This is a genomic window from Desulfovibrio oxyclinae DSM 11498 (genome assembly GCF_000375485.1).
Classification (GTDB): Bacteria; Desulfobacterota; Desulfovibrionia; order Desulfovibrionales; family Desulfovibrionaceae; genus Pseudodesulfovibrio; species Pseudodesulfovibrio oxyclinae.
Window position 1 is genome coordinate 1 of the sequence record NZ_AQXE01000012.1, and the last position, 57,671, is coordinate 57,671.

A 57,671-nucleotide genomic window follows, 5' to 3' on the forward strand; every position below is an offset into this window, starting at 1 on the left:
GGGATGCTTATCGCGTTAACTACGGCACCGAACCCAACGGCCCGACACCTAGCATCCATCGTTTACGGCGTGGACTACCAGGGTATCTAATCCTGTTTGCTACCCACGCTTTCGTACCTCAGCGTCAGAACTTGTCCAGCAGGCCGCCTTCGCCACCGGTGTTCCTCAAGATATCTACGGATTTCACTCCTACACCTGGAATTCCGCCTGCCTCTCCAAGCCTCAAGCACAGCAGTATCAGAGGCAATTCCTCGGTTGAGCCGAGGGCTTTCACCCCTGACTTACTGCGCCGCCTACGCACGCTTTACGCCCAGTGATTCCGATTAACGCTTGCACCCTCCGTATTACCGCGGCTGCTGGCACGGAGTTAGCCGGTGCTTCCTCTGGAGGTACCGTCAGCAAAAGAGCCTATTCGACTCTAATGGTTTCTTCCCTCCTGACAGCGGTTTACGACCCGAAGGCCTTCTTCCCGCACACGGCGTCGCTGCGTCAGGGTTTCCCCCATTGCGCAATATTCCCCACTGCTGCCTCCCGTAGGAGTCTGGGCCGTGTTTCAGTCCCAGTGTGGCTGATCATCCTCTCAAACCAGCTACTCATCGTTGCCTTGGTAGGCCATTACCCCACCAACAAGCTAATGAGACGCGGGCCCATCCGACAGTGGTAGCTTACATGTAGAGGCCACCTTTCCCCCGTAAAGTTAAATACGAAGCGTATCCGGTATTAGCAGGCGTTTCCGCCTGTTATCCCGATCTGTCGGGTAGATTACCCACGCGTTACTCACCCGTGCGCCGCTCTACTCATCTCCCGAAGGAAACTTTCTCGCACGACTTGCATGTGTTAAGCACGCCGCCAGCGTTCAATCTGAGCCAGGATCAAACTCTCCAGTTGTATAACTTGGAGTATTAGTTTGATCACTCTCGTCACAAGCTGACCCTTACGGGTCATGTGATTAAGCGATCTTTCGCTCAACTCGCTATTTAATTGTCAAAGACCGAAGTTCCGTTTCTCGGAACGCCTTGCCGAAGCAAGGAAGGGCAAACTATGTTTTTGTGTCGCCCCTGTCAACCGTTTTTTTAACTTTTTTTCGGGCGCCCCGTTTGGGACATTCCGAAAAGCCGCTCCGGCTAACCGCTCGATATATTTGGAAAGAACAAGTCGCTCTGTTTGGCCCGTGTGGGCTGCCCCGTCGCGACGAAGAGAGATTCTACGGAAACACCCTTCACAGGTCAAGCGCTTTTTTCGAAAAAATGAACCTTTCTTTCACTTCTTTTGCAAGCTACTGTTTTTATTGATGTATTTTTATACCCTTTTTGGAGCCTCATTTGCTCCATATTGGGTTCATAATGGCTTTTCCCGTCACAAGAACTCATCTGAGCCTTCAAAAACACTCTTCCGCCCCTTCGCTCTCCCCGCTTCAGGGGGCGATTTTTAGGCTCCGACTTCCTTCTCATAATCATATTTAGTGCTGTCCACGTCTTCTACCATTATATATGGTGACAGCATCTTCACTGGAAGTCAGAGTCACTGGCTCCATCAAAACAGTTTGAAGGGAGATTCATCATGACTGCGGAAATCATGACACTCGGCCCCATGCTTATCGGATCGGTTCGTCACGTTGGCCCTTATGCGGAGTGCGAGTCAGCGTGGCATACTCTTCTCGCCTGGGCCACCGAGAGTCAGGTTCTGAGACAGGATACGGCGTTTATCGGCATTTGCCATGACGATCCGAACCAGACTCCCCCGGAGCAGATCCGCTACGATGCCTGCATAACCGTTCCCGACGGCGTCGGTGGTAGCGAAGCCGTCACCCTTGGCACCATCCCTGCCGGCGACTACCTGTCTTTGATGCATTCCGGATCATATGAAGGACTCGGCAATGCATGGGGTGCCCTGTTCGAGCAGGAGCTGCCAACGTGTGGGAAAGAGTTCGATCCCAAAAAACCCTGTTTTGAGCAATATCTCAACAGTCCGCAGCAGACACCGCCTGAAGATTTGCGCACGAGGCTGTTCGTCCCGTTGAAATAAAAAAGGGCCCCGGAGTTTTCCGGAGCCCATATCATATATATCGGCCAGCCCCCTACTGCCTGAGAAACTCGCGAAACGCCCGGACCGTTGCGTACAGGTCCGCCTTTGATGCGAGCTCGAACGGGCTGTGCATGGAAAGCACCGGCATACCAACGTCGATGATATCCATACCATATATAGCAAGGAACTTGGCGACGGTACCGCCGCCCCCCATATCGACCTTGCCGAGCTCCGCCATCTGCCACGGCACCTCGGCTTCATCGAAGATGGACCTTAGCCAGCCGATGAATTCGGGGTGGGCATCGTTTGCGCCGACCTTGCCCCGGTGCCCGGTGAACTTGTTGAAGCATGGCCCATAGCCCATGAAGGCCGCATTGCGCTCTTCATGAACATCCTTGAAGTTCGGATCCACCGCGGCGGCAACGTCAGCCGACAGAGCCGTGCCGTTCATCATTACACGCGAGAGTTTGGCATCCGGCTCCCAGCTCTCAAGCAGCTCGTCCAGGGTGTACTCGAAGAAAAGCGACTTTGCCCCGGTGGCACCGTCCGAGCCGATCTCTTCCTTGTCCCAAAGCAGCACGATCTGAGTGAACTCCGGCTCCGGCTCGTCGAGCAGGGCCTCCAGTGCGCAGAAGCAGCTGGAACGGTCATCATGGCCGTAGCCGCCGATCATTGAGGAATCGAGTCCGACGTAACGCGCGGGTCCAGCCGGAACCGCCTGCAGTTCGGCGCTGATCAGGTCCGATTCGTCGATGCCATAGCGGTCATGCAGCAGACCGAGGATCATATGCTTGACCCTCGCCCCCTTTTCGGGCTTGTCCTCGCCTTCTCCCAGTAGCGGCACCGTGCCGAGAACCACATTGAGTTTTTCTGCTTCAAAAGCTTCCGAAACCTTCTTCTCCATATCCTTATGGGCGAGGTGCGGCAGCAGGTCCGTCACGGTCAACACCGGATCTTCCGGCTTTTCACCAACTTCCACACGAACCACATCGCCGTCGCGCTTGACGACGACACCGTGCAGAGCAAGCGGCATGGTCAGCCACTGATATTTTCGGATGCCTCCGTAATAGTGGGTCTTGGCAAGGCATATTTCCGTATCCTGATACAGCGGGCGCTGCTTGAGGTCGAGGCGCGGGGCATCTGCGTGCGCTCCCACCAGTCTGAATCCTTCGGAGAGCGGCCTGCGGCCCTTGCGTGCGAAAAATCCAGTCTTGCCGCGCTGAATGCGCATCACGGCATCGGCCCCGAAGTCCTCGACGAATCCGGCCTGTTCTGCCCTTTTGCGGGCGTAATTCATCACCAGCCGTTCGGTTTTGCACGCAGACAGGAAGTCCACATAGCGGGCTGCCATTTCATCCATGGCGGTACGGTCCGCCTCGGAGGTATAGGTCTCCCACGCATTCTTCGGGGTATATTCCAATTCGGACTTACTCATTCGGTATTCCTCTCTGTTTTCGGAAGCGACCTATAAAGGAAGTATTTCTTGTAACGTTCGGCCCCGAACCTGTGGTCGGTACGAATCCGGCCTGCTCCCGTCGGGAGTCAGGGATACTATGTTCGGGGGAGTTTGAAAAGGTGGGGAGGAAGGCGGATGTGCAGCAACGATGGAATGAACTATCCATCATAAATCCCAAAAAAGCCGGACATCCCGTTTACGGGATGTCCGGCTTGAAACTCGACTTCGGCAACGGTTATGTCAACGCCTGACGAATGGCTCCGGCCGCAAGGCGGTATTCCTTGGGATCAAGCGTGCGCGGGTCGAGGCAGAAGACATCGTCCTCAATGCGCGCCACCAGCGGGGGTTCCGTGTCCAGAAGCCGCTTCTTCAGTTCCGGGACGCTCAGCTCGCGCGGCTGGACCGTCACCAGGGCCGTGTCCAGGTCCTGTTCCGGAAACGCCCCGCCACCTACGCGGGAAACGCCTTTTCTGACGCCCACGGTGACCGCGTCGCCCAGTTCCTCGCGCAGGACTTTCGCCAGACGGTTGGCCCGGCTGCGCAGATTTTTGTACGGCATGGTGATCATATTCAGCGTGGGCACGCTCGACTTGGCCTTATCCATATCCAAATACAGCCGCAAGGTGGCCTCAAGGGCGGCAAGCGTCATTTTGTCGATGCGCACCGCGCGATTGATCGGGTTCTTCTTGATCATGTCGATCCAGCGTTTGCGACCGACGATGATCCCCGCTTGTGGACCGCCGAGCACTTTATCCCCTGAAAAGGAAACCACATCCGCGCCCTGCGCGACGACTTCCTGAACAGTGGGTTCGTTGATCAGCCCCATACCGTCGAAACGGAACAGGCTGCCGCTACCCAGATCCTCCAGCACCGGCAGGTCGTACCTGTCGCCCAATTCACGCATCTCGGGCAGGGAGACTTCCTTGGTAAAACCGATCAATCGGAAATTGGAGGTATGCACCCGCATCAATGCGCCGGTGTTTTCGTTGATAGCTCCCTCGTAGTCCTTGACGTGCGTCCGGTTGGTGGCGCCAACTTCGTGCAGGATGGCCCCGGTCTTGGACATGACATCAGGAATGCGGAACGAACCGCCGATCTCCACGAGCTGCCCGCGCGACACCACGACTTCGCGCTCCTTGGCGAGCGTTTCCAGCATGATGAAGACCGCGGAGGCGTTGTTGTTGACCACCAGCGCGGCTTCGGCACCAGTAATGTCGCACAGCAGCTTTTCCACGTGGCTGTAGCGGCTGCCACGCTCGCCGGTGTCGAGGTCGAATTCGAGGTTGGAATAATGCGCGCAGGCTTCCACTACGGCGTCCACTGCTTCTTTGGCGAGCAGCGACCGGCCCATGTTGGTGTGCACGACCACGCCGGTGGCATTGAGCACGCGCCTGAAATGAGGGCGCGCCTTGGTGCGGACGTAAGCCTTGATTCTCGGAATAAGTGTGCCCAGCGCCAACGCGCTTTCCTCGCCGATGACGCCGCTGCGAATCTCTTCGCGGCAAACGTCCAGAAATTCGTTGACCAGACCACGCAAAAGCGGGCGCGGCAGTTCCTTCATGTCCTGCTCGTCATCGAGGGCTGTCAGGACCGCGTCCACTGAGGGCAGATGCCTGAATAGATGGGACACGTATATTCTCCTTGGCTGTCGTGCGGTTGGCTACGGATTCAGAAGTTCCGGATATACCGAATAAACGTCGCCCAGTAAATACAGGGACCCGCAGACGAGGATCGGGCCATCACCATCAAGAGCTTGATTCAGCGCGGTGCGGATATCAGGGGCCGCATCCGCCCTGCCGCCAAGCGCGTGCGCAAGCTCACCTGGATCGGCGGCGCGATCCCAGTCGGTGCGGGTCACGATGATTCGTTCGGTTTCCATGGATTCCAGCAACGGCAGCATGGCATCGAGATCCTTGTCTGCCATGCTGCCGAAGACGATACTCTGCGGGCGGACACATTCAGTACGCAGGGTCTTCGCCAACGCCCTCAATGCATGGGCGTTGTGCGCTCCGTCCAGAAATACCGTTTTGCCCTCGATGCGACCCTCTTGAAAGCGTCCCGGAATGAAAGCCCGTGCAAGGCCGGATGCTTCTGCTGCCGGATCCGTGCGCATCCCCTGCTGCTGCGCGAAAAGCCGCCAGCCGGCCAAAGCCAGCCGTGCGTTGTCGCGCTGGTGCCCGCCCTTGAGCCCCAGCCCTCCTCCGGGTTCCTCGGCAAGCTCCGTGCAGAGCGAAAGGGGCACTCCGACTTCTGTGGCGCGGTGTTGCAGGGCCTCAATCACGGCGGAGTCCTGGCTGGCCGTCACCGCCTTCCCGCCCGGATGCATTGCTCCGGCCTTGTCCGCAGCGATGGCTTCCAGTGTTCCCCCGAGCACCTTTTCGTGGTCCAGCCCCACCGGAGTGAACACGGTCAGCCTTGGACGATAGACGTTGGTGGCGTCATACCGACCGCCCAGACCGGCCTCCATCACGGCAACGTCAACCTTGGCGCCCCGGAACGCCTCCATGGCCAGCGCCGTCTGAAATTCGAAATAAGTCAGCTCGTCACCACCGGGAGTATCAATAATGATACCCGCAAGCCGAACCCAGTCTTCACGCGGCAGCATCCGACCGTTTACCCGGACGCGTTCTCTGGGCGTCACGAAATGCGGTGAGGTAAAGAGACCGGTTTTCAGCCCATGGGCCCGAGCAAGCGACTCGATGAAGGTGGATGTGGATCCCTTGCCATTGGTGCCGACCACATGGATGACCGGGGGCAGCCCCTCGGCCCCGGCTGCGTCGCGCAGTCGCTGCATCCTGCCAAGGCTCAGGTCCATGCTGAAAAGCCCCAGCTCGTCCATATAGTTCCGCAAGGCCCGGTAGTCGGTGATTCGCGCCATGATCCATCCTCCTTCAGTGGGTGCGTGGAGGTGGGAATAACAGGAATACCCCTGAATCGGAATCGCTTTTCTCTTGACCGTTGCTCCCGACTCCATTACGAAAATCCCGCACGCGCCCGTAGCTCAGATGGACAGAGCAGGAGCCTTCTAAGCTCTTGGCCGGGGGTTCGAATCCTCCCGGGCGCACCATGAATTTCAGGCGGCGGTACTTCGGTACCGTCGCCTTTTTCATGGTCAAAAAAATTGGCCCCGCATAGCGGCACTGCGTCAAAGGTACAGTGATTTGTACTCTCTTCACCCAAACCCCCAAAGACTCCTCCAAACTCAATCGCCTGGAAATAAAGAACAAAAACTCATAATAAGCCATCTGCATTCTTTGGCACGCCAAATGCTAGGTTCAACATACCTTCTTTCTTTTGCAATTTGCACCAAGGCTCCCGGACGGTCCGGGAGTTTTTTGGTTTCTGGGCACACAAAAGGCGCAGCCAGCTGGCTGCGCCTTTTGTGATTTCCATAGATGGCAGCGGCTATTCGGCAAGACCGCTTTCGTTAATGTCTTCGGGGTGATCGGGTTTCACCGGCGTGGCGTCCGGATCTTCCTCCACCTGTAGGTAGTCCGGCAAGTCCACTTCATCGCCGGTAGACTGCATTCCGGACGCATCGTCCGAGGGCATTTCGTTGCCAAGATCGGTTTCCACCGGTTCCGGCGTCCCCCCTTCATCCATCTCGGATGAAGACTCAGCAGCCTTGAACTTTCTCACGTTGCGGATCATTCTCTCCTGCTCGGCAATGCGCAGGTCAAGATCCTCAATCAGGTGGCGGGTTTTCTTCACTTCCGCCTCCAGCCCGAACCGCTCGGTCTCATTCTTGAGCTTGTCGGCGCGGTAGTCATTGAGTGCCTTCACGTTCTTGGCCGGATCGCCGAGATTCTGCGCCTCAAGGGCTTCGAGCTTGGCAATTTCGACTTCGATCTCACGATGCTCGACCCTGTTTTCCGCCAGCTCCTCTTCATGCTCGGCCAGCTGCTCCTGTCGCTCCGCACGACTGGTCCGCAACTCGGCGAGCTTGAGCTCTTCCTCGGCCAGATCAAGCCTGTCCATGGCCGAATACACCTCGCCCATTTCCGAGGAAGGAATCTGTCCCACCAGCGAGTCATCCACCCCTCCGAACACTCCGGTGGTAGTGCATCCGGAAAGCAATCCAAGCAGACAGACAGCGCCAAATATTTTTTTCATCTCGTCCTCCAAGACGGTAATAGCATTCTTCAGTTGCATGTAACTGGCTGATTGTCCGCCACATACCCCTTGCCGCGACTGATGGCAAGCTTGTGCAAGCATTCACGCCCACCTACTTCATCAACCTTTTACGCTTTTCAGAGATGCCCTCTTGCAATAGAAGATAACAAAAAAAGGGAGCGACCGAAGCCGCTCCCTTTTCATATTCAGATTCGTTTCGGGTGATCTAATCCCGAAGAAGCTCGTTGACCTTCTCCATGATCTCGAAGGCATCACCGACGTAAAGCACATCGGCCTTGCCCTGCGCCCAGCCACAGGAAGCATCCTTGTTGATGGCGCGGCGCTCCTGAATGAAACGCCATCCAACAACATGCGGCTCTTCACCATGGCAACAGGTGGCGAGCCCTTTGGTGTGACGCGGCGTGGAGCCCGTCTGCCCCACCTGATGCAGGTGCGTCAGGAAGGAAATGACCGCCTGTCCTTCGCCAGAGATGTCTACGAGGGATTTGGAAGAACCGAGGGAAGCCTTGGTGCTGTCCAGGAACCCTTTGATCACCCCTTCGGCACGCTGTACGTGGATCTCCCCATCGCCCTGCTTTTTGGTCCAGCCAGCGCCGGTGACAAACAGCATTTCCGCATCCGGACGGATGGTCTGCTCGTCAACATCCGGAGCCTTGATCCCTGTAACAGTGCTGCGGGTGACCGACTCGGCCTCCACCGCCTGTACGTCAGCCTGTCCGGATCCGGAAAACGCCTCGTAACAGCCGGGGGAAAGCGTCACGATCCAAGGCCGCTCGTCACGAGAAAGCTCGCCTTTCATGCGCTGACGATAAAACCAACGCTCGGCCACAGCCTTGCCGTCCTTGACGGAAACACCCGTGCAGTGCGTATCAACACGCCCATCCACACGGACCGCCACGCCCGGAAGCGCACGGCTGAAACGCATGGTCGCCGGAGCTACCACGATGTCCGCGCCGCTGGCCTTCACCAAAGCTTCGCAAGCGTTCACGTCAGTGGCATACCGAGACTGGCCGAACGCCTCGCCAGAGACACCATAAAAACTCGCGCCGCAGCCGGCCACGCTGTCCGCTGCTGCCTGCACATCCGCGCCCACAAGCCCCGCATCAAACTCACCGCCCAGCCCTTCGGCCAAGGCTTTGGCTGCCGTCAGCGTTTCAAGCGCATTGCGGGAAAGCGTTCCGTCAGCCTCTGTATGGGCAAGAAAAAGTACTTTGCTCATTTCGGAATCCCTCCTGCTAGCTGCGGATCCATTCCACGATTTCACGAGCGATGTCCTCGGCCGGAACATCCTTCACCACACGCGTTTCCCGACGCTGCTGCGGAAGCTCCACCGAACCGAACGACAAACCGGGGGCGCCCATGTCAGCCGCCTTGGCCTGCTGCAACGCAGGCATGATCAGACGCATGTTCTGCATCCCCACCTGCGGGTTGTTCGGCGGCTCGGGCAGCTCACCCGTGGCCCAGCCCAGCACCGCAGGAGCACCGTCGCAAACCGCAGTCTGCCACGCGCCGCCCTCCACGCGCTCAAGAACCTCAAGCGAACCGTCATCGCTCACAACCAGCTTGTCCACGCCCTGGAACTGCTCGGTAACACCCAGCCGCTCGCCGACCATCTGCATCACCGCTCCGGAACCGCGCGAAGCCGACTGCCAGCCACCGAACACGAGCATTTTTTCCTTCTCCAGACCCGCAATCCCCTCAATAGCACCCGAAAGCACCCGGGCCACCTCAAAGGAATCATCAAATCCGGAAGCCGGACCGTCCACGCAGACCAGCTCGAAAGGAACCTTCTGCGCCACGTTCATCATCACCTGCTGCAACTTGGCCTTCGGGCCCAGCGTCACCAGCCAGACCTTGGAACCCTCATGCTTCTTCGCCAGCTCGGCAGCCTCGAACAAGGCATGACCGGCCCAGGGATCAAGCACAGCAGGCAGCATCATTTCATTTTTCAGGGCAGGACCGTCAGCACCCTGAACCGGCTCCAGCGTCTGAAGCGGGTCGGGAACGATGGAACCGCACACCACGATGTGGAATTCGCTCATGGAGTCGCTCTCCTTGCGGTTGTTGATATCCACTTTTTTTCAAAGCCGGGACAATTCATGATTGCCTCCGGCGGCTTAAGAACCTTTTTAGGAAAAGGTTCTTAAGAATCTCCAAAAACTTATAGTTTGCCAAGCCGCTTGGCCGCCTTCCGACAGCTTAGGATCATTGCGACTTGGCGGTTCGCTGCGGGCGGTGGCTTCAATGAAGAATAGCCCCGCATTATTGCGATTCACCGTTCCCACAAGCCAAGGCTACTTGCCTCCGGCGGCTTAAGAACTTTTTCAGGAAAAGGTTCTTAAGAATCTCCAAAAATTTATGGCTTGCCAAGCCGCTTGGCCGCTTTCCGACAGCTTAGGATCATTGCGGCTTGGCGGGGCATCACCAATCTTCCGGCTATCCCACCCCCTTTCCATCATCCACCGCCTTTTGGCATCGGTCGGGGTCGGGGGCGTCTGCTTGCAGCGACTCCGCCCCCGACCGATGCCAAAAGGCAATACAGGGTTTCCAAAGGGGGCCCGCCCCTTTGGTCCGCCTGAAGGGCCCGCCGGAGGCCCCCACTAATTCTCAGCGGAGTGCAGCCCTCCAGACCCTGCCTTGAACCGGACGTTGGTTTTTTCCGGATCTTCGGGATCGGGCTTGCTGCAATTCCACATGCATGCGCCGCAGTGAACGCATTTCTCGCGGTCGAAAAGCGGGACGCCGCCTTCGGGGTTCACGGTGATGGCCTGTCCGGAGCAGATTTCCGTACAGACCTGTTCCCGGCAGGATTCGCAGTAATAGTGGTCGGTGAAGGTGACGTGATCGGCGTAGCCGGGATTCGCGACAACCTTGCCGCCCATGAGCAGTGCGTCCTGATGCGAGATGAGAAGCTGTCCGTCCAGAGGGATTTCGGGCCATCCGGCTCGATCCATGAGCGCATCATGCAAGGGGTCACCCTTGAGTTTGCACTGCTTGCGGATATGGAGGATCTCGGTGGCCGGGATGATTCCCTTGTAATACTCTTCGACGGTAGGGAAGCGTTCCCATGCCCGTTTCGATTTACCCGGGAGATTGAGCTTGCCTTTTGTCAGGCCGCTGATGCCCATGCCTATGAATCCGAGCACGGTATTCAGGGTAAAGGCGTCACGTGATTTGGTTGCCTCTTCGGCCTCTTCTTGAAGCCACGAGGTGCGGCGGCGGCGCACGTAGGCTTCGTCGAGATTGTCCTTGGTGTAAGGACGGCCTTCCTTCATGAGATCGAGAACCGCTTCGGCGAGCATCTTGCCGGATGCCCATGCCTCGTCCACGCCGGATCCGGAAAGGATATTCGTGGTACCGGACCCTTCCCCGATACGGGCAAAGCCGTCGCCGACGAGATGGGGTTCACCGCGCAGACCGTCTTCCTGAAGGGATTTCGCGCCCCACGAGCGCAGGGTGCCGCCTTCAAGATGCTTCCAGAGGTACGGATGCATCATCCAGTGCTGCATGTAGCGATAGGCGGTGCGCACCGGGTTGTCGAACCACGAGGGAACGAAAATGCCGAGAGATGCGGAGTTGTCGGGATAGACATAAAGGAAGCCAAAAATTTCCGGCTCGGGATAGCCGATGGTATGCAGGACGGTTCCGGGCTTGAGCTGACAGTTTTCGGGCAGATCCACCACGGCTTTCATGCCGATGGCCCATTCACGGCGGTGTTTGCCTTCGGGCAGACCGATCTTCTCGTCAAGCTGCTGACCCACGGCACCGACGGGACCGTCACCAATGACGGTGAGCGCGGCCTGAACGTCCATGCCGGGCATGAAGGTGGCTTCGGGGTTGCCCTGTTTGTCCACTCCCTGATCGCAAAGGCGCACGCCCTTGACCGCGCCGTTTTCCACGAGCGGCTCGGCCACGGGGCTGCCGGGCCAGACTTGAGCCATGCCAGAGCCCATGACTTCCGAGCCGACCCACTGCATGAACTGCCCCATGCTCATGACGAATCCGCCATGTTTTTGCAGGAACGGCGGGATATACGGCAGTTCAAAGGCTTCGTCCTTCTTGAACTTGGAAAGCGCGAAGTCCGCGGCCTTGAGCGCGGCGGGACGGCGGCTGGCACCGACGGGGTCCATGAGGTAGGCGACGCGCTCTTCGGTGATGTCATGGGCGAGCGGGATCTGAGAAAGATCGAGGTCGGGATAGGATTCGCGGATGGCGCGTCCCTTGGTGACGATGCCCGAGACACCGAAACCGATGTCGTCGGCCCGTTCGTAGCAGAGAATCTGCGGCGGCATTCCGGGCATGACCTTGCTTTCGGCCACGGGAGTGCCGTCCTCATTCATCATCGCACGGGTCATGTGCGTCAGGAATGCGGCGGTCGCGGGGCCGAAGCCGACGCAGACGATGTCCGCTTCCATGACCATCCGTTCCGGCAGGGGCATGTCGCTCATAATGTAAAACTCCTGAAAAACGCCGCCCGGCAGGGCCGGGCGGCATGATGTTCTCTAGAGAGGGTAATCCAGCGCTTCGGGTATCATGACCTCGGCCACGGCTCTTCCGGCCCGGTCCTTGGCCATTCTGGCGCCCGCCATGCAGCCTTCCACCTTGTTCCGCAACAGCACGAACTCGTTCAGCGGAAGCGGGCAGCAACCTCTGCCGCCGCAGTCATCAGGAGCCTGCGAGAAACCGAAGCAGAGTTCGGAGCAGATACGGGCGGCCTCACCGGCAGCGCGCACGGACTGAACGTGGCAGATGTCCTTGTAGAAGGCCACGAGATCCTCCAGCCCTTCGGCCAGCGTCGGGCTCATGGGTCCCTTGTCCATCAGTTCGATGACGTCCTGTATAAGGTAATAAGGGCCGAGCAGCCAACCGAGCGCATCGGCCATGGGGAAGGTCACGCCCTGCCGCTTGCCGTGGTATAGCTTGCGGCCCTCGGCGTCCTTGCTCTTTTGCAGATGATTCATGGTCCACTGCCACAGCTCCAGCGCTGCGGCCAGCGAGTACGCTCCCATGCCGGGACGTTCGCCGCCGATGCGGCGCAGCTGCGCGATCCATGCGGAAACCGTAGCCTGAAACACGTCACTGGTCATGGTCATGGTCATGTGACGGCGCTGCACGGCCTCAGGCCCCTCGTAGGTGGCCTCAAGCTGGGAGTCGCCCCACTTCTGCATCAGGAAGCCGGGGCAGTCCTCGGTAATGCCGTAACCGCCAACAAGGCTGATGGCCTCGCGCATGACAGTGGCGCCGACACCGGTATTCCAGAGTTTCACGCCCGGATTGAGGATGCCTGCCATGGCTTCCATCCACGCGTATTTCACGAGGGTGTCGCCTTCCAGTTCGGCCAGCTTGTCGGCGTCCCGTTCAGCTTCGGGCAGGTGAATCTGCTCAACGTATTCAAGCACGCGGTCCTTCATCTTGCGAAGAGCCATCATCTGCTTGCGGGGGCTGGTGACGCCCTGCTCTTCGAAAATGCGCTCCTTTTCCCGCTCGATGGGGTCGAAGTCGTCGGCCAGCCTTGCCGCCGCGAATCCGAGGGATGCTCCGGCCTCGCCGTTGGCCCAGACGTCCACGAGACGCTGCAACGCGTCCTCGCTCTGCTGGATGCCCTTGTCGAAGCGCGGGGAGCCGGGATGCGCCGCGTCGCCGCCACGATAGCGGGTGCGATGGTAACGGATGACCGGCTCGACTGCCGAAAGCAGCTTGGCGGTGGTCATGAGGCCCACGGGTATGCGGGTGCGGTGAAAGACCGATCCGATGATCTCGGAGTGATTGTATTTGGGCACGATCTGGCCGTCCACCACGTCGTATCCGCCAATGATACGGCTGGCGGGCACTTTGAGTGAGAGCACAGGATCGCGGGTGGAGGAAAGCTGATGCACCATCTTGAGCGTAGGTGCGCCGCGGTCGAAGGTTCCTTCGTCCTCTTTTTCGAGAATGATCATGCAGGAGCCCTTGATGCGCTCATCGTCGGATTCGACGGCTGCGGTCACGAAGTCCGCGAAATCCATGTTGGTAATGAAGCGGCCGCGCTTTTCCACATGCAGAATCGGCTCGTCACCGTCCCACTCCGCCACGCTGACCTTGCCTGCCACCACGCCGGTATCCACGCCCACGTAGGGAAGCGGCTCGGTCAGGGCGAACGCGCCGCGGCGAACCTCACGGTCCTCGCCGGGTTGCGGCGGAACGCACTGAGACATGTAATGGTCGCGCTGCTCATCGGTGCCCTTCTCATGGATGGGGGCAAGGGCGAGGTTGTTGGCAAGAGAGCAGGTGGCGGCTCCGCCATCCACCCAGGACAGCTCGAACGCCACCAGAGAAAGCGCAAGGTTCTTGGGCCCTTCGATGTATCCGCCCTGATGCGGATCCATGAACAGAGCGGTGAGGCCGGACTGGTCGAACGCGGTGAGCAGTTCTGCTTTCTGATCGGTCCATTCGTGGCTGTTGCGCGCGCCCTCGGCAACGAGCTTTGCGACCACGCTGCGGGCAATGGAGCGGGCGGATTGCACGGTCATCTGCAGGTCATACCTTTCGGCAAATCGCCACATGATCTGGCGCACGTCGTCGCCCGGAAGGGTGCGGAGTGTGTACATGCTCAGCTATCCTGAAATTGGGTGGGTTGTATGAAGAAAGACGGACATGACATTGAATCGGGAAGTTAGGTCATTCGCCCCCCGTAGTCAAAACCTTTCTGCCGGTTAAACGGCAGTTTAACCTACCGATGCCAACGGTTTCGTGCCTTTTGCGTGCGGATTGGGTTTTGACATGCCCGCCCCTGCGGGGCACTATGTGGCAATCGCATAAGGAATGATCGATGGTACCCGAAAGCGCCGAGTACATGGAACGCATACACGCCCTTCAGGCGGCAAAGGACCTCGTCGGCAACGATGACGGAGCCTCTCTGTGTGCCGAGGCGCGCACCATAGCCAAGCTCGCCCGCAGAAAGGACGATGAAAGCGCCGAGTTGCTCAAGGGCGAGGCCGCGCTTGTGCTGCACCGCGTTCTTCGCGCCCGGACCGGCATGCCCACACTGGCACGCAACGTCCTTGAAACCCTGTGCGAGATGGGCCCTTTCGGTCGAATGTTGGCTGGGCGCCATGTCCGCTCCGGATCGATTTCCGCCACGGAACTTGCCGGGATGCTCGGCTCACTCTCCATCTCCACGCGGATGGACATCGCGGACGAGATGCTGGCCGAAGGCGTGGAAGAGATGCCCCGCGGAGCAAGAGAAACCGCAGACATGCTGGTTGGCAGCATTCGCAAGGATGAAGCCGGCGAGGTTGCCGAATGGCTTGCACAGTTGGGAAGCATCGGGAGGGTGGTCTCACATCCGCTCGCCATGTCCGTCGGAAGGCTCGCCCTGAGTGCGCAGCAACCGGCCGAACGCAAGGCTCAGACCATTCTGGGCCTCGGCGGTCAGGGCTCGGATCAACAGGCCCAGCAGACCCTGCAGGATTCACTCAAGGGCGAAACGCCCGACACGAAACTGCTTGAGGCTGCGGACAGAATTCTCCCGGCCAGCCACCCATATCGAAAACAGCTGACGCAGGCCGGTATCAAGGCGGGCGGGGCCGCCGGAAGGATGGCGACCCTCATGCTCGCCACTTCAGCCCTGCCCGGCAACGGAAAGGTTCTGGCGCGGCTTCATGCAGGCGGACGCGGTATGGACGCCTGTCGTGCTGCCGTAATGCTGTCCCCCGAAGAACTCGGAGCATTCTTCAAAGCCCTCTCGGGAAAAGACCGGGCCACCGCCATTTCCGAAGCCTTCACCGCAGCAGCCGAGGCAATCCCCTTTGAATTATCCAGGGCTCTGGCGTTCGAGTCCTCACGCGCTCCGGAGCAGGTCGCTCAACTCACCCCATTCGTCGATAAACTGCGCGAGCAGGCGAAACCGTCCCTTCACTCTCCCGGCCGCTGCCGCACGGAAGTTCCGGAGCGCAAGGGGCTTTTCGACCGCGTTTTTCGCGAAGGCAAACACCGCAAACTCGAACGTCTTTTTGAAGGCGCAAAAAGTCGTGAGTCGGACATACCCATGCAGGTCCTGCAAGGGCGGACCGTATCCAAATATCATGGAAAAGCCTGCACTGCTCCCGACTCGACGATCCTCAAGTGCAGTTTCGAGAACTCGAACTTCACCGACTGGTCGCTGAAGGGAACTCATTTTTCGGGGTGCCGGTTCAGCAATTGCACCTTTGTTCGCGTATCATTAAGAGAAGCTCGGTTCTGCAACTGCTCCTTCAACAACTGCACGTTCGAGGACTGCGACCTGTCCGGCGCGAGCATGCACCGTACAGCCTTCGCACACTGCACGCTGACAGCGTGCAACATGCAGCGCGTAGCCGCCGTCGGCTTCAGCCTTTCCGGCTGCCATGTCCGCGAAACAAGCCTTGGGGCAACCCATTTTCGCAAAAGCAGATTCTCCGGAAACAGTTTCCGCTACAACACCTTTGCCAGAGCCATTTTCGCCGAGTGCACCTCCACGGGCAGCGAGCACGTCGGCAGTTCGTTTGCCAACGCGGGCATTCACGAAACCGCCTTCATCAACCCGTCCTTTCACGACTGCATCGGCGGCGGGCTTACGGTTGACGGCAGCGACACGCCCCACTCCTTCCTGCTGGAAGCATACATCAACACCGTCAAAGGCCGAATACGCAGGGGGTCCACGCGTCCTCCTCAGGCGGTCCGGTGTCCTGAAGGGTGTGCAGTGGCCGCACGGGCACTGATCAGACTTTCACGCCATCTTCAGTTTTCCCGCCGCGAAGAACTGCTGCTGGCCAACAACGAACGACGCCTTGCGAGCGCATTTCGCAAGATGCTCCCGGATCAGCGCGACTTCCTGAACATCCTCCCTGAACTGCTCCAATCCGACGTGTTTGAGCGAATCATCGGTGACATTCCTGCCGCCCCGTTCCGGGTCTGGGGCCATGCGCCGACCCTCTCCACCACGACCACCGTGGAAAGCGCGGTAGGCCACACGGATTCCGAGCCCGGCAAGGCACAAGGCGTCATCTCTGCCCTGTACGCCATGGGCAGCATGGGCAGCGTGGCGCAGACCACATCGTCCGATCTCGACTGCTGGCTCGTGGTCGAATCGCAAAGCACGACCAGGGAAGCGCTGAAAAGGCTGGAGCTGAAATGCCGCTCACTGGAAGCATGGGCGTGGGATGAGTTCTCGCTGGAAACACATTTCTTCATCATGAGCGAAAAAGACGTCCGCGAGAACCGCTTTGGCCTGAGCGACTCGGAGAGCTCCGGGTCGGCGCAGGCCATTCTCCTCAAGGAAGAGTTCTACCGGACCGCGTTGCGCCTGAGCGGAAAGAATCCAGTCTGGTGGCTGACCGACCCCGGTCTCACGGACGGCCGATACGCCGCGACCGTGCCACATGCGACGGCCCATCCGCTGGGGGGCACTCCCAGAATGACGGATATGGGACACCTGCGCCAGATCCCGCCCGGCGAATTCTTCGGTGCAGCCCTGTGGCAGATGATCAAGGCCATTCACTCGCCGTTCAAGTCCGTCATGAAGCTCGGCCTGCTTGAACGCTACTCCACTCACTCGGAAAAACTTTCGCTTGCAGACCTCATCAAACAGCGGCTCTTCGATGGCGAGGCCGGGTCAGGACGCGTGGACCCCTATGCAGCCATGTATCTGGAACTCAAGGAGCTCTATGGCGAACGTGGAGACAACGGAGCCACCCGGCTCATAACAGAGTCGTTCCTGCTCAAGGCGGACCTCAGCACCCTGCCCTATTTCCGGAACCTTCCGGCAACACCCGAGGCGCACAGTCTGGTGGAGCTGCTCTTCGGCAACGGCTACGTCGCTCCCGAGGTGGTCACCTGCGACAACGCGCCGTGGACGTTCTCGCAGTCGCTGGAGGCGGGCAATGCCGTGAGCGACTTCATGACCACCGCGTACCGGCGCATCCACTCCATGATCAACCGGACCGGGGACACGGCCTCGCTCATCACGCCCGAGGACCTGACCCGGCTCGGCAGACGCATCATGGCCAACTTTGCCCGCAAGCCGAACAAGATTCCGCGCATTCCCTTCATTGACGTGGGGCTGGACAAATTCTCGGTGCTTCGCTTCGAGGTGGAACGACGCAAGACAGGTGGCCCGCTCTGGAAGGTGAGAGGCGCGCAGTCGCAGGGCAAGACCGCCACACGGAACATGCAGGAGTTGCAAGGGCACACCAATCCGGCCGTCCTTCCCGCATGGCTCGTCGCCAACCGGCTGTTCCGGCCGGGGATGCTCATCCAGGCGGACAGAAGCATCGCCCCGGTTGCCACCACGGACCTGCAACAGCTTCTCTCGCGTATGTACGACTTCTTCCCGTATGACGACACGTTCGAAGGAGACCTCGACGAAGGGCTCAAGACGGAACGGGTCGTCCGGGCATTTCTGATCGTGAACCTCGGCAAGCCCCTTGAACTCAAGCACATCAGTGATCTTGCAGTCATCTATGCCACCAACTGGGGAGAGATGTTCTGCCGCACCTTTACCGACCCCAAGCCGACCGAAACAGAATACGCAAGCCATTTCCTGCATAACTCCCTTGAACAGCCCCCGGCGGACGAGATCGAAATCGAAACCTTCGCGCCGCGCGGCTCTCACGCCCCACGCATAAACACCATATAATCCATCGCAATAAAAGGGGGCTTTCTGCTCGTGGAGCACACAGACACTCCCGGAGGAAAATAGCTTGACATTCAAAATTTATGAAGGCAGTTAATTTTGAAATTCAAACTAAACGGGAGCCGAAATGGAATTCGATACCATGCTTTTCGTCGCGCTTCAGTCCAGTCTGGTTCTCGGGCTGATACACGGCGTCAACCCCTGCGGGCACTCCTGGCTCGTGCTTGCCCCCTTCGTCACGGGAGACGCCAATGGTTGGCGTGTTACCAAACTGACCACCGCGTTCATTATGGGAACGACTGCAGGATGCCTTGCCATCGGCATAGCCCTTGGCTGGCTCTCCACGGGATTGCCGGAAAGCACCCGCCACATTGCAGACCTTATCACCGCATCAGTGCTTGTGGTACTTGGCGGAATCCTCATATGGAAACCACACTTGCTGCACAGCCATGACCATGATCATGAGCACGGTCACGGGCACCATCATCACGAACACTCCCATGATGACCATCATGAACATGCGCACCATGACCATAACGACCACCATGCACACGAACATCACCACGGATGTTCCTGCAACAAACCTCTTTCCGCCAGAAAATCAACAGTGTACGGACTGGCCGTGCTTGGCTTCGTAAACATGATCGTCCCCTGCCCCACCGTAGCCATCATGTACTCCTACGCAATCGATTCCGGCAGCGTGCTCAAATCCACCGCTGTTTTCGGGTCATACGCCATCGGCACCGGCATCGCCCTCGCCGGAGTCATCTACGCCATCTTCAAGGTGACGGAGCTCATCAGAACGCTCCAGAAGCCCTGGATCGAAACCATGATCATGCGCACCGCCGGAGTCATGACCGTTGCTTTCGGCCTGTATTCCTTCTACATGGACGGAGCAGGAGCAATAGCATGACGCACGAACTCAGCCATCTGATAGTCGAATTTTACGAACGCCTTTCTTCGTGGGAACACGGCGTGGTGCGCGACAAGGGTTTGACCCTGCCGCAGATGCACACGCTGGAAATACTCGGGGCCAATGGTCCCATGCGGATGAAGGAGCTTGCTGGAAGAATGGGGGTCACCACCGGGACCCTCACGGTGATGATCGACCGCCTCGTGAAGAACGGACAGGTCGAAAGACGACCGCACGATACGGACCGTCGTTCCATCATCGTAGCCCTTACCGAATCGGGCAGAGCTCTTTTCTCGGAACACGACGACCTGCACCTGCAGTTGACCGAGGAATTGACCGCCGGGCTGAGTGAAGGAGAGCTTGAAGCGTTCGAAGCGACCCTTCGGAAGATGATCAGGGAATTTTGACCGTTTCGACGCAGCAGACCCGATTGCGCCCGGCCCGCTTGGCCTCGTAAAGACTGTCGTCGGCCCTTGATATCATTTCGTCCGCTGTGAGATCGGCTTCCCCGGCGCAGGAAACGCCGAAGCTGGCCGTCACCCGCACGCCGCCCTCCCCGTTCTTCAGACGCAACCGCTCAATGGCGTCGCGAAGCTTTTCCGCAACGTTCATTGCTCCGGCATGCCCTGTTCCGGGCAACAACAGCGCAAATTCCTCGCCACCGAACCGACAGGCGATGTCCGGTCTGCGAAGCAACGCCTCCAGCAGTTCGGCAATGGAAACGAGCGTTCTGTCTCCCACTTCATGACCGTATCTGTCGTTGACCTGTTTGAAGTGATCGATGTCCAGCATCACAAAAGCGAGTGCGCCTCCGTAACGCTTGACCCGTTCAAACTCCTTGGAGACCTCGGCCATGAACACGCGCCGGTTGAGCAACCCCGTCAAGGGATCGGTGGAAGCCATGACCTCAAGCTGCCTGCCCAACCTATGAAGCTTGGCCTGCCCCCTGATGTGCAGCACGCTCAGCACCCCCACCACCCCCAGCATGACCAGCGCGGCCAGACCGAGAAACATGGTGTCTCGTTTCCATGAAGCAATCACTTCCTGTTCGGGAAAGCTGGAAAAGACCATGAGCGGCAGCGTCTGCAATTTGCTGTAACCGACAATGCGCAGCTGCCCGTCGAAGGGCGAACGAATCTTGAATGACCCCGAGGAATGGGACGTTTCATAGATTTCCTGCAGCAAGTCGTAATGTTTGCCGACGAGGGCGGCGTGTCCCGGGATGCGGGTGATTATGTTTCCTTCGTCCGTGGTCACGAGGAGCGTAGCTCCTTTGGGGTATTCAAGACCGCTGTACATGTCGTGCAGGGCATCAACGTTGACGATGGCCACGAAAATGGCATCGATTGTTCCGTCGTCAGCGCGGACCGCCTTGCTCACCCCGAAGAACCAGTTGCCCTCGTGCACTCTGGAAAGCAGGGGTCTGCCCACATACAGGTCGTCATGGTCCATGCGGTGGACCATTATATAATCCCTGTCCCCCACATACGGGGGCACTCCGTCACCGCTCCAGTGCAGGATATTACCGTCGGGATCGGCCACGACCAAGTCCATGAGGTACTCATTGGCATGCCTGTACTGACGCAGAAGCGCACTGAACTGATCGTCGTGCGCGGCATGGCGGTTGTGCGTATCTTCAAGCAGCGCAGCCACGCTGATCAGGCCGTTGAGCACCTCGCCGATGCTCATGAGGGTCTTTTCGGTCTGCCCTGCGGCTATGCTGGAAATGAAACGAAGATTCTGGCGAGCACTTTCATTGACGGCCCGGTAAGAGGTGTAGGCACTGAAAAGGAAGAGCAAAAGAACAGAGAAAAACAGGGCGGCCGCAAAGACCCATGACAGGTAAACCTGTCGCTTGCCCTCTCCGCTGAAGCTCTGCTCCTCGCGAATGCCGACCATGGCCCCCTCCTGGTGGGAATCATTCCTTCTTTAACCAATACAGGAGAGGGGGCGCAGGTCAAGCAAAGAGTTTTTTAGCGAAAACGGTCCGGGGAGAGATCCACGCGTTTGAGAATCTTCTGAAGAGCGACGCGGCTGAGGCCGCTTATGCGGGCAGCTTCGGAGACGTTGCCGCCAGTGGCTTCCAGCAGACGCCGCGTATAAGACCTCGTGAAATCGTCCACGACCGCGGCCTTGGCTTCCTTGTAGGACGACAGCTCACCCGGTCCATCGCCGGAAACACCATTTTCCGCCATGCGCACCACGGGCAATGTCACGCGGTCGCCCGCGGCAAAGACTGCCAGCCGCCTCACGAAGTTCTGCAATTCACGCACGTTGCCGGGCCACGGGCGGGCAGAGAGATATCCGAGCGCTTCGGGGGTCGGCTCCTTGGGTGTGGTTCCGAGTTCCGCACAGGTCATGTCCAGGAAGTGATGCACCAGCAGCGGGATGTCCTCGGTCCTTTCACGCAGGGACGGCACGGTGACGGTGAGCACGTTCAGCCGATAATACAGGTCTTCGCGGAATTCGCCCTGACGCATGCGTTCTTCCAGATCACGGTTTGTGCTGGCGAGAATGCGCACGTTGATGGGAACGTTTCTGCTCGCCCCCACCGGCCGGATTTCCTGCTCCTGAAGGCACCTGAGAAGTTTGGTTTGCAGTCCCATGGGCAGATCGCCGATTTCGTCCAGCAGGAGGCTGCCCCCCTCGGCGTTGACAAAGAGGCCCTTTCTGGCGCGATCTGCGCCGGTGAAGGCTCCCTTGACGTGGCCGAAGAGTTCGCTCTCCAGCAGATGTTCGGGAATCGCCGGGCAGTTCACCGCCACCATGGGATTCTCAGTGCGGGAACTCAGCCGATGCACGACGCGAGCGGCCAGTTCCTTGCCGGTGCCGGACTCACCGAGGATAAGGACGGTATAATCGGACTGGGCCACGGCGGCCAACGAATCCTTGAACCTGCGGATGGCCGGACTGTCACCAACAATGCAGTCCGTCTCACTGCGACAGGCCAGTAGACTCCTGAGTCGCTCGTTTTCGCCCAGCAGACGGCTTCTTTCCAGCGCCTTTTCCGCCACACGGAACAGTGCCTGCGGCTCCACCGGCTTGGTGAGGAAGTCGTACGCACCCATTTTTAGCGCGCGCACCGCCTGCTCGATGGTTCCATGCGCCGAAAGCATGACGAGGGTGGTTCCGGGCCACTGGTCGTGGATGCGTCCCACCAGCTCGATACCGTCCATTTCGGGCATCTTGAGGTCCGAGATGACCACGTCGAACGGCAGGTCCTCCATGAATTCCAGTGCCTCCGCACCGGAATGGCAGGCCATGATGCGTTCATTCGGGTAGCGGCTCTCCAGCAGGCGGGCTATGCCGCTCGCGAAGTCCGGCTCGTCGTCCACAACGAGAATGCTTGTCTTGTCGTTAGCCATTCACTGTATCCTGATTGGCGCCCTGCGCCTTGTTGAAACGTATGGTGAACACCGCGCCGCCATCGTTGGCGACCTCGATGCTTCCGCCCATGTCCTGCAACAGCCCGTAGACCACGGCCAAGCCGAGGCCGGTCCCCTTGCCCACTTCCTTGGTGGTGAAGAAGGGTTCGAACACGCTGTCCAGAATCTCGGTCGGGATGCCGGGGCCCGAATCATGGACCTGAACAGATGGCCGCCCCTGCTCGTCCCGGAAAACCCGGAACCGGATGCTGCCATCCTGAACCACGGCATGCATGGCATTGTTGAAGAGGTTTGCCAGTATCTGTCCGAGGGCCTGCCCGTCAACCGAGGCACCCGAAAAATCCGGATCCACCTCCACGGACACGTCGATGTTGCGATCCTTGGCCTGCACGCTCAACACGTTCACGGTGTCCTCCACCGAGCGGGCCAAATCCACTTCACCGCCCTCTTCACCCTTGGCCGGACGGGCGAAGTCCAGCAGGTCACGCAACACGTTCTGGGCCTGAGTGGCGTGCTTGAGGATAACGTCGGCATCGCGGCGATTCTCATCGCCATGCGGTCCGTTCTTCAAGAGTTCGCCGTAGCATTTGATCACACCGAGCGGGTTGTTCATCTCGTGTGCCAGCCCGGCCGCAAAACGTCCGACGGTGGCGAGCTTCTCGCTCTGACGAACGCGGGCCATCATGCGCCGTTCCGCGGTGACTTCGCGCACATAGACAACCGTACGGGAGTCGTCGGCCACCGGATAGAATCCTACCACGAACTGGCGGTTGTCCACGGAGACCTCTTCCGTGGATTTCAGTCTGCGCCGCAGCGCTTCGGACGGGCAGTCCTCACCCTTGCGGGCGTACAGCACAGGCAGAAGCTCGGAAACGCCGGCTCCGCCGAGTTCTTCGGCCAGAGCTCTCGCTGCGGCGTTGGCCACCACCACGGAGCAGGACCCTTCCAGCAGAAGCAGCGGGTCGGCTATGCCCTCCACGATGGACTGAAGCATGTCCTTCTGACGCAACAGGTTGTCCAATGCGCCGAGGTTTTCCATGGCGATGCCGAGCTGGGTGCCCAGCGCGCGCATGATATCATGATCCTTGTCCTCAAAAATGATGTCGTGATCCCACCACAGGGTGAGCAACCCTTCCGAGGCGGTAGAGGTTGCACCAACCGGCACAAAGGCCAATCGGCTGCCGAGGAACGGCTCGCCCTCCACCAAAACATCCTTCCAGTTTTCCGGAAGTGAAGGATGCTCCTGCTCCTCGGGCCACGCATAACGGTTCTGCGAGGCCAGCATGCAGGTAAACTGCGCTCCCCGCGCATCGAACCGCCGGGCCAGCAGCGGCAGGCAGTAACGCCACATTTCCTTTCTGGACTGGCTTCGGTTCAGACCGTCAATGAGCTGCACAAAAAGCGTAACGTCGGCCTTGCGTTCAAACGCTTCCCTGCTGAGCTGTTCAGTGCGCATGGCCACGGTTCGTTCAAGGTTGGCTGCGTTGTCGCGAAGCTGTTGCTGCACGGAAAGCAGGTGATCGCCCAGTTCCTCCATGCCATGGACCATTTCGTCGATCTCGTCCGAATGCTCCATGCGCTCAAGCGCCTTCACTTCATCCTTGCCGCCGAAACGATCGCGGAAAACCTGCGTCAGCCGTTTCAGGTTCGCGGATACCAACCTGTTGAAGAAGACCTGCACCACGGCGAAAAACATGATCATGCCCACGCCATAGATGCCGATATAACCGACGGTGGCGTCGCGAATCTGCGTGACCGCGTCATCCACGGGAAATCCCACGAGGTCCACACCGTCGATGGCGCCTGCCTCGCGACCGAAACCGCGCTCCCTGCCGTACCGTTCCAGGAGCACCTGAGGCGCCTCTTCCGGTTCGCCGTGGCAGTGCAGACATTTCTTGTAAAAGGTGACGGGCCGGGCGGTTATGAAATATTCGTCCTCACCAATTCTGCGGTAGCCCTCCCACTCTTCCTGTTCCGGGCTCTGGCGAAACTTGTCGAGCAGTTCAAGTTCAAGCCCTCTTGCCTCGTAATCGGGATTGCGCGCATTCACGGAGACGCGGCGGTACAGCACCTCCGAGTCCTCCAGCGCCACCCTGTCCATGACGCTTCTGGATATGAAGGAGGAACTCATGGCCTCAATGACGAATTCATCCTTGGGCAACACGCTGAACATCTTTGGACGCAGGTCCTCGCGAACATAGCGCTGAACGGAGTCCGCCTGCGCCAGGGCGAGCTTGGCCCGGTCGCGAACTTCGGAATCGAGCAGCGACTTGAGATGAAAATACATGCTGGCGGAAAAGAACACGCCCATTATGAAGACAATGGTCCCAAGGCCGAGCAGGAATTTCACCTGCAGTGTCTGGGGCCTGAATATGGTCATCTGCTATACACCTCTGAGTGGAAGAATAAGGGTTTCATACTAATGCCGGGATTGATTTGTGGCAAGAGCGGTAAAAATTCGGGCAACTTCGCATAGAGGGGGCAACACCTGCAAACCAAAGTATGCAAACTCATCGCGGGACACTTTTTTCACAGTCAATAAAATCAGGAACTTGAAAGCATGTGAAAGTTGGCACGCAGCTTGCCTAAGGGAGGGCAACCTTGTTTCAAACCCTAAACCCTCAGGGGAGGAGATTTATGGCAAGCTCTGATGTCGGACGTCCAAGCAACGTCCCCGTATGGATCCTCAGCGGCATTCTGCTGCTGTACGGATTCCTTGTTGCAACCGGGGCTCTCACCCCGATGTTCAAGGCCCTCAACGTTCACAAATCCGTGGACCTCATGGAAGTGCTCGGCTTCACTTTCGGCGGTCTCGGACTTGTAACCGCCATGCTGCGCGCCGGCCGCATGAACAAGCCCCAGACGAACATGGACATCTTCGTCCTGGAAACGATCCCGGGCATCATGTTCATCGTCGCACTCGCCATGGGCATCCGCTGGTTCGCCGAGCCGATGGTTACGATGATGTCCAGCGCCCTGGTGCCGGTTCTCGGTTTCAAGATCCACAAGGTCCTGAACCTGAACTACGTCGTCCTGGGTATTCTGGTCGGTATCATCATCACCAACAGCTGGGGAATCCCCAAATTTGCCGCCGCTGGCGTCAAGACTGCACGCTTCGTCCTGAAGATGGGCGTCATCCTGCTGGGTGCACGCTACTCCTTCGCGGAACTCGCCAAGCTCGGCATGGTCTCCGTCTGGATGATCGGCTTCTTCGTTCTGGGAACCGTGTTCTTCGTGCTGTTCCTCGGTAAGGTCTTCAAGCAGCCCAAGTCCATGACCGGTGTCCTGTCCGCGGGCATGGGCGTCTGCGGTGTGTCCGCGACCGTTGCCTGCGCTCCGGTCGTCAAAGCCCGCTGCTCCGAAATGGCCTACACCATCGGTACCATCCTCGGCTTTGGTATCCTCTGCATGTTCGCCTTCCCGACCATCGGTAAGCTCGTCGGCATGAACCCGACGCAGTTCGGCGCATGGGCCGGTACCGGCATCCTGAACTCCGCTCAGGTCGCCGCTGCTTGTCTCGCGTTTAACGCCGTGGACATCAAGACCCTCAAGGTCGGCGAAATCTTTAACATTACCCGCGTACTGTTCCTGCCCATCATCGTTCTGGTGCTGGCAAGCTGGTTCGGTAAGGCCGCAGGCCAGAAGCTGTCCTTCAAGGAAGTTGTCATCGACAAGTTCCCCATCTTCATCATCGGCTTCCTCCTGCTGTTCTTCATGTCCTCCATCGGCATGTTCTCGCCCCCGGGCCACTACAAGGGTAAGTACCTCGACTTCAGCTACAACCAGCGCACCGAAGTTACCCCTGAAGAGCTCACCGTGCTCCAGAACGCCAAGCTCGAAGGTCTGCTGCCCGAAGAAGAAGCTGCATACAACGACCTCGTGAAGCAGCATCAGATCGCCGGTAACTTCGAAAACCGCGACAACAAGGAACAGTTCGACGCCACTGCCCGCAAGCGCATGGGCGGCATCGAATCCATCCTGGCACGCGCCAAGGGCAAGGAACTCACCATCAGCGCCGACGTTAAGTCCGCACTGAAGCACGCCGTCAAGCAGGTCCACAAGAAGTCCAAGACCGTCGTCACCCTGACCGACGCCATGGTCTGGTTCTTCGCATACGGCCTCATCGGTCTCGGCATGCAGATCACCCGCAAGTCTCTCGCCCAGGCGGGCGGCTGGCCGCTGGTGATGGGCGCCATTTCCGGCGTGACAAAGGCGACCCTGTCCTTCATTGTCGTCATGTACTTCGTCAAGGACGTCGTCCTTAAGTAAGTGGAGGAGTAATAATGGAAGAAAACGTGAAGCTTGAAAAAGAGAACTGCCCGGTCTCCGATCAGGACCAGCAGGACAACGAAGAACGCGCGCTCTCCGTCTTCGCCTCCGAAAAGAACGAAGACCTGACCGCCCTCGTCCTGGTTCTCATTGTGACCTTCGTCGTGCTGCTTTTCACCAAGTGGCTCGTCTAAAGTAACCCAACCCCGGGGGGAGTTTCCGAACTCCCCCCGGATACAAACGAGACAAGCATGTTCAAGAAAATTCTTCTCGCCACACACGGAACACCCGGAGCCCGCAAGGCCGAAGCACTCGCTGCGGACTGGGCCAAACGGACCGGAGCCGAGCTGCTGGTACTCAGCGTCGCAAACGAAGCATGGAAAGACATGACCTGCGACGACTGGCTCAACACTTCCACCACCCGCAACACCTTCGGCGGTTATGTGGAAGGACAGATCAGCGCGGAAGTGGACCGTCTTCACACACGCATTCGCGAGGACATGCAGGATATTTCCCCCAAGTTCGCCTGCGTGGTAGGCAAGCCTTTCGAGGCCATCGCCGAAGTAGCAGCCGAAACCGAAGCCGATGTCCTCATCATCGGCGCAAGACAGAAGAAGCAGGCTCCGGGCTTCAAGGACCGGGTCACCGCCAAGGACCTCCACCCGCTGCTGCCCTGCCCGCTCGTCGTCGCACCGTAAATACTTGGCTCAAAAGCCGCGCAGAGATACAGTAAAGAATATGGATACCCCAACCGAAAATATCTGGATGCCCCTGAACCTGCCGTGGAAGCAGGACTTCTGGGACGAACTCAACCCCATTAAGACCATGCGGCTCAACCCGCACTGGCACATCACGGAGAGCGAGACAGTCCGAGGAACCGGGGACGGCGCGGCTTACGACATCGATGACATTCTTTCGGACCGCCAGTATACGATCCACGTCATGACTGAATCCGGCCCGGACCACTGGGTTGCCCGTTTCGGCGAGACAGGTCTCGTCATCCGCGCCCGCTCGGAAGAAAGCGGCGGTAACACCGCCCTGAGCTTCGAAATAGATCCGGGCGACGAAGAACCGGTCATCAGCCGCGAACAGGTCGCGAACCTCATCGAGCACTGGCTGCCCAGCATCCGTGAATACTACCGTCTTTTCACCGCCGACACGTGGCGCAACCGCTTTTTCCGCTTCCTCATGAACAAGGTCATGCTCAGCATGAACCCAACGCAGCGCCGCATCTGCGCCTTCATGTTCAAGCTGACCATTCTGGAAGCACTGCTGATCATCGTGCTCGGCGTCGGTTTCTATTTTTATGCCAACTAAAGGAGGCACCCAGTGAAGGATAACCGTTCCATGCTTTTCTGGCATTTCTTCGTCGGCCTCGGCGCCATCAGCTACCTGTCCATGGGCTTCATGCTGCTGTATCAATACGCGGCTGTGACCATGGACCTTCCCGGTCGCTTCCTGACTGTCCTGCATGACGCCAGCGGAGACTGGTGGCTCGACATCCAGTGGTCGCACCCGGTCATGATCGTCTGGGCGGCCTGCGCCTTTGCCGCCGCCTGCGGATACGCCTTCTGGAAGCGAAACGACAAGCGCTCCTATCGCGAGCCCGAAGTCGAAAGCCAGCCCGGATTCTAGCTAGAGGACTCAGTCCCTTCCGACGACGCACTACGTCAACCTTACGGAATGCCGGCCCCCCATCCCCTGTATTCCGGTTGTGTCGATCCGAAACGGTAGGGACTTTTTCCATACCCTGTTGAAGCCCCCTCTCAGCCGGTGCGCGGAACGCCCCATTCCGCGCACCGGCGCCCCTTTTTCCGCTTTGCGACCCTTCTTGCCGGCCCCGTGACCTACACCCACCCTCAATCTCGGGCGAGTTCGATGATCCACCAAAGAGAGACGGCCTAGTTCCGCACCTCACAGCCTCACAGCCTCACAGCCTCACAGCCTCACAGCCTCACAGCCTCACAGCCTCACAGCCTCACAGCCTCACAGCCTCACAGCCTCACAGCCNCACAGCCTCACAGCCTCACAGCCTCACAGCCTCACAGCCTCACAGCCTCACAGCCTCACAGCCTCACAGCCTCACAGCCTCACAGCCTCACAGCCAGCGCCTCGCTATCCCCTAACGATGCGTCAAGATATTATTCCACAACTTGAAACAGTTAAGCCCAACCACCCTTGCATCCACAAGCCACAAAAAAAGGGAGCATCCCGAAAGATGCTCCCCGTATTCGTCACTTGGTGTGTGCCTTAACGGACACGACCTTCACGCCAAGCCTGAAGCAGCTCGTCGTACTTGACGGTTTCGCCCTGCGGCTTCTCGTTGTCCAGCTTCGGCTTGGGAGCGCCGGGCTGGTTCAGCCAGTATTCGCGGGACTTCTTGGGATTCAGCTTGGGACCGCACTCGCCAAGGACGTCTGCACGCTCAAGGCGGGCAAGGACCTTGTCCATTGCGGCGGCAAGGTTATCCATGGCTTCCTGCGGAGTCACTTCGCCGGACAGGGTTTCACCGATGTTCTGCCACCAGAGCTGTGCAAGCTTGGGGTAGTCGGGAACGTTGGTGCCGGTCGGGGTCCATGCCACGCGGGCCGGGCTGCGGTAGAACTCGACGAGGCCGCCGAGCTTCGGAGCCATCTTGCCCATTTCTTCGGTCATGAGGTCGGATTCACGGATGGGGGTCAGGCCTTCCATGGTCTTCTTGAGGGAAGTGGTCTTGGCAACGCAGAACTGAGCGTAGAGCCAGGCGGCCTTCAGGCGCTTTTCCGGAGTGGACTTCAGGAAAGTCCAGGAACCGCAGTCCTGATAGCCGAGCTTCATGCCTTCTTCCCAGTAGGGACCGTGCGGGGACGGAGCCATGCGCCACTTGGGCAGGCCGTTTTCGTCCACGACCGGGGTGCCGGGCTTGGACATGTCCGCGGTAAACGCAGTGTACCAGAACATCTGCTGAGCGATGTGACCCTGTGCGGGGACCGGGCCGGACTCGTAGAAGGTCATGCCCAGCGCTTCCGGCGGAGCATACTTCTGCAGCCATTCCATGTACTTGGTCAGAGCGTACACGGCAGCGGGACCGTTGGTGGCACCACCACGGGCAACGGATGCGCCTGCAGGACGGCAGTCTTCCACGCGGATGCCCCATTCATCGACGGGCTTGCCGTTGGGCAGACCCTTGTCGCCGGCACCGGCCATGGAGAGCCATGCATCGGTGAAGCGCCAGCCGAGGTCCGGGCTCTTCTTGCCGTAGTCCATGTGACCGTAAACGCGAACGCCGTCGATTTCCTTCACTTCATTGGTGAAGAAGTCGGCGATGTCTTCATAAGCGGACCAGTTCACGGGAACGCCCAGCTCGTAGCCGTATTTTTCCTTGAACTTGGAACGCAGTTCGGGGTCCTGGAACCAGTCATAGCGGAACCAGTACAGGTTCGCGAACTGCTGGTCGGGCAGCTGGTAGAGCTTACCGTCGGGACCGGTGGTGAAGGAGGTACCGATGAAGTCATCGAGATCCAGGGTCGGCAGGGTCACGTCCTTGCCTTCGCCGACCATGAAGTCGGACAGCGGCAGCACGAAACCGTAGCGCATGTGGGTACCGATCAGGTCGGAGTCGTTGATGTAGCCATCGTAGATGTTCTGACCGGACTGCATCTGAGTCTGGATCTTTTCGATCACGTCACCTTCACCCAAAAGGTCATGGGTGATCTTGATGCCGGTGATCTCGGTGAAGGCCTTGGCCAGCACCTTGGACTCATACTCGTGAGTAGCGATGGTTTCGGAAACCACCTTGATGTCCATGCCGCGGAACGGTTCGGCAGCCTTGATGAACCATTCCATTTCCTTCATCTGCTCATCTTTGCTCAGACTGGAAGGCTGGAATTCGGAATCCACCCACTTCTTGGCAGCCGCTTTGTACTGGGCGTCATCGGCCGAGCTCACGGTAGCGGTGAGCATGAAGGCCATCATGACCGCGAAGGTCACGACGATGCGCCAGTGTGATTTGGAAAGACGTGAGACCATAACCTATCCTCCCTGGTTAGAATGTTGCTTGTAACATCCTTAACAACATCCGCTCGACCTCCACAGTAAAGGCCATACGGAATCAAACCGCAGTTTTTCCCCCTGTCTTACCCCCAACGCATGACTGTGACAAGCCATGCGGCGGCAATGCCCACTCCATACCAGAGCGGCAGGTCCGTCAGCCCGAGCCAGGCGAGGCAGATGTAGCCGCTGCCGAGCAGGCCGATGAAGAGACGGTCTCCCCTCGTGGTGACAATGGGCAGAAAGCCCTTGCGCGCCACGGTGGGGGAAACAACCTCCCACACGGTCATGCAGCAGAGCATGACTCCAATGAAGACGAAGAACCAGGCCGTGACCGGCGTCCATACCATCCATTGCATAACTGTACCTCCGTCTTCCTTCTACACCCGACCCAGGGCAAAGCCCTTGGCCATGTAGTTGCGGACGAACCAGATGACGATGGCGCCCGGGATCATGGTCAGCACGCCCGCTGCGGCCAGACCGCCCCAGTCCATGCCGGAAGCCGAGACCGTGCGGGTCATGGTTGCGGCGATGGGCTTGGCGTTGACGGCTGTCAGCGTGCGCGCCAGCAGCAATTCCACCCAGCTGAACATGAAGCAGAAAAAGGCGGTGACGCCGATGCCTGATCGAATCAGCGGGATGAAGATGGTAGTGAAGAACCTCGGGAAACTATACCCGTCGATGAAGGCGGTTTCGTCGATCTCCCTCGGAACGCCGGACATGAATCCTTCCAGAATCCAGACCGCGAGCGGCACGTTGAACAGGCAGTGCGCCAGCGCGACCGCGATGGACGTGTCGAACAGTCCGACGGTCTGGTAGAAGTTGAAGAACGGCAGCAGAAACACCGCCGGGGGGGCCATCTTGTTGGTCAGCAGCCAGAAGAACATGTGCTTGTCGCCCAGGAAATTGTAACGGGAAAAACCGTACGCTGCGGGCAGCGCCACCGAAAGGGAGATGATGGTGTTCAGCGCCACGTACTTCATGGAGTTGATATAGCCGTTGTACCACGAGGGATCGGTGAAGATCATGGCGTAGTTCGCCAGCGTGAAGTTCTCGGGCAGCAGGTTGAAGACCGAGAGGATCTCATCCGTGGTCTTGAAGGACATGTTGACGAGCCAGTAGATCGGCAACAGCAGGAAGAACAGATAACAGATGAGAGCAAGCGTGCGTTTTCTTATCCTCATTGCTCCTCTCCTTTACCGAGGTTGATGATCGAGGTGTAGAACACGAAGCAGATCAGCAGCACGATCAGGAAGTAGATCAGGGAGAACGCCGCCGCCGGGCCAACGTCGAACTGTCCCACGGCCATCTTGGTAAGGAACTGGCTGAGGAAGGTGGTCGAGTTGCCCGGTCCGCCGCCGGTAAGGACGAACGGTTCGGTGTAGATCATGAAGCTGTCCATGAAACGCAGCAGCAGCGCAATGAGCAGCACGCCGCGCATCTTGGGAAGCTGGATGTAGCGGAAAACCGCGAAGCGCGAGGCTCCGTCGATCTTGGCCGCCTGATAGTAGGCTTCCGGAATCGCCTGGAGTCCGGCATAGCACAACAGGACGATGAGCGGCGTCCAGTGCCACACGTCCATGATAAGCACGGTCAGCCAGCTGTGGACCGGATCGGCGGTGTAGTTGTAGCTGATGTTCAGCACCTCGTTCAGGGTCACGCCTGCCAGTCCGATGTCCGGACGGCTGAAGACCACCCAGATGGTGCCGACCACGTTCCAGGGAATCAGAAGCGGCAGCGCCAGCAACACCAGACAGGTGGAGGCGGCCACGCCCTTCTTCCTCGGTAGCGTGAGGGCCACGGCGATTCCCAGCGGAATCTCGATGGCCAATACGCAGAACGAGAAGGTCATCTGCCGGAACAGGGCGTCGTGCAGACGCTCGCTCCGAAGCATTTCCTTATACCACTCGGGACCGACGAACACGCTCATGCCCGGCCCGAGGATGTCCTGAACCGAGTAGTTCACGACAGTCATGAGCGGGATGATGGCGCTGAACGCGACCACAAGGAACACGGGCAGGATGAGGAACCAGGCCCGGTTGTCAGACCATTTCTGCTGCATGTTTCCTCCCCCCTATTTGGCCAGCCGGCCGTCGATGAAGATCTTGATCTTTTCCGGCGGCAGGAACACTTTGCAGTGATCGGCCGGGAGCTCCTGATCCTCGGACACGCGGGCCTTGAAGGTCGCATCGCCAAGGGCAAGGGTGACGATCTTTGCGCTGCCCTGATCCTCGACATTGGTGATTCTGGCCTCAAGCCCTTCGGCGTCCTTGCCACGAATGTCGATGTACATGGGGCGGATGCCCAGCTCGACCTTGGACGTGCCGGAAGCCTCCGCCGCGCGCCGGGTGCCGATGCCGGGGACGGGAATCTCCAGTCCCGCAGCCTTGGCGATGCCGTCCGCTACGCTGCATTCAACAAGGTTCATGCCCGGGCTACCGATGAAGTATCCCACGAAGGTGTGCTCGGGGTGCTCGAAAAGCTCCTCGGGCGTGCCTATCTGAACCAGCTCGCCTTCGTACATGACCACAATCTTGTCGGCGAAGGTCATGGCCTCAACCTGATCGTGCGTCACGTAGATGAGCGTATGCTCGAAGCGTTTGTGGATTTCCTTGAGTTTGCGGCGAAGCTGCCACTTGAGATGCGGGTCGATAACGGTGAGCGGTTCGTCGAAGAGAATCGCCGCCACGTCGGAGCGGACAAGGCCCCGTCCAAGGGATATCTTCTGCTTCGCGTCAGCCGAGAGTCCGGCAGCCCGCTTGTTCAGGTCTGCCGTGAGGTCGAGGCTGTCCGCGATCTCATGCACCCTTTTGTTGACCTGATCCTTGGGAATCTTCCGGTTCTTCAGGGGAAAGGCCAGATTTTCGTACACCGTCATGGTGTCGTAAAGCACCGGAAACTGGAAGACCTGAGCGATATTCCTTTGTTCCGGCGGCAGTTTGGTCACATCCTTGCCGTCATACAGGACCTTTCCGTGCGAGGGCACGAGCAGTCCGGAAATGATGTTGAGCATGGTGGTCTTGCCGCAGCCGGACGGCCCGAGCAGGGCGTAGGCCCCGCCATCGTCCCAGGTGGTGTGAATACGCTTGAGGGCGTAATCATCGGGCCCCTTGGGATTGGCCATGTAGCTGTGGGCAAGCTCATCGAGTTCAATGCGCGCCATTGCGCTCCTCCCGAAGTCTAGTCGGCCCGCACCGGGGAAACCAGCAGGTTGCCCGATTCGCCGAAAACATAAAAGTCGTTGGGATCAAGAAAGACCGAAACCTCGTCGCCCACGCCGTACTGATGCACGCCGACCTCCTGCGCCACCAGCGGCACATCCTCGTAGGTCATGTGAACGAAAGTCTCGGATCCGTTGATCTCCGAAAGCCCCACTGTGCCGTCAAAGCGCACGGTCCGGCCTTCCTGCCCCTTGAGGAACAGCCGGTTGGACCGCATCCCGAAGCGGTACTCGCCCGGCTCCAGATCGGCCAGACGTCCCTGCTGCGGAATCACCTGCCCCTTGCCGATGCGAACGTTGCCGTCCTCGATCACGGCGGGCACGAAGTTGATCGGCGGGTCGCTGAACACTTCGGCGACCTTGGTAGTGGCCGGATTGAGATACACCTCAGCGGTGGGTCCGGTCTGTAGCACGCGGCCCTCATGCATGACGATTGTTTCTCCGCCGAGCATGAGCGCTTCCGTGGGTTCGGTCGTGGTATAGACCACAATGGACTCGCGCCGTTCGAAGATCTGCTGCAATTCCTCGCGCAGCTCTTCACGCAGCTTGTAGTCCAGGTTGACCAACGGCTCGTCGAGCAGCAGCAGTTCCACCCTCTTCACCAGCGCACGCGCGATGGCGCAACGCTGCTGCTGACCGCCGGAAAGCTCCGAAGGCAGCCTGTCGAGCAGGTGCTCGATATGCAGCATCTTCGCGGCTTCCTGCACGCGCCGTTTGATTTCGGCCCGCGAGGTTCCCGCGATTTTCAGCGGCGACGCTATGTTTTTGAAAACAGAGAGGGAGGGATAGTTGATGAACTGTTGATAGACCATTGCCACGCTTCGCTTGCGTACCGACATCCCGGTCACGTCCACATCATTCATTATGACGGAACCGTTGGAAGGTCGATCCAGCCCCGCCATGATGCGTAGCAGCGAGGTCTTCCCGGCCAGCGTCCGTCCAAGCAGGACGTAACGTTTGCCGGGCTCCAGTTCGAGGTTGATGTCTTTTAAATGAATTTCCTGTCCGACATATTTGTCGACGTCCTTAAGAACAAGCCCCATATGCACACTCCAGCATTCGACTTTCGGTTTCGTAAGCTTAAACCGAAGAACCATCAAAACGTAACACCTGTTTGACACAGTCTCAACAAAAAACACTCTCCAACTCTGAAAATTCACAAGCAAAACGGGATTTGCGAAACGGCAACTCGCCACCGGGAAAAATCCGTGGCGATTCATCTCTCCATCTGCTAGCTTGGTCCTCCGAAAATGCGGCACCATTGGAGCTGAAAAAATGGAAACACAAGTGCTGATCATCGGCGGCGGAGCCACCGGCACCGGGCTGCTCAGAGACCTTGCCCTGCGCGGCGTCCCCTGCCTGCTGATTGAGAAACGCGATCTTAACGCCGGTGCGTCCGGCGGTAATCACGGCCTGCTGCACAGCGGCGGCCGATATGTCTCCGGCGACGCCGAAGCGGCCATCGAATGTCGGGAAGAAGGCGAGATTCTCAAAAAACTCGCCCCGCAATGCATTGAGGAGACCAACGGCCTGTTCGTGGCCGTGGAAGGCGACGACGAAACATTCGCTTCGGAATTCCCTTCGCACTGCTCGCGTTGCGGCATCCCCTGCGAAGAACTTGACCCGGACGAGGCCAGACGGCTTGAGCCGTATCTTTCCGAAAAGACCGTTGCGGCCTACGAAGTGGAAGACGGCGCCATAGACCCCTTCATGCTCGCGCTGGACAACGTGGCTCACGCCGCGGCCCACGGAGCCAAGATCATGCGCAACACGCGCGTCACCGGCTTCGACTCCGAAGGCGGCAGCATCAAGCGGGTGCACGTCTTTGACGAAACCGAGCAGTGCGAACGCACCATCGAGGCCGAAATAGTCGTCAACGCATCCGGCGCATGGGCCGGGGAAATCGCGGCCATGGCCGGCGCACAGGTCGGGGTGATCTGTTCCAAGGGCACCCTGCTCGTGACGCAGGACAGGCTCTCGACCCGCGTCATCAACCGCCTCCGCAAGCCCTCGGACGCAGACATCCTCGTCCCGGGCGGCACGGTCTCCATCCTCGGCACCACCAGCGTCCGGGTCGATTCGCCGGACGACGCCGTGCCCACTCGCGAAGAGTGCGTGCGGCAGGTGGAAGACGCCATGCGCATGATGCCCGTGCTGGAAACCACGCGCTACATCCGGGCCTATGCGGGCATACGTCCCCTCATCAGCCTCGGCGGCGGCGATGACCGCAACGTGAGCCGCGGGTTCTCACTGGTGGACCACTCAGACGAAAACATAAACAATTTCATCACCATATCCGGCGGAAAGCTGACTACCTACCGGCTCATGGCCGAAAAAACAGCGGACATGGTCTGCGCCAAGATCGGCGTATCCAAGCCGTGCCTGACCCGCACCGAGCCGCTGCCTTCATCCGTTTCCGGACGATGGACCGAACCGGGCCGCGCCCCTCGCGAATTCGCCACGGGAGACGCCCGCGCCGAGGTCATGCTTTGCGAATGCGAACTCATTCCGCGCTCGGTCATCGGCGAAGTGGTCCGCGGACTCGGCGACATGCGCGGCCGGTCGGCACTCAACGCCATCAACCTGCGCAGCCGCATGGGCAAAGGTCCGTGTCAGGGCGCGTTCTGCGGCCCGCGGGTCACCTCATTCCTTTATGATGAGGGCGTGGTCGGCGGCATGAGAGGCCTCGCCGAGCTGAAGTCCTTTACCCAGCGCCGCTGGAAGGGACAGCGTCCCGTCATGTGGGGCCGCACCGCCGAGCAGACCGAACTTCAGGAAGCGCTGCACTGCGCTCTGCTGGAACTGGAACTTACCGGAGATCAAGAATGATCGACATATCCTGCGACGTGATGGTCATCGGGGCTGGTCACGCCGGAATGGCAGCAGCCCTCTTTGCCGCGCAAAAAGGGCTGTCGGTCGCGCAGGCCGGGACCACCGGAGGCATCGACTTCGGCAGCGGCTTCATAGATGTGCTCGGGGTGCACCCGACCGCCAAGCTGCTGGAGCACGACGACCCGTGGTCCGCCATGGACTCGCTGCGCCGGGAGATTCCGGACCATCCATACGCCCGACTCAAAACCGACGAGATCAAGGAATCGCTTCGCGAATTCATCGCGTTTCTCGATGCACAGGGACTGCCCTACGGCGGGGACGGCAAAAGCAACCTGCGCCTGCCCACCCCGGCAGGGACGGTCAAACGCACCTGTCGCGCCCCGCAAACCATGATCCCCGGCGCGGATGCGCTTGCCAGCAAAGCGCCGTGCCTTGCAGTGGCATTTGACGGACTCAAGGGGTTCAGCGGGCATCAGCTCACCGAGACCCTCGGCAGACACTGGCCTGCCCTCAAGTCCGCGACCATCCGCTTTCCGGGGCTGGACGGCGAGCTGTTCCCCGAACACATGGCACTGGCGCTTTCGGACGCCAAGCGGCGCGAAGCGCTGGCCGAAGCCGTGCGCCCGCATCTCGGCGACGCCCAATACGTGGCCTTCCCCGCCATGCTGGGCATCCTCGACTGCACGAAGGTTACAACGCACCTTTCACAGCTGCTTGGCGCGACCGTGTTCGAGATACCCACGCTTCCGCCCCCCATCATGGGCACCCGGCTCAGGGCCGCCTTCGACCGGGGACTCCCGGTGCTTGGCGTGCGGACCCTCAGCCAGAAAACGGTCCGGGGCACGCAGAAGCACCCTTCGGGCGGATTCACCTTCACCGTCGGCGGTGCGCGGGACGAATACCGGGTATCCGCCCGCTCCGCCATCCTCGCCACCGGCCGATTCTTCGGCAAGGGGCTTCGGCAGGAGATGCACGGCATCCGTGAGACCGTCTTCGATATCCCCGTGGCACAGCCGTCGGGCCCCGACGAATGGTATTCGCAAGAATTCTTCGACCCGAAAGGACACCCGGCCGACCGCTCGGGCGTTCGCTTCGACTCCAGCTTCCGCCCCCTCGGCCCGGACGGGCAGGTCTATCACCAGAACCTGCGCGCGGCCGGAGCCATCCTGTGCGGGCACGACTGGATACGCGAGAAGTGCGGCACCGGACTTGCGGTGGCCACGGCGTGGAAAGCCGTACAGTCCCTGACCGAGCAACTGGAGGGAGGCAACTGACATGGACCTTTTCTATGCCGCCCTGCTCCCCGTCCTGACACTGGCCGTGCTCGGACTCGCCTTCCGCGCCGCCCGCGCCATGCGCTCCCGCCTCGACGGCGTGACCGGACTCAAGGACCGCCTCAAAGCCCTTCCAGGCATTGCGGCAACGCTGCTTTCTCCCAAGGGCTGGTTCGACATCCTGACCCTGCGCCGCTCCCTCGGGGGCGGTCCGTGGCGCTGGATGACGGCGGCCCTTATCCACGCAGGCTTCATCGGACTGTTGGTCGTTCATGCCTTCGGCCCCTGGACCGCCGACCTTTTCGACCTCTATTACGAAGCTACCCTTGATCCATTCTATTTCCTGAGGGATCTCTTCGGCTTCATGCTCTGCCTCGGGCTGCTGATGGTCATCTGCCGCAGGCTGTTCATGCCGCGTCTCAGGCGCATCACCCGCCCCATGGACTGGGCGTTGCTGATCATCGTGGCGGGCATCGGACTTTCGGGCGTGTTCTGGCAGGCGGCAAAGTCCGTTTCCCCCGCTGCATTCGAGCGCATGACCGAAGAATACTTCTACGGCGGCGAAGAGGAAGTCGCCGCACTCAAGGCCGTCTGGACCGTGGACTACGACGTGGTCTTCCCCCGGCGTCCGGACACATCGCCGGAGACACTGGAATTCGGCCGCGAACTCAACGCCGATTCCTGTTCCAGCTGCCACGCGCCCGCGTCCTCGGCCTTCATGTCTTCAGCGGTGGCAAAAGTCATATCACCCGCAGCTCCGGCGCTGGAGCGCATCGACGCGGCCACTGCGCTCGGCACCCTCCACGGCCTGTTCATTCTTGCGGGGATACTGTTGCTGCCCATCGGTAAATTCGCCCATGTGCTCACCACCCCGCTCAACCTGCTCAGGCGTCGCGGAAGAAGCAGTTCCGAAGCCGCACGGGAACGCAGCTCCGGCGAAATGGAAGCCGCGCGTCAGGAAGGCCTTGCCGCCTGCACCCACTGCGGGGAATGTTCCCTGCGGTGCAGCGTGGCCCCGGCCTACGACGTGCTCGGCATCAGGCCGGTGCTTCCCTCGGAGAAGATCGGCGAACTCGGCGCCTATGCCTCTGGCCGCCTTTCCGGCAAACGACTTGACGACTTCGGTTCCGGCAGCCGCATCTGTTCACAGTGCGGACGCTGCACCGACGTCTGTCCCTCCGGCATCGACTTGCAGGACCTCTGGCTTTCCTCGCTTGAGCGGCTGAAGGAAGAGAAGCTCGCCGGACCGCAGTACTACATGCCCGGCAAGTCTCCCTCGCAGCGCATGACCGCTCTGCGCGGACTGGCCGAATCAAGAGCAGAACGCGCCCGGGCCGAAAAGCTCGTGGCGCGCAAGGAATCATATCTCGGATGTGTGCAGTGCACCACGTGCACCAGCGTGTGCACCGTGGTCAACGCCAGCGCCAACCCGGCCCGAGAGCTGGACTTCACCCCCCAGCAGGTCATGAACCTGTTGCGCATGGGGCTGGTGGACCACGCTCTGGGCGCGGGCATGACGTGGAACTGCGTCACCTGCTACAAGTGTCAGGAACACTGCCCGCAGGGCGTCCCCGTTGCGGACGTACTGTTCGAGCTTCGCAACATCGCCAACGCACGGCTCCGAGAAGGAGAGGACTGATGCAATTCGCCTGGTTTCCGGGATGCAAGATAGCATATCACCAGCCACAGTACGGCAGGGACGCGCTGGATGTCTGCGCCGCGCTCGGTCTGGAACCCGCTTCAATGGAATTCAACTGTTGCGGCTGGCCGCTCAGACAGGAGAGCCTTCGCACCTCGGCGCTGGCCGCTGCGCGAAACTTCGCCCTCGCCAACGCCGCCGGGTTGGACATCGTCACCCCATGCAAATGCTGTTACGGCAACCTCAAGGTCATGGCGCACAAGCTCCAGACCCTGCCGGAACTGCGCACGACGATTGACGCGCACCTCCAGTCGGAGGGGCTTTCTCTCGCCGAGATCCCCAGAGTGCTTCACCTGCTCACCGTCATGGACCAGAACCTCGACAAGCTCAGGGAGCTTGCGGGCAACGGCCTCGGCGGCAGTCCTGTGGCGGCCAGTTATGGGTGTCATGCCCTGCGGCCGTCCGAAGCCACGGACTTTGACGATCCGCTGGCGCCAACGGTTTTCGAGCGGGTCCTCAAGGCGCTCGGGGCCGAGCCGGTCCCGTGGCAGCTGCGCGTTGAATGCTGCGGGCACTTTATGCGTGACCGCAACGACGCCATGGCCGACTCCATCGGCCTGAGCAAACTCCGGGACGCGGCGGGAGCCGGAGCCGAAACCGTCGCCACGGCATGCACCTACTGCCAGATGCAGTTCGAAGGCCTGACCGGAGACGAAGAGCTGCCTGCTGCCGAGACGGTGGCATCGGTGGCGCTCAGGGCCATGAGACGAAAGAGCTGATCGAAATGATGCGGGATCGCCCGCTGACGGATACGGTACATTCACTTCAGGACGAACCAAGGAGGAACCATGGCACAATACGTCGGAGCCGTGGACCAGGGGACTACCAGCAGCCGATTCATCATCTTCGACAAGCGCGGCCGCATCGTCGCTCTGGACCAGAAGGAGCACGAACAGATATTTCCCAAACCGGGCTGGGTCGAGCATGATCCCATGGAGATATGGCGCAACACGCAGGACGTGATCAAAGGCGCTCTCGCCAAGGCCGGCATCAAGGGTACCGACCTCGCCTCCATCGGCATAACCAACCAGCGCGAAACCGTGGTGGTCTGGGACGCCAACACGGGACAGCCCTACTACAATGCCATCGTCTGGCAGTGCACCCGCACCCACGAGATCTGCAAGGAACTCATGAAAGACGGCGGTCAGGACCGCTTCCGCGAGAAGACCGGCCTGCCCATCGCCACCTATTTCAGCGGCCCCAAGATCAAATGGATCATGGACAACGTCCCCGAGGCAAAGAAAGCGCTCGAAGCCGGAACCGCCATGGTCGGCACCATGGAAACATGGGTCATCTGGTGGCTCACGGGCGGCCCCAAGGGCGGCGCACACGTCACCGACGTAACCAACGCCAGCCGCACCATGCTCATGGACCTCAAAACCCTGAAGTGGGATCAGGATATTCTCGACCTTCTGGCAATTCCCAGAGACAGCCTGCCCCGCATCGTGCCCTCTTCCGACGCCGAGACATGGGGCCCCACCATGGAAGACGGTCCACTCAAGGCCCGCGTCCCGGTCTGCGGCGCGCTGGGGGACCAGCAGGCCGCGCTTGTGGGGCAGACCTGCTTCGAGGTCGGCGAGGCCAAGAACACGTATGGCACCGGCTGCTTCCTGCTGCTCAACACAGGACACGAACCCGTCATTTCCAAGAACGGCCTGATCACCACCGTGGCCTATCAGCGCAGCGACCGCAAACCCGTGTACTGCCTCGAAGGCTCCATCGCCATCGCCGGCGCGCTGGTACAGTGGCTGCGCGACAACCTCGGCATGATCAACGACGCCCCCGAGGTGGAGGAGCTTGCCTCAAAGGTGGAAGACAGCGGCGGCGTGTACATTGTTCCGGCATTTCAGGGTCTGTTCGCTCCCTACTGGCGGCCCGATGCCCGCGGCGTCATGGTCGGGCTGACCCGCTACGCCACCAAGCACCACATCGCCCGCGCCGTGCTGGAAGCCAACGCCTACCAGACCAAAGACATTGTCGAAGCCATGAACAAGGACTCCGGCGTGGATCTCAGGGCCCTCAAGGTGGACGGCGGCATGGTGCAGAACGATCTGCTCATGCAGTTCCAGGCCGACGTGCTCGACGTCCCCGTGACACGCCCCAAGGTCGCGGAAACAACCTGTCTCGGCGCAGCCTACGCCGCAGGCGTGGCGGTCGGGTTCTGGGACAGCTTCCACGAGCTGCGCGAAAACTGGGCCGAGGACAAGACGTGGAAACCGAACATGGACCCCGAAGCCCGCGCCAAAGGTTACGCAGGCTGGAAAAAAGCCGTGGAACGAACTTACGGCTGGGAAGAATAACGACCATCAAAGGGGCGGTCCGCAAGGGCCGCCCTTTTCCATGAAGCACCGCACATGCCCGTACCGCAAAATCTGATTCTGGGCCTCGCCGCAGGATACCACTTCGGCGATCTTGCCCCGTTCGTCCTCTCATGGAAGGCGGTTGCCCCGAAAGCACGACTGGTGCTCTTCACCAGTCCCACCACCCGGCACACGACCCAACTCCGGGACCTCGGCGTGGAAGTCGTTCCCTTCGAGCGCCCCGCTGAATTCGAGATTGTTCCATACAATGGCTACCGCTACCGTCTCTATCGTGAGTACCTGCGCACGCACGACGAATCCTTCCAGCGAATTCTGCTCACGGATGTCCGGGACGTGCTGTTCCAGGGCGACCCGTTCGCCTTTGCATGGTCTCCCGGCATCAATGCCACATTGGAAGCGCCGGGCATGACTATCGGACGTTGCCCGCACAACAGCCACTGGGTTGAGAATCACCTTGGACCGCAGGCGCTGGATTTTCTGCGCGACGAACCCATTTCCTGCTCCGGAACCACCGTCGCCGATCAGGAAACACTGCTTGAATACCTCGACGCCATGATCGAACAGTCGGCGGGGTTCTCTCCCGGCAACAATATGGCGGGATTCGATCAGGCAATTCATAACATACTGATCAGAAAGGAATTTGATTCAAAGACAACCTTTCACGATAATGCAGGGCCAATCCTCACGCTGGGCTACCACCCGGGCGAGCCGGAGTGCGATGCGTCGGGGCTGGTTCTCAATGCGTCGGGAAAGCCTGCGGTCATCGTGCATCAGTATGACCGAAAGCCGAAGCTGTTCCGGCAGGTGCGCGAGCGATTCATGCAGTAGCGATTCCCATCAGCTCAAAAAAAGCCCCGGTCTACAGCGGACCGGGGCTTTTGGTTGGGTCAGGAGTCGTCTTCCATTCCGGTGAGGTCGCCGATCTCTGTGCCGGTCTCTTCCGCCTTGAGCACCCGACGCATGATCTTTCCGGAGCGGGTCTTGGGCAGTTTCCTGCGGAACTCGATGGACTTGAGCACGGCCACCGGCCCAAGTTCGTTGCGGATGTGTCGCTTGAGGTCCTTGATAAGCTCGTCGTCTTCCTCGGCACCGGAGCGCACCACGACGAAAGCCTTGGCGGCCTCGCCCTTGATGGTGTCCGGCACACCGATGACGGCGGCCTCGGTCACATTCCGGTGCGCGCCGAAAGCTGCCTCCAGCTCGGCAGAACCGACACGGTGGCCCGCGATGTTGATCACATCATCTGCACGGCCCTGAATCCAGATGTAGCCATCTTCGTCGCGCCGAGCCACGTCGCCTGCGAAGTAGCATCCCGGAACCTTCTCGAAATACTCGCGGTACCGGTCCTCATCGTTCCAGAGTCCAGTCATCATGGCGGGCCACGGCTCGCGAATCACCAGCAGGCCGCCTTTGCCCGGCTCCACGGAGTTGCCTTCGCGGTCCACGACGTCCGCCTTCACGCCCGGCAGCGGCTTGGTCACCGAGCCGGGCTTGAGCAGCGAGATGGGCAACGGGCTGATCATGAACATGCCGGTTTCGGTCTGCCACCAGGTGTCGATGACGGGACACTCGCTTCGACCGATGTTCTTGTAGAGCCACGTCCACGCCTCGGGGCTGATGGGCTCGCCCACCGATCCCAGCAGACGCAGACTGGACAGGTCGTGCCGTTTGGTGTGCTGCACGCCGAAGCGCATGAGCATCCTGATGACCGTGGGCACGGTGTAGAAAATGCTGATGCCGTATTTGGCCACGATGTTCCAGAGACGGTCGGCCTGCGGATAATTCGGGTGTCCTTCATAGATGACCGTGGTGGTCCCCGCCAGCAGCGGTCCGTAGACCACGGCGCTGTGGCCGGTGACCCAGCCGGGGTCGGCGGTGCACCAGAAGATATCCGTGGGTTTTACATCGAAGACGGTGGTCAGGGTGCGGTGTACGCCCACCATGTAGCCGCCGTGGCAGTGCACGATGCCCTTGGGCTTGCCAGTGGTGCCTGAGGTGTACATGAGAAAGAGTGGCTCGTGCGCCTCCATGACCTCGGTGGGCGCGGTGTTGCGCTCCTGACGGACGAGGTCCTCGTACCAGAAGTCGCGACCGTCCACCATGTCCACGCCCACTTTGGTGCGTCGCACGACCACCATGGATTCCACGCAGTCGGCGCAGGCGCCCACGAGCGCCTCGTCCACGGTATCCTTGAGTCGCAGCACCTGCCCGTTGCGATAGAAGCCGTCGGCGGTGATGACCGCCTTGGCCTGCGCGTCGTTGATGCGCTGGCGCAGGGCCTTGGCCGAGAACCCGGCGAAGACCACGGAATGCACGGCGCCGATTTTGGCGGCCGCGAGCATGGCCACTACGGTTTCCGGCAGCGGCGGCATGTAGACCACCACACGGTCGCCCTTCTGCACGCCGAGGGTGCGCAGGGCGTTGGCGAAACGGTTTACCTCGCGGTAGAGTTCAAAATAGGTATACTTCCTCGAATCGCCGGGTTCACCTTCCCAGATGAGCGCCAGCTTGTTCTTGTTGGCGGTCTCGATGTGGCGGTCAAGGCAGTTGTAGACGATGTTGCAACGCGCTCCCGGAAACCAGCGATAGAAAGGCTTTCGGGAGTCGTCCAGCACGCGATCCCAGCGTTTGAACCAGTCGAGCTCGTCCGCCGCTTCTTCCCAGTACCCCAACGGATCGTACTCGGACTGGCGGCGCGCGGCCCCCAGCTCCTGCGGATTGACGTTGGCCTCGATCACGAGCTGCGGCAGGGGGCGGAAGACGCGCTCTTCCTGCAACAAGCTGTCGAGGGTTTCGAAACGATCCATATTTCCTCCTCGCGCGGCCTCAGGTGGTCCGCGAGTCTGTTTCAACACAAACGGCCTGGCAACACCCGCCCTATTCGGTGAGCGGATGACCGGACCGGATGAACGGTCAAAGTCCCAGAATCTGCTTGAGTTCAGCTATGCGTCTGCGGCTGATGGGCAGCTCGATGCGCGTGCGACCGGTGGTTCGGAGCATGAAGTTGCTGCCCGGCATGCTGGCTATTTCCGTAACGGTATCCAGATTCACCAAATACTTGCGGTGCACCCGGAAAAAGCCGAACGCTTTCAACCGGTCTTCAAGATGTTTGAGCCGGTAGTTCGTGAGAAATTTCTGATTGGCGGTGTGTACGTAGGAATAGTCCTCGTACGCCTCGATGAAGATTATCTGCGAATAGGGAATGAGGATGACCCGGCCGTCCTGATTGACCGCCAGTTTTTCCAGCTCCGGCCCGCGATTCTGCGATTCGTCCCACGCCTGCCTGAGCGCCGCGAGGAAATGGTCCTGCTCATCCTCGCCGAGAGGGAGCTGCACCGTGGCCTCGTCCGTGGCGTTGCTGGCGTCGGGGGAGTCCTCCCAGTGCTCGGGTTCGGGCACTTCTCGGTATTTGGTCTTGAAATCGGACAGTCGGTCTATGGTCCGCGCAAGGCGTCCGCTGGCCGGCGGCCAGAGCAGATAATCCGTGGCTCCGAGCTCGAAGGCGGCGTAGGCCTGCTGCTCGGATTCGGAAATGAAAATAAGCGCGGGCCGGTTCTTGCGTCCGGCCAGCATCTGCGCCAGCTCGATTCCGTCGGCCCTGCCGGGCAGATCGGTACCGAGGAAAAACGCACCGTATGGAATGGCATCCAACAGTTCAAGCGCCTCGAACGCCTCAACGGCCTCCCCCACAACCTGCAGGAAAGGCACCTCGGCCAGCTGCGACCGTAGTTCGGCACGCACCTGCGCATCTGGATGAATCAGCAGAGTCTTCAGCTTTGGCATGACCGCAACACCGGAGCTTCATTCACTATTCGAAACCCCGCCTCCCACTCTATCCCTACCGGGATTTGCCTCTGTTCGCAAGCACCCGGCCCGCTTGCCGATCACAGGCTCATCAAAGCCCCAGTCTTACCTCACGCCACTGACTTGACATCTCCCTCGGACACGTATAAATGCATAAATCAAGATATCTCAATATAAACATTTAAGCATACAATTTCATCTCGGAGGAGCCATGCTGATTCACGAAGCCTGCCGCAACTCGTGCCGTACAGACGGCCCGTTCATATCATTGGAATTCTTTCCCCCGCGCAGGCCGGAACTCATGCCGAAGCTGCTGGAATCCGCCGACAAGCTGAAGACGCTCAAGCCGCTGTTCGCGGCTGTTACCTGCGGCGCCGGGGGCGGCGGCGCCACTGGAACGCTCGAAACCGCAGCAAAACTCTCTGACACCCTCGGCTTCACGGTCATGCCGCACCTCACCTGCGTCCATCATACTCCCGAATCCGCGCGAGAGGCCGTACGTGAACTCAAAAATATGGGCATCCGCAACGCCCTCGCGGTCCGTGGCGACCTGCCCGAAGGCATGGACGCTGCGCCCGAAGAGCTTCGTTACGCAACCGACCTCGTAGCAATCATACGGCAGGAGGCCCCGGACATGGCGGTGGGCGTGGCCGCATATCCGGACATTCATCCGGAGTCCGAAACAGCCCAGCAGGACGTCGAAATGCTCAAGTTCAAGCTCGACAACGCCGAATTCGGCGTGACCCAGCTCTTTTTCGACAACCGGCGCTATTTCGACCTCGTGGAGCGACTGGAAGGCATGGGCTGCACCAGACCCGTCATCCCAGGCGTGCTTCCGATCCGCTCCCTCGGACAGATTCGGCGGCTCATGACGCTTTGCAGCACGCCCATCCCCGGCGATCTGCTCTCATCCATCGAAAAGGCCCATGCGCAGGGAGGTGACGACGCCGTGCGCGAGCTCGGGTTGGATCACGCCGCGCAGCAGCTTCGCGATCTGGCTGCCAACGGCGCCCCGGGAATCCACCTTTATCCGTTCAATCAGGCCGAGCTGTGCCTTGAGCTGGCGCAGCGGGCCGGACTTTTGTCCTAATCCCCGTAAGGTGTTGCCCGCGCGGTCCGGAGAAGCTATCGTTGCCGAATGAAGGAATCACGCCGCATAGCGGTCATGTCCGACATCCACGGCAATCTGGAGGCCTTCCGGACCGTGCTGGGCGACATCGACACCCTCGGAATCGAACGCATAGTCAACCTCGGCGACATTGTCGGCTACGGTCCCGACCCACAGTCGTGCGCCGATCTCGTGCGCGAACGCGGCATTGAGACGGTCATGGGCAACCATGAGCAGGGACTCATCAACCAGATGTACCTGTCACGATTCAACCCCGTCGCCCGCGACATGCTGCTCAAGACCCGCGCGTTGCTGGACGACGAGACCGTCCAGTGGCTCATCACCCGGCCCAAAAGCCTCAGCTTGGACAACATGCGCTTCGTCCACGGCGCGCCACCCGATCTGGTGGGCGAATATCTCTGGAAGTACTCGGACCGCTACGGGGATTTGATGCACGCCTTCCCTGAGCACGTGTGCTTCGTGGGACACACCCATGAACTGCGGCACATCGTGCTTGACCACGACACTTCGAGCTGCCGCAAGCTCTGCGCCGGAACCGTGACTCTGACGGCTGACGCAAAGCACATCGTCAACGCAGGAGCCGTGGGCCAGCCGCGCGGCAACGGTCCTGATGCGAAGTACGTCCTTTACGATCCTGCTTCCGGCGAGCTTGAAATCCGCTTTCTGCCGTACGATACGCAGACCACGGCCGAAAAGATTCGCCGCGCCGGATTCCATCCTGCGCTGGCCGACAGGATTCTCAGGGGCTGTTAGGCCGCACTTGACCGTCCGGGGAAAATCCAACATCCTCACCGCATGACACACAGCGCATGCACCTTCGACTGTCCGGACAGCTGCTCGTGGCTGGTGGATACTGACACACGGAAGATTCGCGGCAACCCCGAGCATCCCTTCACCAACGGCTTCGCCTGCCCCAAGGGACAACGCATCTTCAGGCGCATCGAGGCCGAGGATCGCATCACCACCCCGCTGCTGCGACGCAACGGCCAGTTTGAGCCTATTGACTGGGCCGAAGCCCTCGCATTGTGCGCGGAAAAACTGAACTCGGTTCAGGGCGATCCGCAAAAGGCGCTGCATCTGCGCGGCTTCGGCTATCGCGGCGTGCTCGGCATGGCCAGCGTCGCCTTTTTCAATGCCTTCGGCGCGACCCGTACCCACGGATCGCTTTGCGATGACACCGGCATTGCCGCGTGCGAGGCGGATTTCGGAGTGCTCACCCACAATGACCCGTCCGACATCCCCAACGCCCGCCGCATCGTGAACTGGGGCAAGGACTTCAACCGAAGCTCCATCCACACCGCGGCTCTCATCAGGCAGGCTCGCAAGAACGGCGCTTCTGTCCTGACGGTCTCCATCGGCGGAGACGACACGGCATCGCTTTCCGACACCGTCATCCGCATCCGCCCCGGTACGGACCGCTTTCTGGCCGCCGCAGTTCTGGCACTGCTGCTGCGCGAGAACCGTGTTGGCAAGGACATGCTCACGCGGTGCGCCAACACGGACGAGTTCGCGCGTCTGGTCAAAGAGCAGGACATCACCACGCTCTGCCGCGCCTGCGACGTTTCCTTTGATGCGGTGCGAACGCTGGCCGAATGGTACGCCGATGAATCCCCCCTGACCTCCATCATCGGCTGGGGACTTCAGAGACACCTGCACGGCGGCGAGTCCGTACGTTTCATCAATGCGCTCTCGGTGCTTTCCGGACACATCGGCTCCCCCGGCAACGGTGTTTACTACAATATTTCCTCCAACCGGAACTTCACCAAATGGAAAGCCGACGGCCCCCACGACGGCCCGACACGAAGCTTTCTTGTGCCGCAACTGGCAAGAGAACTGGAGAATGCCGCTCCTGCCGTGGAATTCTGCTGGATAGACGGATTCAACCCCGCCAATCAGGTGCCTGACGCCGTGGCAGCGGCCCGCGCCCTCAAGCGCATCCCCTTCACCGTATGCGTGGAGGCGTTCATGACCGACACCGCCATGCGCGCGGACCTGATCCTGCCGCCCGCGCTGACCATGGAGCGCGAGGACATCCTCGGTTCCGCCCTGCACAACTACGTGAACCACTCCGCCAAGCTGATGGAACCGCGCGACGAGGCCCGATCCGACTTTGAAATCCTTCGCGAGCTGGGCGCAAGGCTGACCACCCCAATCACGTTTCCAGATGCGGAAACATGCCTTCGCAGTTCACTTCAGGAATCCGGCATCGACCTCGACGACTTGCGGGAAACAGGTTTCGCACGCGGCGATTGGCCGCAGATCGCATTCGAAGACCTTCGATTCGGACATGAAGACGGCCTGTACCACCTGCCGGAAACGCTTTCCGATGCACGGGAACACGACGCGAATTATCCCCTGATGCTCATGACGCTGGTACGCCGTGAAGCCATTCATTCGCAGATTCCCGAAGAGGAGCAGGCAGAAATGCTGACCGCCCGAATATCTCCGGACAACCCGATGCTCAAGGGGTTGAATACGGCCGACCCCGCTCTGCTTGAGACAGAGGCCGGGAGCATGCGGGTCATGGTGGCGGTGGAGGAAGGCATCCATCCCCAGACCGTCATTCTGCGCCGGGGCGGTTGGATGCGACACGGCAGGAATCCCAACGCGGTCATTGCTGACCACGTCACGGACATGGGCGGCGGTGCGGCTTATTACAGCCAGTACTGCACACTGAAAAACGGGTAGTTATCTAGTTCCGGAGAGCATCGGCGTCTTCGCAAAAGCTCCAGCGCCCCTCGAACGTGGGCTTGCGAACCGCCTTGTCGAGCATTTCCCGGAAGCGGTAGCGCGGCACTTCGCGCGCGCCAAAACGCAGCAGATGGTCCGTGGTCTGCTGGCAGTCCACGAAATCGAACCCCCACTGCTCAAGCTGGCGCACCAGCGTCACGAAGGCGGCCTTGGATGCATCCGGACGGCGGAAGAACATGGATTCTCCGAAAAAAGCCGAGCCGATGGAGATGCCGTAAAGCCCGCCTACCAGATCATCGCCGCACCATGCCTCCACGGAATGGGCGTACCCAAGATCGTGCAGCAGCGTGTAGGCTTCTATCATCTCCGGCACCAGCCACGTGCCCTCCTGATCCGGCCTCAAGGTTTCCGCGCAGGCCGCTATGACCGAGCGGAAATCCCGGTCAAGGGTAAAGCTGTAGCAGCCGCGATTCAGGGTTCGGCGCAGGCTTTTGGGGACATGCAGTTCCGAAGGGATGAGTATCAGGCGCGGATTGGTGGACCACCACAGAATGGGCGAATCCTCGGCATACCAGGGAAAAATGCCGTTGGCATAGGCGGTGAGCAGGCGCGTCACGGACAGGTCGCCGCCCACGGCGAGCAGCCCGTCCGGCTCAGCCTCGTCCGGGTCGGGAAACACTGGATCCTCGAACAGCCGGTAGATCGCCAAAATCAGCCTCCGACGGTCAGCGAATGGGCATCCGGCTCCGGCAGCGGCGTCTTCCTGCCGCTCTCATCCAGACGCACGAACACGACCTTGGTTTCGAAGATGAACTTTTCCTCCGTGCCGCCGGGTTCGTCGCCGTAGACGCGAACCCGGTAGGTCACGGAAGTCGTCCCCTGCTTTTCGCGCTCCACATTGAAGCGAACGATGGCGCCGCAGGAGATGCGAGCGCGAAACTGCACCTCGTCCATGGCCACGGTGACCATGGTGCACCCCCGGTAATCGAGAGAGCAGAACAGCCAGGCGAACTCGTCCACCCATTTGAGGACGATGCCCCCGAAGAGATACCCGTGATGATTCAGGTGCTCGGGGCGCACCACCCTGTAATTGTCAACCATGTCAGCCTAGTAGTTGAACGTGAATTCGTCGTTTTCAAAGCCGACCTGAACGATGCCGCCCTTCATGAGCTTGCCGAAGAGAAGTTCGTCCGCCAGCGGATCCTTGATTTCCCGCTGGATGGTGCGGCCCATGGGGCGCGCGCCAAAGGCCGGGTCGTGCCCGAGCTTTGCCAGCTGCGTTCGCGCCGCCGGTGTCAGTTCCACAGTAACGCGCCGCTCGGCCAGCTGACCGTTCAGTTCGTTGATGAACTTGTCCACGATGCGCTCCATCACCCAGTTTTCCAGCGAGTCGAACTGCACGATGGAGTCCAGACGGTTGCGGAATTCGGGAGTGAAGAGCTTTTCCACGGCCTTGAGCGCGCCTGACTTGCGGTCGTCATCCTCGTTGCGGGTAAAGCCGATGGCACCCTTGGACATCTCCCGAGCCCCGGCATTGGAGGTCATGAGCAGAATCACGTGCCTGAAGTCCGCCTTGCGCCCATTGTTGTCCGTCAGGGTGGCGTAGTCCATGACCTGCAGCAGAATGTTGAACACGTCCGGGTGCGCCTTTTCGATCTCGTCGAAAAGCACCACGCAGTGCGGCTGCTTGCGGATGCCCTCGGTGAGCAGGCCGCCCTGATCAAAGCCCACGTAGCCCGGAGGCGCACCGATGAGCCGCGCCACGGCGTGCTTCTCCATGTACTCCGACATGTCGAAACGCAGAAAGCCCACGTCGAGCTTGTCCGCCAGCTGGCGGGCCAGCTCGGTCTTGCCCACGCCGGTGGGGCCGGTGAGCAGGAAGCTGCCAACGGGGCGTCCCGGTTGCTTCATGCCGGCACGGGCACGCTTGATGGACTTGGAAAGCTGGTCCACGGCATTGTCCTGCCCGAAGACCACGCCCTTAAGCTCGCCTTCAAGATTCTTCAGGCGCGTGCGGTCATCTCCGCTGAGGCGGCGGGCCGGGATGCGGGCCATTCGGGCGATGATCTTCTCGATGTCCGAGATGGTGATCCTGTCGCCCTTGCGCCGCGTTCTGCCCAGCTTGTAGAGCGCGCCCGCTTCGTCCATCACGTCGATGGCCTTGTCCGGCAGGTGACGCTCCGTCAGGTGACGCGAGGAAAGCTCGGCCGTGGCCTTGAGCACCGGCAGCGTGTAGGTCACGCCGTGATACTTCTCGTAATGGGGCTTGAGGCCCTTGAGAATATCCACGGTTTCATCAACCGAGGGCTCGGGCAGTTCGATCTTCTGGAACCGGCGCGACAGGGCGCGGTCCTTTTCAAAATGGTTCTTGTATTCCTCGTACGTGGTGGAGCCGATGCAGCGGATCTCGCCGGAGGCGAGGAACGGCTTGAGGATGTTGGAGGCATCCATGCTGCCGCCGCTCACGGAGCCGGCACCCACGATGGTGTGAATCTCGTCCACGAACAGGATTGCGTCCTTGCGCGGCTTCAGTTCGGCAAGCACGGCCTTGAGCCGCTTCTCGAAGTCGCCGCGATACTTGGTGCCCGCCAGCAGCGCGCCCATGTCCAGCGCCCAGATTTCGGCACCGAGGAATTCCTTGGGAACGTTACCCTCGACGATGTGCAACGCAAGCCCTTCGGCCATAGCGGTCTTGCCCACGCCGGGATCGCCCACGTAAATCGGGTTGTTCTTGCGACGGCGCGAGAGGACCTGAACCGTGCGTTCAAGCTCCGCCTGCCGGCCTATGAGCGGGTCAATGAGGCCCTGCGCGGCGCGTTCGGAAAGATTGGTCGCAAACTCTTCGAGCGCACCTTTCTTTTCGTCGCCCTTGGTCTCGGCGTCCTCGGCGGGTTCTCCCACGCGCTCCGGGAACCATGGACGGGGGTCCTCTTCCATGCCGTGCGAGATGTAATCCAGCACTTCAAGGCGGGAGACATCGTGCGTGCGCAGGAAATAGACCGCGTAGGAGTCCTCTTCGTCGAACATGGCCGCGAGCACGTCCCCCACGTCCACCATGTCGCGCCCGGCGGCCTTCTTCTGCCACACGGCACGCTGCAACACCCGGCGCACACCAAGCGTCTGCACGACTTCGGTCTCCACCTCAACAGGCAGGGATTCCATGTTCTGTTCAAAGAACACCCCGAGCTGTTCGCGCAGCTCGGTGACGTCCGCACCGCAGGACGTGAGTATTTCCACGCCCGAATCCTCGCTGGCGATGGCGTACAGGAGATGTTCCAGGGTCAGGAACTCGTGGTTCCTTTCCTTGACTTCGTTGACCGCGCCCGTCAGGGCGCTCTCTAAGGCCTTACTCAGCATGGTCATAGCCGTTATTCCTTCTCCATGGTGCATTTGAGCGGGAATCCCGCACCACGGGCGAGCCGGTGGACCATGTCCACCTTGGTCTCGGCCACTTCCGCCGTATACAAGCCGCAGACGCCCACTCCTTCGTGATGGACCGCCAGCATGATGCGTGTGGCCTCGGCCTCGCTTTTGTGGAACACCTTCGTCAGAATTTCGATAACGAAATCCATAGTGGTGTAATCGTCATTGTGCAGGAGCACCTTGTACCGGGACGGCTCCTTCACCTCGTGCCGTTCGAGCACTTCGGACTCGAATCCGTCCCCGGTGTACTTTCTGCCCATTGTAAACGCTCCGTATCAAACTTTTTCAGCTTCAATATAAATACGCCCGAGCCGCATGTCGAGGGGGTTCTTTTCAAGTTTGCGTTTCTTCGATCAACCGAGCCCGCTCTTTGCTGTCGAAAACGAAACTCTCCTGCTCCGGCAGTCCTTTTTCCGCAATCACCTCAAGGTTCAACGCGTGATACGTCAATGTACAGGATTTACAGACCTCAAGCCCGAGCCGGGCCGCACAGGCAACGATCCGGTCTTCCTCCCCTTCCACTTCAACAAAAAAGCCGAACGGCAGGGTGTCGAGACAGATAGCACAATCGCCCAGCAGCCATTTCTCCCGCACCTTCTCATAAGCGAAAGCCACCCGGTAGCCCAGCGCCTCCAGACAGTCGCGCATGGCATCGAAATCACCCACCGGCGTTTCGTGCTCTTCAAACACCTTAACTGCGTCGGATTCGGCCTCCCCCGGAGGGACCTTGACGGTCAGCACCGCCCTATCACCCTTCAGGCGCAGGCGAAGCAGCTTCCCGACGGCCTTCAATTCGCGCCCCGGGGTATCGAAGACCATGTTGGATTCGAACCATCTGCCGACTGGCCGCGCGCCTTCACTTTGAAGATTTGCGCGCACGGCCTCATGGTCCGCGTCCCTGTATTTCAGTTCCTTTTCGAGTGCCACTTTGCTTTCTCCCGTGCCGGTGCTACAAACCGTTCATGATGAAGAAGATGCTTCTCATTGCCGTGGGCGGCGCCGCCGGCTCCATTTGCAGGTATTACGCCGCAGGTCTGGCCCAGCGTCTGGCCGGGACCGGTTTTCCCGCCGGAACCTTTGCCGTGAACATGATAGGCTGCCTGCTCTTCGGCGCGGTGTGGGGCTTCTTCGAAAACCGCATCGGCCTTGGCGGAGACCTGCGCCTTCTGGTTCTTACCGGATTTCTGGGCGCGTTCACGACCTTTTCCACGTTCATGTTCGAATCGGCGCAGCTGGTAAAGGCCAGTCAGGTCGCCATGGCCGCGCTGAACATCGGCGGGCAGGCCGCTGTGGGACTGCTGCTCGTCTTCGGCGGCATGACCCTTGGCAGACTGTTGTAGAGAAATACCGTCCGCCCTTCAAGCGGACAGCAGACGGAGGTCGCCATGCATCTTCCGGCTCAGGCGGAACGACTCAGGATTTTCATAGGAGAGGCGGACCGGCACGACGGCAGGCTGCTTTCGGAAGTAATCGTGGAAGAAGCCCGCAAGACCGGGCTCGCCGGAGCCACTGTGCTCCGGGGCATCATGGGATACGGCGCCAACAGCCGAGTGCACACCTCGAAGATTCTCCGGCTCTCCGAAGACATGCCGCTGGTCATCGAGGTAGTGGACATCCCGGAAAAGATCGAAACCTTCCTCAGGACGCTTGACGAGCTGGTCACCGAAGGGCTGGTGACGCGGGAGCCGGTCGAGGTGATGTTCTACCGCCACTCAGGCGGCTAACGGCACTTGCCCACCACTTCCGCCGCAATGCGTCCGAGCGGCAGCACCTTATGCACACCGCCGGTCTTTATGGCCTCCTGCGGCATCCCGAAGACCACGCAGGTAGCCTCGTCCTGAGCGATGGTGTAGGCGCCGACGTCGAACAACTCTCGCATTCCCTTGGCACCGTCGTCGCCCATACCGGTCATGATCGCGGCCACCACGTTCCTGCCCGCGTACCGGGCTCCGGAGCGGAACAGCACGTCCACCGAAGGCCTGTGGCGGGAAACCAGCGGGCCGTCCTTGACCTCCACGTAATACTTCGCCCCGCTGCGTTTGAGCAGCATATGCTTGTTGCCGGGGGCTATGAGCGCCTGTCCACGCTGCATGGGAGAGCCGTCAACGGCCTCCTTGACGCTGATGTCGCAAATGCCGTCAAGGCGCTGGGCAAAGGCGGCGGTGAAATGCTCGGGCATGTGCTGGACAATGGCCACCGGCGGGCAGTTCACGGGCAGGGCTTCGAGAAACACACGAAGCGCCTCGGTGCCGCCGGTGGATGCGCCGATCAGGGCGATCTTCTCGGTCGCCTGCACCGGCGCGGCTCCCTTGGCTGCCGGAATCACGGCATCCGCATCCAGCTTGGGTTGCGGCTTGAGCGGCTGAACCGGCGGACGCGCCTTGCGACGGCGGGTCATGGCGGCGGCCTTTACCGCATCGACAAACCGGATTCGCGATTCCTCAAGAAACTTCTTGGTGCCGACCTTGGGCTTGGAAATAATTTCGACGGCCCCGTATTCAAGGGCCTTGAGCGCGTTTTGGCCCCCTTCCGTGGCCATGGATGAGCAGATCACCACCGGAATGGGATGCTGCTTCATTATTTTTCGCAGGAAGGTCAGCCCGTCCATGCGCGGCATCTCGATATCCAGCGTAATGACGTCGGGAACCTCCCGGCGGATCTTCTCCGCAGCAGCGAAAGGATCTACGGCCGTACCCATGACCTCAATGGCCGGGTCCGATTCGAGGATGCTCTGGAGCGTCTGACGGACGACTGCGGAATCGTCGACAATGAGAACGCGAATCTTCTTGTTCATATGTCTGTCACCGTATGGCGGTAGCTGTTAGTTGAGGTTGGATTCCGCCACAATCCTGCGCACCAGCCTCGGGATGTCGAGGATGAGCGCGATGGAGCCGTCACCCTTGATGGTGGCTCCGGAGATGCCTTCCACGTCCTTATAGACCCGGCTGAGGCTCTTGATGACCGTCTGGTGCTCGCCGATGACCGTGTCCACGACAATGCCGATGCGGCTGCCCTCCACGCCGGTGATGACGATCTGCTCGATGGGCGGGCTCTCGCCCTCCACCTCGAAAAATTCACGAAGATGCACGTATGGCACGATCTCCCCACGCAGATACATGATGCGCTGCCCGGATTCGTCCTCGTTGCGATCCACGTTGGAAAGCTCCACGCACTCCTCGACCAGCGAAAGCGGAATGACGTAGTACTCGTCCTCCACCCGCACCTGAAGGCCGTCGATGATCGCCAGCGTCAGCGGCAGGCGCACCGTGATGGTGGTGCCCTTGCCCGGCGCGCTGTCGATGTCGATGGTGCCGCGCAGGCTGTCGATGGCCCGCTTCACGACGTCCATTCCCACACCGCGTCCCGAGACGTTGGTCACCTTGTCGGCGGTGGAAAAACCCGCTTCGAAGATGAGCTTGAAAATTTCCTTTCGGCTCAGGTCCGCATCGGGTGCGATGAGTTCCCGCTCCACGGCCTTGGCCCTGATCACGTCCGGGTCCATGCCCTTGCCGTCGTCAGTAATGCGGATCAGCACTTCGCCGCCCGAGTGTTCAGCCGAGAGCAGGATCATGCCGCTTCTGGGCTTGCCGGACGCCTCGCGCTCCGCGGGCTGTTCGATACCGTGGTCTATGCTGTTGCGAAGCAGGTGCACGAGAGGGTCATTCAGCCGCTCGATGACGGTCTTGTCCAGCTCGGTTTCGGCACCGTTCGTGGAAAGCGTTATCTCCTTTCCAAGGTCGGCGGAGAGGTCACGGACCAGTCTTCTGAACTTACTGAAGGTGGTGCCGATGGGCAGCATGCGGATGCCGAGGGTGGAATCGCGCAATTCGTCGGAGAGCCTTTCGAGCTCTTCGGAAAGTCCCGTGAGCGTCGGGTCGGACCGCTCGCTGACCACCTGGGAAATCTGTGCCTGAACGATGACCAGTTCGCCCACGAGGTCCACGAGATAGTCCAGCTTTTCCGCCGCGACACGAATGCTGGACACAGCCTCCTGACGCTGCTTGCTGGCGGCTGTCTCGCGGCTCTTCTTCTGGTCCTTCACCGCGCTGTCCACATCTTCGGGCTTGACCACGCCCTTTCGCACGAGAATATCTCCCAGCCGATCGCGTTCCTCGCGCTCTTCCTCATCCATGATCGAGGTTTCGGGAGTCCCCCCGGTCGGCTCGGAAGGCTTGGTATCTTCAACCTTCTCCGGCGCTTCCGGCGTCTCCGAGGCCTCCACGACGATGTCTGCTCCGGCAGGTTCTTCGGCTGCGGCCTCAGGCTGTGTTTCGACGCTTTCGGTCGTCTCGGCACTCTCTTCCGGCTCGGGCGTCCGTTCTGCGACGTGTGTCGCCGCCGCAGGAATTTCTTCCTCCGCAGCGTACTGCGTCACCTCTATGTCGATGTCGGCATCCGTGAAAAGGAAAATGTCCTGAATGTCATCTTCACCCTTG

At 60.1% G+C, this 57,671-nt stretch carries 46 protein-coding genes, 1 tRNA gene and 1 rRNA gene (1 of these 48 running past the window's edge); 21 read left to right on the top strand and 27 right to left on the bottom strand.

Annotated features, from left to right (window positions below; all coding sequences use genetic code 11):
- Positions 1-888, bottom strand: a 16S ribosomal RNA gene (locus B149_RS0112985); the annotation flags it as partial.
- Between the two features lie 672 nt (positions 889-1,560).
- Here B149_RS0112985 and B149_RS0112990 point away from each other — a divergent pair.
- Positions 1,561-2,025: an AraC family transcriptional regulator gene (locus B149_RS0112990; protein WP_018125599.1), complete on the top strand. Its 465-nt coding sequence runs from the start codon at positions 1,561-1,563 to the stop codon at positions 2,023-2,025.
- Between the two features lie 52 nt (positions 2,026-2,077).
- Here B149_RS0112990 and B149_RS0112995 read toward each other — a convergent pair whose 3' ends face one another.
- From B149_RS0112995 to B149_RS0113005, 3 genes are all read right to left on the bottom strand, one after another.
- Entirely contained in the window at positions 2,078-3,460 is a 1,383-nt protein-coding gene (locus B149_RS0112995) for an aminopeptidase (protein WP_018125600.1), read from the bottom strand.
- 256 nt (positions 3,461-3,716) lie between these two features.
- Complete coding sequence (gene selA, locus B149_RS0113000; protein WP_018125601.1) at positions 3,717-5,111, bottom strand: L-seryl-tRNA(Sec) selenium transferase; 1,395 nt, start codon at positions 5,109-5,111, stop codon at positions 3,717-3,719.
- A gap of 30 nt (positions 5,112-5,141) precedes the next feature.
- Complete coding sequence (locus tag B149_RS0113005; protein ID WP_018125602.1) at positions 5,142-6,359, bottom strand: bifunctional folylpolyglutamate synthase/dihydrofolate synthase; 1,218 nt, start codon at positions 6,357-6,359, stop codon at positions 5,142-5,144.
- Between the two features lie 112 nt (positions 6,360-6,471).
- On the opposite strand from B149_RS0113005, the gene B149_RS0113010 reads away from it, so the two are divergent.
- Positions 6,472-6,548: transfer RNA gene (locus B149_RS0113010), tRNA-Arg, on the top strand.
- A gap of 338 nt (positions 6,549-6,886) precedes the next feature.
- On the opposite strand, the gene B149_RS0113015 is transcribed toward B149_RS0113010, so the two are convergent.
- From B149_RS0113015 to B149_RS0113035, 5 genes are all read right to left on the bottom strand, one after another.
- Positions 6,887-7,594: a hypothetical protein gene (locus B149_RS0113015; protein ID WP_018125603.1), complete on the bottom strand. Its 708-nt coding sequence runs from the start codon at positions 7,592-7,594 to the stop codon at positions 6,887-6,889.
- Positions 7,595-7,820: 226 nt separating this feature from the next.
- A complete protein-coding gene (locus B149_RS0113020) occupies positions 7,821-8,834 on the bottom strand; it encodes an electron transfer flavoprotein subunit alpha/FixB family protein (RefSeq protein WP_018125604.1) in 1,014 nt (337 codons plus the stop codon).
- A gap of 16 nt (positions 8,835-8,850) precedes the next feature.
- Positions 8,851-9,657 (bottom strand): electron transfer flavoprotein subunit beta/FixA family protein, encoded by an 807-nt coding sequence (locus tag B149_RS0113025; RefSeq protein WP_026167610.1) that lies wholly within the window; start codon positions 9,655-9,657, stop codon positions 8,851-8,853.
- Between the two features lie 558 nt (positions 9,658-10,215).
- On the bottom strand, positions 10,216-12,063 hold the full coding sequence (locus B149_RS0113030) for a hypothetical protein (protein ID WP_018125606.1): 1,848 nt from the start codon (positions 12,061-12,063) through the stop codon (positions 10,216-10,218).
- Between the two features lie 54 nt (positions 12,064-12,117).
- Positions 12,118-14,202 carry an acyl-CoA dehydrogenase family protein gene (locus B149_RS0113035; protein WP_018125607.1) on the bottom strand — a complete coding sequence of 695 codons (2,085 nt, stop codon included), beginning with the start codon at positions 14,200-14,202 and terminating at the stop codon, positions 12,118-12,120.
- Between the two features lie 221 nt (positions 14,203-14,423).
- Here B149_RS0113035 and B149_RS0113040 point away from each other — a divergent pair, with 221 nt between their 5' ends.
- From B149_RS0113040 to B149_RS17235, 3 genes are all read left to right on the top strand, one after another.
- Complete coding sequence (locus tag B149_RS0113040) at positions 14,424-18,248, top strand: class I adenylate cyclase (protein WP_018125608.1); 3,825 nt, start codon at positions 14,424-14,426, stop codon at positions 18,246-18,248.
- 124 nt (positions 18,249-18,372) lie between these two features.
- On the top strand, positions 18,373-19,158 hold the full coding sequence (locus B149_RS0113045; protein WP_040372841.1) for an urease accessory protein UreH domain-containing protein: 786 nt from the start codon (positions 18,373-18,375) through the stop codon (positions 19,156-19,158).
- The gene (locus B149_RS17235; protein ID WP_018125611.1) at positions 19,155-19,565 is read left to right on the top strand and encodes a MarR family winged helix-turn-helix transcriptional regulator; all 411 of its coding nucleotides are present in this window, start codon (positions 19,155-19,157) and stop codon (positions 19,563-19,565) included. Before B149_RS0113045 ends, B149_RS17235 begins: the two co-directional genes overlap by 4 nt.
- Here the strand turns inward: B149_RS17235 and B149_RS0113055 are convergent.
- The 3 genes from B149_RS0113055 to B149_RS0113065 form a co-directional block, all read right to left on the bottom strand.
- The gene (locus tag B149_RS0113055) at positions 19,552-21,057 is read right to left on the bottom strand and encodes a sensor domain-containing diguanylate cyclase (RefSeq protein ID WP_018125612.1); all 1,506 of its coding nucleotides are present in this window, start codon (positions 21,055-21,057) and stop codon (positions 19,552-19,554) included. The two genes, B149_RS17235 and B149_RS0113055, sit on opposite strands and share 14 nt — an antisense overlap.
- 74 nt (positions 21,058-21,131) lie before the next feature.
- Positions 21,132-22,523, bottom strand: coding sequence for a sigma-54-dependent transcriptional regulator (locus B149_RS0113060; protein ID WP_018125613.1), 1,392 nt, complete (start codon positions 22,521-22,523; stop codon positions 21,132-21,134).
- Positions 22,516-24,924 (bottom strand): c-type heme family protein, encoded by a 2,409-nt coding sequence (locus B149_RS0113065; RefSeq protein WP_018125614.1) that lies wholly within the window; start codon positions 24,922-24,924, stop codon positions 22,516-22,518. Before B149_RS0113065 ends, B149_RS0113060 begins: the two co-directional genes overlap by 8 nt.
- A gap of 257 nt (positions 24,925-25,181) precedes the next feature.
- Here B149_RS0113065 and B149_RS18045 point away from each other — a divergent pair, with 257 nt between their 5' ends.
- Genes B149_RS18045 through B149_RS0113090 form a run of 5 tightly spaced genes read left to right on the top strand, consistent with a single transcriptional unit; the run spans position 25,182 to position 28,448 of the window.
- The gene (locus tag B149_RS18045; RefSeq protein ID WP_018125615.1) at positions 25,182-26,813 is read left to right on the top strand and encodes a YeiH family protein; all 1,632 of its coding nucleotides are present in this window, start codon (positions 25,182-25,184) and stop codon (positions 26,811-26,813) included.
- A gap of 14 nt (positions 26,814-26,827) precedes the next feature.
- A complete protein-coding gene (locus B149_RS0113075) occupies positions 26,828-27,007 on the top strand; it encodes a hypothetical protein (protein WP_018125616.1) in 180 nt (59 codons plus the stop codon).
- A gap of 57 nt (positions 27,008-27,064) precedes the next feature.
- Complete coding sequence (locus B149_RS0113080) at positions 27,065-27,511, top strand: universal stress protein (protein ID WP_018125617.1); 447 nt, start codon at positions 27,065-27,067, stop codon at positions 27,509-27,511.
- A gap of 40 nt (positions 27,512-27,551) precedes the next feature.
- Positions 27,552-28,130 carry a hypothetical protein gene (locus B149_RS0113085; RefSeq protein WP_018125618.1) on the top strand — a complete coding sequence of 193 codons (579 nt, stop codon included), beginning with the start codon at positions 27,552-27,554 and terminating at the stop codon, positions 28,128-28,130.
- A gap of 12 nt (positions 28,131-28,142) precedes the next feature.
- The gene (locus B149_RS0113090) at positions 28,143-28,448 is read left to right on the top strand and encodes a hypothetical protein (RefSeq protein WP_018125619.1); all 306 of its coding nucleotides are present in this window, start codon (positions 28,143-28,145) and stop codon (positions 28,446-28,448) included.
- A 615-nt stretch (positions 28,449-29,063) separates the two neighbouring features.
- Here the strand turns inward: B149_RS0113090 and B149_RS0113095 are convergent.
- The 6 genes from B149_RS0113095 to B149_RS0113120 all read right to left on the bottom strand — a co-directional run bounded on the left by B149_RS0113095 (position 29,064) and on the right by B149_RS0113120 (position 35,105).
- On the bottom strand, positions 29,064-30,821 hold the full coding sequence (locus B149_RS0113095; RefSeq protein WP_018125620.1) for an ABC transporter substrate-binding protein: 1,758 nt from the start codon (positions 30,819-30,821) through the stop codon (positions 29,064-29,066).
- A 107-nt stretch (positions 30,822-30,928) separates the two neighbouring features.
- Positions 30,929-31,201 (bottom strand): DUF2160 domain-containing protein, encoded by a 273-nt coding sequence (locus B149_RS0113100; RefSeq protein ID WP_018125621.1) that lies wholly within the window; start codon positions 31,199-31,201, stop codon positions 30,929-30,931.
- A gap of 21 nt (positions 31,202-31,222) precedes the next feature.
- Positions 31,223-32,026, bottom strand: coding sequence for a carbohydrate ABC transporter permease (locus B149_RS0113105; protein WP_018125622.1), 804 nt, complete (start codon positions 32,024-32,026; stop codon positions 31,223-31,225).
- Positions 32,023-32,904, bottom strand: a complete 882-nt coding sequence (locus tag B149_RS0113110) for a carbohydrate ABC transporter permease (protein ID WP_018125623.1) — start codon at positions 32,902-32,904, stop codon at positions 32,023-32,025. Before B149_RS0113110 ends, B149_RS0113105 begins: the two co-directional genes overlap by 4 nt.
- Before the next feature lie 12 nt (positions 32,905-32,916).
- A complete protein-coding gene (locus tag B149_RS0113115) occupies positions 32,917-34,005 on the bottom strand; it encodes an ABC transporter ATP-binding protein (RefSeq protein WP_018125624.1) in 1,089 nt (362 codons plus the stop codon).
- 17 nt (positions 34,006-34,022) lie between these two features.
- Positions 34,023-35,105: an ABC transporter ATP-binding protein gene (locus tag B149_RS0113120; RefSeq protein ID WP_018125625.1), complete on the bottom strand. Its 1,083-nt coding sequence runs from the start codon at positions 35,103-35,105 to the stop codon at positions 34,023-34,025.
- A 232-nt stretch (positions 35,106-35,337) separates the two neighbouring features.
- On the opposite strand from B149_RS0113120, the gene glpA reads away from it, so the two are divergent.
- The 6 genes from glpA (at position 35,338) to B149_RS0113150 (ending at position 43,016) form a co-directional block, all read left to right on the top strand.
- Positions 35,338-36,891 (top strand): anaerobic glycerol-3-phosphate dehydrogenase subunit GlpA, encoded by a 1,554-nt coding sequence (glpA, locus tag B149_RS0113125; RefSeq protein WP_018125626.1) that lies wholly within the window; start codon positions 35,338-35,340, stop codon positions 36,889-36,891.
- Positions 36,888-38,168: a glycerol-3-phosphate dehydrogenase subunit GlpB gene (gene glpB / locus B149_RS0113130; RefSeq protein ID WP_018125627.1), complete on the top strand. Its 1,281-nt coding sequence runs from the start codon at positions 36,888-36,890 to the stop codon at positions 38,166-38,168. The genes glpA and glpB overlap by 4 nt, the downstream gene beginning before the upstream one ends.
- 1 nt (position 38,169) lies before the next feature.
- On the top strand, positions 38,170-39,807 hold the full coding sequence (locus B149_RS18050) for a 4Fe-4S dicluster domain-containing protein (protein WP_018125628.1): 1,638 nt from the start codon (positions 38,170-38,172) through the stop codon (positions 39,805-39,807).
- A complete protein-coding gene (locus tag B149_RS0113140; RefSeq protein WP_018125629.1) occupies positions 39,807-40,586 on the top strand; it encodes a heterodisulfide reductase-related iron-sulfur binding cluster in 780 nt (259 codons plus the stop codon). Before B149_RS18050 ends, B149_RS0113140 begins: the two co-directional genes overlap by 1 nt.
- 69 nt (positions 40,587-40,655) lie before the next feature.
- Positions 40,656-42,167, top strand: a complete 1,512-nt coding sequence (gene glpK, locus B149_RS0113145) for a glycerol kinase GlpK (protein WP_018125630.1) — start codon at positions 40,656-40,658, stop codon at positions 42,165-42,167.
- Between the two features lie 54 nt (positions 42,168-42,221).
- Entirely contained in the window at positions 42,222-43,016 is a 795-nt protein-coding gene (locus tag B149_RS0113150; RefSeq protein WP_018125631.1) for a hypothetical protein, read from the top strand.
- 59 nt (positions 43,017-43,075) lie between these two features.
- On the opposite strand, the gene acs is transcribed toward B149_RS0113150, so the two are convergent.
- Together acs and B149_RS0113160 are read right to left on the bottom strand one after the other, a co-directional pair.
- Positions 43,076-44,995 (bottom strand): acetate--CoA ligase, encoded by a 1,920-nt coding sequence (gene acs / locus B149_RS0113155; protein ID WP_018125632.1) that lies wholly within the window; start codon positions 44,993-44,995, stop codon positions 43,076-43,078.
- Between the two features lie 106 nt (positions 44,996-45,101).
- Positions 45,102-45,971, bottom strand: coding sequence for a LytR/AlgR family response regulator transcription factor (locus B149_RS0113160; protein ID WP_018125633.1), 870 nt, complete (start codon positions 45,969-45,971; stop codon positions 45,102-45,104).
- Between the two features lie 232 nt (positions 45,972-46,203).
- Here B149_RS0113160 and B149_RS0113165 point away from each other — a divergent pair, with 232 nt between their 5' ends.
- The 3 genes from B149_RS0113165 to B149_RS0113175 are packed head-to-tail and all read left to right on the top strand — an operon-like array spanning position 46,204 to position 49,809.
- Positions 46,204-47,082, top strand: coding sequence for a methylenetetrahydrofolate reductase (locus B149_RS0113165; protein WP_018125634.1), 879 nt, complete (start codon positions 46,204-46,206; stop codon positions 47,080-47,082).
- A gap of 48 nt (positions 47,083-47,130) precedes the next feature.
- A complete protein-coding gene (locus B149_RS0113170) occupies positions 47,131-47,874 on the top strand; it encodes a metallophosphoesterase family protein (protein ID WP_018125635.1) in 744 nt (247 codons plus the stop codon).
- A 42-nt stretch (positions 47,875-47,916) separates the two neighbouring features.
- Positions 47,917-49,809, top strand: a complete 1,893-nt coding sequence (locus B149_RS0113175) for a molybdopterin-dependent oxidoreductase (RefSeq protein WP_018125636.1) — start codon at positions 47,917-47,919, stop codon at positions 49,807-49,809.
- A 4-nt stretch (positions 49,810-49,813) separates the two neighbouring features.
- Here the strand turns inward: B149_RS0113175 and aat are convergent, their stop codons facing one another.
- The 5 genes from aat to B149_RS0113200 form a co-directional block, all read right to left on the bottom strand.
- Positions 49,814-50,521 carry a leucyl/phenylalanyl-tRNA--protein transferase gene (gene aat / locus B149_RS0113180; RefSeq protein WP_018125637.1) on the bottom strand — a complete coding sequence of 236 codons (708 nt, stop codon included), beginning with the start codon at positions 50,519-50,521 and terminating at the stop codon, positions 49,814-49,816.
- Positions 50,522-50,523: 2 nt separating this feature from the next.
- Positions 50,524-50,913, bottom strand: coding sequence for an acyl-CoA thioesterase (locus B149_RS0113185; protein ID WP_018125638.1), 390 nt, complete (start codon positions 50,911-50,913; stop codon positions 50,524-50,526).
- A 6-nt stretch (positions 50,914-50,919) separates the two neighbouring features.
- Positions 50,920-53,175 (bottom strand): ATP-dependent Clp protease ATP-binding subunit ClpA, encoded by a 2,256-nt coding sequence (clpA, locus tag B149_RS0113190; RefSeq protein WP_018125639.1) that lies wholly within the window; start codon positions 53,173-53,175, stop codon positions 50,920-50,922.
- 5 nt (positions 53,176-53,180) lie between these two features.
- Entirely contained in the window at positions 53,181-53,495 is a 315-nt protein-coding gene (gene clpS / locus B149_RS0113195; protein WP_018125640.1) for an ATP-dependent Clp protease adapter ClpS, read from the bottom strand.
- Positions 53,496-53,568: 73 nt separating this feature from the next.
- Positions 53,569-54,162, bottom strand: a complete 594-nt coding sequence (locus B149_RS0113200; RefSeq protein WP_018125641.1) for a class IV adenylate cyclase — start codon at positions 54,160-54,162, stop codon at positions 53,569-53,571.
- A 38-nt stretch (positions 54,163-54,200) separates the two neighbouring features.
- Here B149_RS0113200 and crcB point away from each other — a divergent pair, with 38 nt between their 5' ends.
- The gene (gene crcB / locus B149_RS0113205) at positions 54,201-54,575 is read left to right on the top strand and encodes a fluoride efflux transporter CrcB (protein ID WP_026167613.1); all 375 of its coding nucleotides are present in this window, start codon (positions 54,201-54,203) and stop codon (positions 54,573-54,575) included.
- Between the two features lie 45 nt (positions 54,576-54,620).
- On the top strand, positions 54,621-54,959 hold the full coding sequence (locus B149_RS0113210) for a DUF190 domain-containing protein (RefSeq protein WP_018125643.1): 339 nt from the start codon (positions 54,621-54,623) through the stop codon (positions 54,957-54,959).
- Here the strand turns inward: B149_RS0113210 and B149_RS0113215 are convergent.
- Positions 54,956-56,029, bottom strand: a complete 1,074-nt coding sequence (locus B149_RS0113215; protein ID WP_018125644.1) for a protein-glutamate methylesterase/protein-glutamine glutaminase — start codon at positions 56,027-56,029, stop codon at positions 54,956-54,958. The genes B149_RS0113210 and B149_RS0113215 overlap by 4 nt on opposite strands.
- A 27-nt stretch (positions 56,030-56,056) precedes the next feature.
- Positions 56,057-57,671: the 3' portion of a chemotaxis protein CheA gene (locus tag B149_RS0113220; protein ID WP_018125645.1), read on the bottom strand. Its footprint extends 644 nt past the window's final position; 1,615 of the gene's 2,259 nt are visible here — the last part of the coding sequence; its start codon lies beyond the right edge, outside the window — the gene reads right to left on this strand; the stop codon is at positions 56,057-56,059.

Bases quoted from the DNA above. Each gene is read 5' to 3' on its own strand.
- B149_RS0113105 (WP_018125622.1), bottom strand. From the start codon at position 32,026: ATGAGGATAAGAAAACGCACGCTTGCTCTCATCTGTTATCTGTTCTTC.
- B149_RS0113100 (WP_018125621.1), bottom strand. From the start codon at position 31,201: ATGCAATGGATGGTATGGACGCCGGTCACGGCCTGGTTCTTCGTCTTC.
- B149_RS0113160 (WP_018125633.1), bottom strand. From the start codon at position 45,971: ATGCCAAAGCTGAAGACTCTGCTGATTCATCCAGATGCGCAGGTGCGT.
- B149_RS0113040 (WP_018125608.1), top strand. From the start codon at position 14,424: ATGGTACCCGAAAGCGCCGAGTACATGGAACGCATACACGCCCTTCAG.
- B149_RS0113095 (WP_018125620.1), bottom strand. From the start codon at position 30,821: ATGGTCTCACGTCTTTCCAAATCACACTGGCGCATCGTCGTGACCTTC.
- B149_RS0113140 (WP_018125629.1), top strand. From the start codon at position 39,807: ATGCAATTCGCCTGGTTTCCGGGATGCAAGATAGCATATCACCAGCCA.
- B149_RS0113175 (WP_018125636.1), top strand. From the start codon at position 47,917: ATGACACACAGCGCATGCACCTTCGACTGTCCGGACAGCTGCTCGTGG.
- B149_RS0113165 (WP_018125634.1), top strand. From the start codon at position 46,204: ATGCTGATTCACGAAGCCTGCCGCAACTCGTGCCGTACAGACGGCCCG.
- B149_RS0113110 (WP_018125623.1), bottom strand. From the start codon at position 32,904: ATGCAGCAGAAATGGTCTGACAACCGGGCCTGGTTCCTCATCCTGCCC.
- B149_RS18045 (WP_018125615.1), top strand. From the start codon at position 25,182: ATGGCAAGCTCTGATGTCGGACGTCCAAGCAACGTCCCCGTATGGATC.
- B149_RS0112995 (WP_018125600.1), bottom strand. From the start codon at position 3,460: ATGAGTAAGTCCGAATTGGAATATACCCCGAAGAATGCGTGGGAGACC.
- B149_RS0113005 (WP_018125602.1), bottom strand. From the start codon at position 6,359: ATGGCGCGAATCACCGACTACCGGGCCTTGCGGAACTATATGGACGAG.
- acs (WP_018125632.1), bottom strand. From the start codon at position 44,995: ATGGATCGTTTCGAAACCCTCGACAGCTTGTTGCAGGAAGAGCGCGTC.
- B149_RS0113215 (WP_018125644.1), bottom strand. From the start codon at position 56,029: ATGAACAAGAAGATTCGCGTTCTCATTGTCGACGATTCCGCAGTCGTC.
- B149_RS18050 (WP_018125628.1), top strand. From the start codon at position 38,170: ATGGACCTTTTCTATGCCGCCCTGCTCCCCGTCCTGACACTGGCCGTG.
- B149_RS0113060 (WP_018125613.1), bottom strand. From the start codon at position 22,523: ATGGCTAACGACAAGACAAGCATTCTCGTTGTGGACGACGAGCCGGAC.
- crcB (WP_026167613.1), top strand. From the start codon at position 54,201: ATGAAGAAGATGCTTCTCATTGCCGTGGGCGGCGCCGCCGGCTCCATT.
- B149_RS0113080 (WP_018125617.1), top strand. From the start codon at position 27,065: ATGTTCAAGAAAATTCTTCTCGCCACACACGGAACACCCGGAGCCCGC.
- B149_RS0113030 (WP_018125606.1), bottom strand. From the start codon at position 12,063: ATGAGCGACATGCCCCTGCCGGAACGGATGGTCATGGAAGCGGACATC.
- B149_RS0113150 (WP_018125631.1), top strand. From the start codon at position 42,222: ATGCCCGTACCGCAAAATCTGATTCTGGGCCTCGCCGCAGGATACCAC.
- glpB (WP_018125627.1), top strand. From the start codon at position 36,888: ATGATCGACATATCCTGCGACGTGATGGTCATCGGGGCTGGTCACGCC.
- B149_RS0113065 (WP_018125614.1), bottom strand. From the start codon at position 24,924: ATGACCATATTCAGGCCCCAGACACTGCAGGTGAAATTCCTGCTCGGC.
- B149_RS0113020 (WP_018125604.1), bottom strand. From the start codon at position 8,834: ATGAGCAAAGTACTTTTTCTTGCCCATACAGAGGCTGACGGAACGCTT.
- B149_RS0113085 (WP_018125618.1), top strand. From the start codon at position 27,552: ATGGATACCCCAACCGAAAATATCTGGATGCCCCTGAACCTGCCGTGG.
- B149_RS0113045 (WP_040372841.1), top strand. From the start codon at position 18,373: ATGGAATTCGATACCATGCTTTTCGTCGCGCTTCAGTCCAGTCTGGTT.
- B149_RS0113115 (WP_018125624.1), bottom strand. From the start codon at position 34,005: ATGGCGCGCATTGAACTCGATGAGCTTGCCCACAGCTACATGGCCAAT.
- B149_RS0113120 (WP_018125625.1), bottom strand. From the start codon at position 35,105: ATGGGGCTTGTTCTTAAGGACGTCGACAAATATGTCGGACAGGAAATT.
- clpS (WP_018125640.1), bottom strand. From the start codon at position 53,495: ATGGGCAGAAAGTACACCGGGGACGGATTCGAGTCCGAAGTGCTCGAA.
- B149_RS0113210 (WP_018125643.1), top strand. From the start codon at position 54,621: ATGCATCTTCCGGCTCAGGCGGAACGACTCAGGATTTTCATAGGAGAG.
- glpA (WP_018125626.1), top strand. From the start codon at position 35,338: ATGGAAACACAAGTGCTGATCATCGGCGGCGGAGCCACCGGCACCGGG.
- B149_RS17235 (WP_018125611.1), top strand. From the start codon at position 19,155: ATGACGCACGAACTCAGCCATCTGATAGTCGAATTTTACGAACGCCTT.
- B149_RS0113185 (WP_018125638.1), bottom strand. From the start codon at position 50,913: ATGGTTGACAATTACAGGGTGGTGCGCCCCGAGCACCTGAATCATCAC.
- B149_RS0112990 (WP_018125599.1), top strand. From the start codon at position 1,561: ATGACTGCGGAAATCATGACACTCGGCCCCATGCTTATCGGATCGGTT.
- B149_RS0113170 (WP_018125635.1), top strand. From the start codon at position 47,131: ATGAAGGAATCACGCCGCATAGCGGTCATGTCCGACATCCACGGCAAT.
- B149_RS0113025 (WP_026167610.1), bottom strand. From the start codon at position 9,657: ATGAGCGAATTCCACATCGTGGTGTGCGGTTCCATCGTTCCCGACCCG.
- B149_RS0113055 (WP_018125612.1), bottom strand. From the start codon at position 21,057: ATGGTCGGCATTCGCGAGGAGCAGAGCTTCAGCGGAGAGGGCAAGCGA.
- B149_RS0113015 (WP_018125603.1), bottom strand. From the start codon at position 7,594: ATGAAAAAAATATTTGGCGCTGTCTGTCTGCTTGGATTGCTTTCCGGA.
- clpA (WP_018125639.1), bottom strand. From the start codon at position 53,175: ATGACCATGCTGAGTAAGGCCTTAGAGAGCGCCCTGACGGGCGCGGTC.
- glpK (WP_018125630.1), top strand. From the start codon at position 40,656: ATGGCACAATACGTCGGAGCCGTGGACCAGGGGACTACCAGCAGCCGA.
- B149_RS0113035 (WP_018125607.1), bottom strand. From the start codon at position 14,202: ATGTACACACTCCGCACCCTTCCGGGCGACGACGTGCGCCAGATCATG.
- B149_RS0113075 (WP_018125616.1), top strand. From the start codon at position 26,828: ATGGAAGAAAACGTGAAGCTTGAAAAAGAGAACTGCCCGGTCTCCGAT.